General features: G+C 60.5%; 54 protein-coding genes and 2 pseudogenes (2 of these 56 cut by a window edge). 29 read left to right on the plus strand and 27 right to left on the minus strand.

Features of this window, described 5'->3' with window-relative positions:
* Positions 1–200, minus strand: partial view of an AraC family transcriptional regulator gene (locus ACRWA7_RS02575; RefSeq protein WP_438390926.1) — the 5' portion only. The gene continues 718 nt to the left of window position 1, outside the view; 200 of the gene's 918 nt are visible here — the first part of the coding sequence; the start codon lies at positions 198–200; its stop codon lies beyond the left edge, outside the window.
* A gap of 104 nt (positions 201–304) precedes the next feature.
* On the opposite strand from ACRWA7_RS02575, the gene ACRWA7_RS02580 reads away from it, so the two are divergent.
* Together ACRWA7_RS02580 and ACRWA7_RS02585 are read left to right on the plus strand one after the other, a co-directional pair.
* Positions 305–1,054, plus strand: coding sequence for an SDR family oxidoreductase (locus ACRWA7_RS02580; RefSeq protein ID WP_060857451.1), 750 nt, complete (start codon positions 305–307; stop codon positions 1,052–1,054).
* Positions 1,055–1,107: 53 nt separating this feature from the next.
* Entirely contained in the window at positions 1,108–1,866 is a 759-nt protein-coding gene (locus ACRWA7_RS02585; RefSeq protein ID WP_438390927.1) for an SDR family oxidoreductase, read from the plus strand.
* Positions 1,867–1,940: 74 nt separating this feature from the next.
* On the opposite strand, the gene ACRWA7_RS02590 is transcribed toward ACRWA7_RS02585, so the two are convergent.
* Positions 1,941–2,732: an SDR family NAD(P)-dependent oxidoreductase gene (locus ACRWA7_RS02590; RefSeq protein ID WP_438390928.1), complete on the minus strand. Its 792-nt coding sequence runs from the start codon at positions 2,730–2,732 to the stop codon at positions 1,941–1,943.
* A 55-nt stretch (positions 2,733–2,787) separates the two neighbouring features.
* On the minus strand, positions 2,788–4,491 hold the full coding sequence (gene dhaK, locus ACRWA7_RS02595; protein WP_438390929.1) for a dihydroxyacetone kinase subunit DhaK: 1,704 nt from the start codon (positions 4,489–4,491) through the stop codon (positions 2,788–2,790).
* A 336-nt stretch (positions 4,492–4,827) separates the two neighbouring features.
* On the opposite strand from dhaK, the gene ACRWA7_RS02600 reads away from it, so the two are divergent.
* A complete protein-coding gene (locus tag ACRWA7_RS02600; protein WP_060857449.1) occupies positions 4,828–5,577 on the plus strand; it encodes a glucose 1-dehydrogenase in 750 nt (249 codons plus the stop codon).
* 61 nt (positions 5,578–5,638) lie between these two features.
* Here the strand turns inward: ACRWA7_RS02600 and ACRWA7_RS02605 are convergent, their stop codons facing one another.
* Complete coding sequence (locus tag ACRWA7_RS02605) at positions 5,639–6,865, minus strand: CynX/NimT family MFS transporter (protein WP_244164144.1); 1,227 nt, start codon at positions 6,863–6,865, stop codon at positions 5,639–5,641.
* A gap of 102 nt (positions 6,866–6,967) precedes the next feature.
* Here ACRWA7_RS02605 and ACRWA7_RS02610 point away from each other — a divergent pair, with 102 nt between their 5' ends.
* A complete protein-coding gene (locus ACRWA7_RS02610; RefSeq protein ID WP_060857447.1) occupies positions 6,968–7,768 on the plus strand; it encodes an AraC family transcriptional regulator in 801 nt (266 codons plus the stop codon).
* A gap of 240 nt (positions 7,769–8,008) precedes the next feature.
* Here ACRWA7_RS02610 and ACRWA7_RS02615 read toward each other — a convergent pair whose 3' ends face one another.
* Entirely contained in the window at positions 8,009–8,398 is a 390-nt protein-coding gene (locus ACRWA7_RS02615; RefSeq protein WP_060857446.1) for a tautomerase family protein, read from the minus strand.
* Between the two features lie 45 nt (positions 8,399–8,443).
* Positions 8,444–8,860 carry a MarR family winged helix-turn-helix transcriptional regulator gene (locus ACRWA7_RS02620; protein ID WP_438390930.1) on the minus strand — a complete coding sequence of 139 codons (417 nt, stop codon included), beginning with the start codon at positions 8,858–8,860 and terminating at the stop codon, positions 8,444–8,446.
* Positions 8,861–9,079: 219 nt separating this feature from the next.
* Between ACRWA7_RS02620 and ACRWA7_RS02625 the strand changes: the two genes are divergently transcribed.
* From ACRWA7_RS02625 to ACRWA7_RS02640, 4 genes are all read left to right on the plus strand, one after another.
* Entirely contained in the window at positions 9,080–9,337 is a 258-nt protein-coding gene (locus ACRWA7_RS02625; RefSeq protein WP_157766669.1) for a hypothetical protein, read from the plus strand.
* A gap of 104 nt (positions 9,338–9,441) precedes the next feature.
* Entirely contained in the window at positions 9,442–11,571 is a 2,130-nt protein-coding gene (locus tag ACRWA7_RS02630; protein ID WP_060857443.1) for a phosphocholine-specific phospholipase C, read from the plus strand.
* A 204-nt stretch (positions 11,572–11,775) separates the two neighbouring features.
* On the plus strand, positions 11,776–12,204 hold the full coding sequence (locus tag ACRWA7_RS02635; protein WP_438390931.1) for a DUF3597 domain-containing protein: 429 nt from the start codon (positions 11,776–11,778) through the stop codon (positions 12,202–12,204).
* Between the two features lie 49 nt (positions 12,205–12,253).
* Complete coding sequence (locus ACRWA7_RS02640; RefSeq protein WP_438390932.1) at positions 12,254–12,874, plus strand: hypothetical protein; 621 nt, start codon at positions 12,254–12,256, stop codon at positions 12,872–12,874.
* A 74-nt stretch (positions 12,875–12,948) separates the two neighbouring features.
* Here the strand turns inward: ACRWA7_RS02640 and ACRWA7_RS02645 are convergent, their stop codons facing one another.
* Positions 12,949–13,548 carry a GNAT family N-acetyltransferase gene (locus tag ACRWA7_RS02645; RefSeq protein WP_438390933.1) on the minus strand — a complete coding sequence of 200 codons (600 nt, stop codon included), beginning with the start codon at positions 13,546–13,548 and terminating at the stop codon, positions 12,949–12,951.
* A 185-nt stretch (positions 13,549–13,733) separates the two neighbouring features.
* On the opposite strand from ACRWA7_RS02645, the gene ACRWA7_RS02650 reads away from it, so the two are divergent.
* Complete coding sequence (locus ACRWA7_RS02650) at positions 13,734–13,937, plus strand: hypothetical protein (protein ID WP_060857439.1); 204 nt, start codon at positions 13,734–13,736, stop codon at positions 13,935–13,937.
* A gap of 19 nt (positions 13,938–13,956) precedes the next feature.
* Here the strand turns inward: ACRWA7_RS02650 and ACRWA7_RS02655 are convergent, their stop codons facing one another.
* Positions 13,957–14,853, minus strand: coding sequence for a LysR family transcriptional regulator (locus tag ACRWA7_RS02655; protein ID WP_438390934.1), 897 nt, complete (start codon positions 14,851–14,853; stop codon positions 13,957–13,959).
* Positions 14,854–14,973: 120 nt separating this feature from the next.
* Between ACRWA7_RS02655 and ACRWA7_RS02660 the strand changes: the two genes are divergently transcribed.
* The 4 genes from ACRWA7_RS02660 to ACRWA7_RS02675 all read left to right on the plus strand — a co-directional run bounded on the left by ACRWA7_RS02660 (position 14,974) and on the right by ACRWA7_RS02675 (position 19,574).
* A complete protein-coding gene (locus ACRWA7_RS02660; protein ID WP_438390935.1) occupies positions 14,974–15,936 on the plus strand; it encodes a quinone oxidoreductase family protein in 963 nt (320 codons plus the stop codon).
* Position 15,937: 1 nt separating this feature from the next.
* Positions 15,938–17,173 (plus strand): multidrug effflux MFS transporter, encoded by a 1,236-nt coding sequence (locus ACRWA7_RS02665; protein ID WP_438390936.1) that lies wholly within the window; start codon positions 15,938–15,940, stop codon positions 17,171–17,173.
* A 179-nt stretch (positions 17,174–17,352) separates the two neighbouring features.
* Positions 17,353–17,571, plus strand: coding sequence for a hypothetical protein (locus ACRWA7_RS02670; RefSeq protein ID WP_060857435.1), 219 nt, complete (start codon positions 17,353–17,355; stop codon positions 17,569–17,571).
* A 401-nt stretch (positions 17,572–17,972) separates the two neighbouring features.
* Positions 17,973–19,574 carry a peptide chain release factor 3 gene (locus tag ACRWA7_RS02675; protein ID WP_060857434.1) on the plus strand — a complete coding sequence of 534 codons (1,602 nt, stop codon included), beginning with the start codon at positions 17,973–17,975 and terminating at the stop codon, positions 19,572–19,574.
* Between the two features lie 68 nt (positions 19,575–19,642).
* On the opposite strand, the gene ACRWA7_RS02680 is transcribed toward ACRWA7_RS02675, so the two are convergent.
* The gene (locus ACRWA7_RS02680; RefSeq protein WP_438390937.1) at positions 19,643–20,455 is read right to left on the minus strand and encodes a transporter substrate-binding domain-containing protein; all 813 of its coding nucleotides are present in this window, start codon (positions 20,453–20,455) and stop codon (positions 19,643–19,645) included.
* A 325-nt stretch (positions 20,456–20,780) separates the two neighbouring features.
* On the opposite strand from ACRWA7_RS02680, the gene ACRWA7_RS02685 reads away from it, so the two are divergent.
* The 5 genes and pseudogenes from ACRWA7_RS02685 to ACRWA7_RS02705 all read left to right on the plus strand — a co-directional run bounded on the left by ACRWA7_RS02685 (position 20,781) and on the right by ACRWA7_RS02705 (position 24,223).
* A complete protein-coding gene (locus tag ACRWA7_RS02685) occupies positions 20,781–21,842 on the plus strand; it encodes an acyltransferase family protein (RefSeq protein ID WP_438390938.1) in 1,062 nt (353 codons plus the stop codon).
* A gap of 85 nt (positions 21,843–21,927) precedes the next feature.
* Positions 21,928–22,766, plus strand: a pseudogene (locus ACRWA7_RS02690) (AraC family transcriptional regulator).
* Positions 22,767–22,913: 147 nt separating this feature from the next.
* On the plus strand, positions 22,914–23,588 hold the full coding sequence (locus ACRWA7_RS02695) for an AzlC family ABC transporter permease (RefSeq protein WP_438391033.1): 675 nt from the start codon (positions 22,914–22,916) through the stop codon (positions 23,586–23,588).
* A complete protein-coding gene (locus tag ACRWA7_RS02700; RefSeq protein WP_060857429.1) occupies positions 23,585–23,908 on the plus strand; it encodes an AzlD domain-containing protein in 324 nt (107 codons plus the stop codon). The genes ACRWA7_RS02695 and ACRWA7_RS02700 overlap by 4 nt, the downstream gene beginning before the upstream one ends.
* A gap of 81 nt (positions 23,909–23,989) precedes the next feature.
* The gene (locus ACRWA7_RS02705) at positions 23,990–24,223 is read left to right on the plus strand and encodes a DUF2795 domain-containing protein (RefSeq protein WP_060857428.1); all 234 of its coding nucleotides are present in this window, start codon (positions 23,990–23,992) and stop codon (positions 24,221–24,223) included.
* A gap of 5 nt (positions 24,224–24,228) precedes the next feature.
* Here the strand turns inward: ACRWA7_RS02705 and ACRWA7_RS02710 are convergent, their stop codons facing one another.
* Positions 24,229–25,119, minus strand: coding sequence for a LysR family transcriptional regulator (locus ACRWA7_RS02710; RefSeq protein WP_438390939.1), 891 nt, complete (start codon positions 25,117–25,119; stop codon positions 24,229–24,231).
* Between the two features lie 105 nt (positions 25,120–25,224).
* Between ACRWA7_RS02710 and ACRWA7_RS02715 the strand changes: the two genes are divergently transcribed.
* From ACRWA7_RS02715 to ACRWA7_RS02725, 3 genes are all read left to right on the plus strand, one after another.
* A complete protein-coding gene (locus ACRWA7_RS02715) occupies positions 25,225–26,103 on the plus strand; it encodes an SDR family oxidoreductase (protein ID WP_438390940.1) in 879 nt (292 codons plus the stop codon).
* A gap of 181 nt (positions 26,104–26,284) precedes the next feature.
* Positions 26,285–27,532, plus strand: a complete 1,248-nt coding sequence (locus ACRWA7_RS02720; RefSeq protein WP_438390942.1) for an NAD(P)/FAD-dependent oxidoreductase — start codon at positions 26,285–26,287, stop codon at positions 27,530–27,532.
* A gap of 103 nt (positions 27,533–27,635) precedes the next feature.
* Positions 27,636–28,241, plus strand: a complete 606-nt coding sequence (locus tag ACRWA7_RS02725; RefSeq protein ID WP_438390943.1) for a histidine phosphatase family protein — start codon at positions 27,636–27,638, stop codon at positions 28,239–28,241.
* Here ACRWA7_RS02725 and ACRWA7_RS02730 read toward each other — a convergent pair.
* The 5 genes from ACRWA7_RS02730 to ACRWA7_RS02750 form a co-directional block, all read right to left on the minus strand.
* Positions 28,238–28,921: an SDR family NAD(P)-dependent oxidoreductase gene (locus ACRWA7_RS02730; RefSeq protein WP_438390944.1), complete on the minus strand. Its 684-nt coding sequence runs from the start codon at positions 28,919–28,921 to the stop codon at positions 28,238–28,240. The two genes, ACRWA7_RS02725 and ACRWA7_RS02730, sit on opposite strands and share 4 nt — an antisense overlap.
* Positions 28,922–28,929: 8 nt before the next feature.
* Positions 28,930–30,270 carry an NAD(P)/FAD-dependent oxidoreductase gene (locus ACRWA7_RS02735; protein ID WP_438390945.1) on the minus strand — a complete coding sequence of 447 codons (1,341 nt, stop codon included), beginning with the start codon at positions 30,268–30,270 and terminating at the stop codon, positions 28,930–28,932.
* A gap of 33 nt (positions 30,271–30,303) precedes the next feature.
* Entirely contained in the window at positions 30,304–31,092 is a 789-nt protein-coding gene (locus ACRWA7_RS02740) for an amino acid ABC transporter permease (protein ID WP_438390946.1), read from the minus strand.
* 32 nt (positions 31,093–31,124) lie between these two features.
* Positions 31,125–31,889 (minus strand): substrate-binding periplasmic protein, encoded by a 765-nt coding sequence (locus tag ACRWA7_RS02745; protein WP_438391034.1) that lies wholly within the window; start codon positions 31,887–31,889, stop codon positions 31,125–31,127.
* 113 nt (positions 31,890–32,002) lie between these two features.
* Positions 32,003–33,325 (minus strand): NAD(P)/FAD-dependent oxidoreductase, encoded by a 1,323-nt coding sequence (locus ACRWA7_RS02750; protein ID WP_438390947.1) that lies wholly within the window; start codon positions 33,323–33,325, stop codon positions 32,003–32,005.
* Positions 33,326–33,477: 152 nt separating this feature from the next.
* On the opposite strand from ACRWA7_RS02750, the gene ACRWA7_RS02755 reads away from it, so the two are divergent.
* Positions 33,478–34,383, plus strand: a complete 906-nt coding sequence (locus tag ACRWA7_RS02755; RefSeq protein WP_060858085.1) for a LysR substrate-binding domain-containing protein — start codon at positions 33,478–33,480, stop codon at positions 34,381–34,383.
* A gap of 18 nt (positions 34,384–34,401) precedes the next feature.
* Here ACRWA7_RS02755 and maiA read toward each other — a convergent pair whose 3' ends face one another.
* The 3 genes from maiA to ACRWA7_RS02770 form a co-directional block, all read right to left on the minus strand.
* Positions 34,402–35,064 carry a maleylacetoacetate isomerase gene (maiA, locus tag ACRWA7_RS02760; protein ID WP_438390948.1) on the minus strand — a complete coding sequence of 221 codons (663 nt, stop codon included), beginning with the start codon at positions 35,062–35,064 and terminating at the stop codon, positions 34,402–34,404.
* 184 nt (positions 35,065–35,248) lie between these two features.
* On the minus strand, positions 35,249–35,524 hold the full coding sequence (locus tag ACRWA7_RS02765; protein ID WP_060858087.1) for a hypothetical protein: 276 nt from the start codon (positions 35,522–35,524) through the stop codon (positions 35,249–35,251).
* Between the two features lie 186 nt (positions 35,525–35,710).
* On the minus strand, positions 35,711–37,216 hold the full coding sequence (locus ACRWA7_RS02770; protein WP_438390949.1) for an MATE family efflux transporter: 1,506 nt from the start codon (positions 37,214–37,216) through the stop codon (positions 35,711–35,713).
* A gap of 287 nt (positions 37,217–37,503) precedes the next feature.
* Between ACRWA7_RS02770 and ACRWA7_RS02775 the strand changes: the two genes are divergently transcribed.
* Positions 37,504–37,899, plus strand: coding sequence for a DUF3597 domain-containing protein (locus ACRWA7_RS02775; RefSeq protein WP_060858089.1), 396 nt, complete (start codon positions 37,504–37,506; stop codon positions 37,897–37,899).
* Between the two features lie 96 nt (positions 37,900–37,995).
* Here ACRWA7_RS02775 and ACRWA7_RS02780 read toward each other — a convergent pair whose 3' ends face one another.
* Genes ACRWA7_RS02780 through ACRWA7_RS02790 form a run of 3 tightly spaced genes read right to left on the minus strand, consistent with a single transcriptional unit; the run spans position 37,996 to position 42,390 of the window.
* Complete coding sequence (locus ACRWA7_RS02780) at positions 37,996–39,114, minus strand: lipocalin-like domain-containing protein (protein WP_438390950.1); 1,119 nt, start codon at positions 39,112–39,114, stop codon at positions 37,996–37,998.
* A complete protein-coding gene (locus tag ACRWA7_RS02785) occupies positions 39,114–41,684 on the minus strand; it encodes an FtsX-like permease family protein (protein WP_438390951.1) in 2,571 nt (856 codons plus the stop codon). Before ACRWA7_RS02785 ends, ACRWA7_RS02780 begins: the two co-directional genes overlap by 1 nt.
* On the minus strand, positions 41,677–42,390 hold the full coding sequence (locus ACRWA7_RS02790; protein WP_438390952.1) for an ABC transporter ATP-binding protein: 714 nt from the start codon (positions 42,388–42,390) through the stop codon (positions 41,677–41,679). Before ACRWA7_RS02790 ends, ACRWA7_RS02785 begins: the two co-directional genes overlap by 8 nt.
* Before the next feature lie 99 nt (positions 42,391–42,489).
* Here ACRWA7_RS02790 and ACRWA7_RS02795 point away from each other — a divergent pair, with 99 nt between their 5' ends.
* On the plus strand, positions 42,490–42,759 hold the full coding sequence (locus ACRWA7_RS02795; RefSeq protein ID WP_438390953.1) for a DUF3253 domain-containing protein: 270 nt from the start codon (positions 42,490–42,492) through the stop codon (positions 42,757–42,759).
* 7 nt (positions 42,760–42,766) lie between these two features.
* Here the strand turns inward: ACRWA7_RS02795 and ACRWA7_RS02800 are convergent, their stop codons facing one another.
* The 3 genes from ACRWA7_RS02800 to ACRWA7_RS02810 form a co-directional block, all read right to left on the minus strand.
* On the minus strand, positions 42,767–43,549 hold the full coding sequence (locus tag ACRWA7_RS02800) for a class I SAM-dependent methyltransferase (protein WP_438390954.1): 783 nt from the start codon (positions 43,547–43,549) through the stop codon (positions 42,767–42,769).
* A gap of 82 nt (positions 43,550–43,631) precedes the next feature.
* A complete protein-coding gene (locus ACRWA7_RS02805) occupies positions 43,632–45,017 on the minus strand; it encodes an ATP-binding protein (RefSeq protein ID WP_438390955.1) in 1,386 nt (461 codons plus the stop codon).
* 33 nt (positions 45,018–45,050) lie between these two features.
* A complete protein-coding gene (locus tag ACRWA7_RS02810; RefSeq protein ID WP_438390956.1) occupies positions 45,051–45,770 on the minus strand; it encodes a response regulator in 720 nt (239 codons plus the stop codon).
* Between the two features lie 276 nt (positions 45,771–46,046).
* Here ACRWA7_RS02810 and ACRWA7_RS02815 point away from each other — a divergent pair, with 276 nt between their 5' ends.
* On the plus strand, positions 46,047–47,198 hold the full coding sequence (locus tag ACRWA7_RS02815; RefSeq protein WP_438391035.1) for a porin: 1,152 nt from the start codon (positions 46,047–46,049) through the stop codon (positions 47,196–47,198).
* A 57-nt stretch (positions 47,199–47,255) separates the two neighbouring features.
* Here ACRWA7_RS02815 and ACRWA7_RS02820 read toward each other — a convergent pair whose 3' ends face one another.
* On the minus strand, positions 47,256–48,083 hold the full coding sequence (locus tag ACRWA7_RS02820; RefSeq protein WP_438390957.1) for an IclR family transcriptional regulator: 828 nt from the start codon (positions 48,081–48,083) through the stop codon (positions 47,256–47,258).
* Between the two features lie 304 nt (positions 48,084–48,387).
* Here ACRWA7_RS02820 and ACRWA7_RS02825 point away from each other — a divergent pair, with 304 nt between their 5' ends.
* Positions 48,388–49,842, plus strand: a complete 1,455-nt coding sequence (locus ACRWA7_RS02825) for an MFS transporter (RefSeq protein WP_438391036.1) — start codon at positions 48,388–48,390, stop codon at positions 49,840–49,842.
* 51 nt (positions 49,843–49,893) lie between these two features.
* Here ACRWA7_RS02825 and ACRWA7_RS02830 read toward each other — a convergent pair whose 3' ends face one another.
* Positions 49,894–50,691: a polysaccharide deacetylase family protein gene (locus ACRWA7_RS02830; protein WP_438391037.1), complete on the minus strand. Its 798-nt coding sequence runs from the start codon at positions 50,689–50,691 to the stop codon at positions 49,894–49,896.
* Between the two features lie 29 nt (positions 50,692–50,720).
* Positions 50,721–51,815, minus strand: coding sequence for a glycosyltransferase family 4 protein (locus ACRWA7_RS02835; RefSeq protein ID WP_438390958.1), 1,095 nt, complete (start codon positions 51,813–51,815; stop codon positions 50,721–50,723).
* 581 nt (positions 51,816–52,396) lie between these two features.
* Between ACRWA7_RS02835 and ACRWA7_RS02840 the strand changes: the two genes are divergently transcribed.
* The 3 genes and pseudogenes from ACRWA7_RS02840 to ACRWA7_RS02850 form a co-directional block, all read left to right on the plus strand.
* Complete coding sequence (locus ACRWA7_RS02840) at positions 52,397–53,170, plus strand: alpha/beta hydrolase (protein ID WP_438390959.1); 774 nt, start codon at positions 52,397–52,399, stop codon at positions 53,168–53,170.
* 48 nt (positions 53,171–53,218) lie between these two features.
* Positions 53,219–53,299 (plus strand): annotated as a pseudogene (locus ACRWA7_RS02845) (GNAT family N-acetyltransferase); the annotation flags it as partial.
* 927 nt (positions 53,300–54,226) lie between these two features.
* Positions 54,227–55,914: the 5' portion of a hypothetical protein gene (locus tag ACRWA7_RS02850; protein WP_438390960.1), read on the plus strand. Its footprint extends 580 nt past the window's final position; the window shows 1,688 of its 2,268 coding nt (coding positions 1–1,688); its start codon is at positions 54,227–54,229; its stop codon lies beyond the right edge, outside the window.

The raw sequence follows: 55,914 nt of genomic DNA on the forward strand, positions 1-55,914 counted from the left end.
AGCACGAAGTCACCCGAAACGAGTTCGAGTGGCTCATGCCCGTCGATAGCAATGCGGCACCCGCCCTCGAGGATCACGCAATAGAACGGTTGGCCGGTATCGGAGCGGTTGACGTGCCAGGGGCTTGCGCCGAAAACCAGTTTGGAAAATCGCGCGCTGGGTTGCAGCAGCGTCACGACTTCAGCCAGCGGATCGATCATTGCCGGACTCCTGCAAATAAAATTCGGATTTTCGATTGTAGCGAGTACGTTCGCGGCGGTCTATCGTATGTACATGTCACGCTCAATCTCATAAAGGAGTTCTCATGAAAACCGTGCTGATCACTGGCTGTTCTTCCGGATTCGGCCTCGAGATCGCCCGCTATTTCCTGGCCCGCGACTGGCAGGTCGTCGCCACGATGCGCACGCCGCGCGCGGACGTGCTGCCGCCGTCGGAGCGCCTGCGCGTGCTGGCGCTGGATGTCACCGATCCGGAGAGCATCCGCAAGGCTGTCGAGGCGGCCGGCCCGCTCGACGTCCTTGTCAACAACGCGGGCTTTGGGGCGGCATCTCCGGCAGAGGTCACACCCATTCCAACGATACGCGCGATCTTCGAGACCAACACCTTCGGCACGATTTCCATGACGCAGGCGGTGCTGCCTCAGTTTCGGGAACGCGGGGATGGCGTCGTGGTGAACGTGACATCGAGCGTGACCTTGAAGGCGCTTCCCCTGATCGCCGCGTATAGCGCGAGCAAGGCTGCGGTGAACGCGTTCACCATGTCGCTGGCGCTGGAAGTCGAGCAGTTCGGCGTGCGTGCGCGACTGGTGTTGCCAGGCCGCGCGCCCGATACCCGCTTTGGGGACAACGCACGGGCCCACATGCAAGGCTTTGATCACGAGGCCTACGCCGACCTCGCCAAGCGGGTTCTTGAGGGGCTGCAGGACACGTCTTCACCGGTCACGCACGCACAGGATGTCGCGGAAGCCGTATGGCAGGCGGCGACGGATCCGTCGTCCCCGATGCGTATTCCGGCCGGTGCTGACGCGCGTGCGTGGGCGGCCGAGGCCCGCTGACCGGCCACGCGCCATATGCAACGCCATTCGATAAATTCGACAAGGAAATTGATATGCACGACAAACCTGTTGCGCTCGTCACCGGGGCCAATCAAGGAATCGGTCTTCAGATCGCGAAGGATTTCGTGGCGCGCGGCCTGACGGTGCTGGTCGGATCGCGCAATCCCGAACGCGGCGAGGCCGCGGCCACGGAAATCGGCCCGGATGCCCTCGCGCTCCAGCTCGACGTAACGGACGCGGCGTCGATTGCATCCGCGGCAGAGCGTGTTCGAAACGAGTTTGGCCGCCTCGACGTCCTCATCCAGAACGCAGCCATCTCGAACACGAACACGCAGCCCGGTCAATCTGTTGAGGAACACGCGAAAAGGACGCGCCCGAGCAACGTGCCGCTCGATGAAATGCGTGCTGTATGGGACACCAATGTGTTTGGCGTGCTTGCCGTGTATCAGGCAATGCTGCCGCTTCTGCGCAAGACGCCGGGCGCTCGCATTGTCAACGTGTCGAGTGGCGTTGGGTCGTTGACGATGAACTCGGACCCGGCCTTTCCGTACCGCGCGATCTTCGGTCCGGTCTACCCGGCGTCAAAGACGGCTCTGAATGCCTTGACGGTCGCGATGGCCGCTGAACTCGAGCCGGAGGGGATCAGGGTCAATGCTGTCTCGCCGGGTTATACGAGGACGAACCTTAACGGATATTCGGGCACGCAGACTGTCGAGCAAGGCGCGCTTGAGGTAGTGCGTGTGGCGTTGTTGGGCCCGGATAGCCCCACGGGGACGTTCACGCGCTGGGAAGGTGAAAAGATCCCGTGGTGATGCCGTTTAGGCGCGTGCTCGCCGGGCAACGTTCGGCAATGTCGAATTCCCCGGGGAGCAGCTGCCCGGGAATTTCAGACTCCCTTCAACATTCCCCCATCGACAAAATAAGTCGACCCTACGCTGTAACTTGCCTTGTCCGAGCAAAGAAACACGACGAACCCTGCCAGTTCTTCCGCCGATGCAAACCGCCTGATAGGCGCATGTTCGTCGGCGACCTTTTGCAAATGTCCCTCCCAATCGCCGCCTGAATCCTGCGTCAACTGCCTGGCCGTCTTGATCCAGTCCGGCGTGAGCACGAGGCCTGGGTTGATCGTATTCACGCGAATATTGTCCTTGATGAACTCGTTCGCCATGTTCTTCGACAGCATCATCAGCGCCGCTTTCGTCACGTTATAAATCGGCTCGTACCCGAGCGGTTGCGTCGCGCAAATCGATGCGTTGTTGAGGATCGCGCCGCCGCCGCGCGCTTTCATCATTGGCACCAGGCCGCGTGCCAGGCGCACGGCAGCCATGACATGCAGGTCCCAATACGCGAGCCATTTTTCATCGGGTGCATCCATGATCGTCTCGTTGCTGCCCGTGCCCGCGTTATTGAAAAGAATATCCGCGCCACCAAAATTCTCCGCGACTGCGGCGACCAGCGTGTCGACTCCCTCGGCAGTCGCCACGTCGCAGGCAACGCCTACGGCTTTAACACCGAATTTATCGGCGATACTCGCGGCCGCTTGCACCAACCGTTCCTCATTGCGCGCCGCCAGGAGCAGGTTGGTTCCTTCCGCTGCAAACGCTTCAGCCACGGCAAGCCCTATGCCCACGCTTGCGCCCGTCAACACTGCCACCTTCCCGCGCAAATTCAAGTCCATTTTCCTTGTCTCCGTCATGAGTAAGTCAAACCATGGCACTAAGCCATTAAACCGATCAACCCCGCAACGCCGCCTCGATAGCGCCAAGCCAAAGCGCGACTGCGTGCGCGCCAGGATCGGCGAAACCTAGCGCGCGATCACCCACGTAACTCGATCGTCCAAGTCGTGGATGCATGTGTGCGGTAGCGGCAGCGCCCTGAGTCGCGGCATCGACGGCGGCCTTCAATGCATCAATGGCGCTTGCGCCTTCAGCAAGCGCGGCGTCCAGCGCGGCAGCGGCGGGAAGCAGTGCATCGACCATCGTCCGGTTGCCTGCTTGAGCGCCGCCCAGTTCCATTACGCCCGAAACGGCGGCAGTGAACGCCGCCGACCAGGCTTTCGCATCGGGCTCGGGCGTTTTATCCAACGCCGCGGCGGCGCGCAACAGCATCACCGCATACAGCGGTCCCGATGTGCCGCCGACCACGCGCCGTATCGTCGCCGACATGGTCCGCAGTACGTCGGCGGGCGCGCTCTCGGCTGGGTACGTATCGATTTCCTGGAGGATGCTGTGCGCCGCGCGCGACATGCTGATGCCAAGGTCGCCGTCGCCGACGCGCTGATCCATCTCGGTCAACACAGATTCAGCGTCGAGCAGGCGAGTGCATGCGGCTTCGATAGCTCGCCTCAACGCCGACTCGCGCGAGAGCCGCGCGCCGCTTTCCACAATGGGCGCGGCAGGCGCTTCCTTGACCGACGTCCTTGCAACGCGCCCGCTCAACGCGGGCCACGCGCTGGTGGTCGTGGGTGCATCGAGCCGTGCGAGTCTTTGGTCATCTACGCGCATCAACGTGAGCGATACACCCGCCATTTCGAGCGCGCTGAGGAACGTGCCCGACCACGCGCGCTCCACGTTTATACCCCTTGTGGCAAGGGCCCGAAGCGCCGATCCAGCAACAATGCTTAATTCGCTCAATGGCGTGCCACCCAGATTGTTCACGAGCAGCGCGACGCGATCGCCGGACGTAAGCGACAGGTCATCTATGATCCTTGCAAGCAGGCGTTCGACGACCACATCAGCGCGTTCGAGCATGCCGCGCTCAATGCCGGGTTCGCCGTGAATGCCTAGACCCCATTCGATTTCATCGTCGGCGAGGGTGAAGCCGGGCGTGCCCGCGGCGGGCACGGTGCACGGCGTGAGGGCCACGCCCATGGTGCCAAGCGACAGAGCCGCGTCCCGTGCCGCCTGCGCGACTTCGTTCAAGGGCAAACCTTCGGCCGCTGCTGCGCCCGCTATCTTATGAACGAATACGGTGCCCGCGAGCCCGCGCCGCCCGGCATGTTCGCCGTTGGCGGACAGCGCGACGTCGTCAGCGACGATCACCATCTCGGCCGCGATCCCCTCAGCGCGCGCGATCTCCGCAGCGAGTCCAAAGTTGAAGCGGTCGCCGGTGTAGTTCTTCACGATCAGCAACACGCCGGCAGGACCGGCGACGGCGCGAATGGCGTCGAGCACTGCGTCGGTAGAAGGCGATGTGAAGACTTCGCCGGCAACCGCCGCGCTCAGCATGCCCGGACCAACGTAACCGGCATGAGCGGGCTCGTGACCCGAGCCGCCGCCCGAGATCAGCGCGACTTCGCCACGCGCGGCGGCGGCCTCTGCGTCGGCCCGCACGATGATGGTGCTGCCTTGCAGCAACGACAGGCCGGGATTGAACGCAGCAAGTCCGTCGAGCAGTTCCGGCACGACGGTGGAGACATCGTTGATGAGCTTTTTCATGTCCGATTCTTTCCTTGAAAGCCGCGGACCCGCGGCACGGGCACGTGACCGATGCAATACATGATAAGGCAGCGGACGCATGGAACCTTCGCTTCCTGCCGACGTATTGTGCGCTTAGTCATTCGCGTCATATCGATAGCATTTTGATTGTTCGTTTGAGCCGACGAGTGTATTCGTCGGCACCTACTATTTCCCGCGAAACACCGCGCCTATAGTCAGTCCAAGCCCACGCCACTGATGTCAACGGCTACGGGAAGTGCTTGATCCCTGGAGACTGGACTGGACTTGATTGCAGGCCCGGTCCAGTCACACACGAACTTACTGAGCAGGACTGACATGACAAAACTCACTGGAAAAATCGCCGTAATCACGGGCGGAAACAGCGGCATGGGTCTGGCGACCGCGCGTCTTTTTGCTAAAGAAGGCGCTAAGGTCATCATCACGGGCCGCCGGCAGAAAGAGCTGGATGAAGCGGTGGAAAGCATCGGCGCAAATGGCGAAGGCGTGCTGGGCGATGTCGCGAAGCTGTCCGATCTGGACAAGCTGCACGACCATGTCAAAGCGAAATATGGCCGCGTTGATATCATCTTTTCGAACGCGGGCGTGGGCACGCTTTCGCCCGTTGATCAGGTAACGGAAGAGCAGTTCGACGAAACCTTCGACATCAATGTGAAGGGTACGTTCTTCGCGGTGCAAAAGCTGCTTCCGTTGGTGCCGGACGGCGGTTCGATCATTCTGAATGCATCGATTGCCTCGACCAAAGGCATGGAAGCGTTCAGTGTTTATTCGGCCACGAAGGCGGCCGTGCGGTCATTGGCGCGGACGTTGACGTCGGATCTCAAGGCACGCAGGATCCGTGTGAACGCAATCAGCCCGGGTCCTATCGATACGCCGATTTTCGGCAAGACAGGGCTGACTGAAGAGCAGATTGAAGGCTTCAAGTCGGGTATCACGTCACAGGTGCCGCTAGGCCGCATTGGTCTTTCCGACGAAATCGCCAAGCCGGCATTGTTCCTTGCGTCGGATGACAGCAGCTATATTTCCGGCATTGAACTCACTGTCGATGGCGGGATGGCTCAAGTCTAAGGAAGCCAGGTGATGATGAGCGGTATCGCCAGGTCGGCGATGCTGCTCTTCGCGTTGACGCTTAAATTGCTTTAGCGGTTGCCCGCCCAATCGACGCGCTCGAAATATGCATCGCGCGTCCGGCGAGAAGTCCTAACAATGCCATGACCAGACACAGCGCCGCGCAAATCGCCAGCGCCGCAGTCCAGTTTCCTGACGCATCGTGTAAGCGGCCAACAAGGGGCGGACCCGCGGCCGCAAGCAGATAACCAACGCACTGGCTCATTCCCGATAACGCCGCCGCCTGATGTGAACTGCTGGCGCGCAAGCTGACAAACGCCAGCCCGAGTATGATCGCGGCGCCGGCGCCGAGACCAAAGAAAATGATCCAGAGCATCGCTAACGCCGGGACCAGAAGCAGCCCGAACAGGCCAACCATGCTGATGATCGACGCGATAAAAGCAGCCATGCGCTGATCCTTCATCTTCCGGACGATGGGCAGTAGCAGCAAACCCGGGACCGCTGTCGCCAGTTGCAGGACACCGTGTAACGAGCCGGCCTTATCGGATGAAAAACCGGCATCGTGAAGAATCGCGGGAAGCCAGCTTACCGCGACGTAGTAGACGAACGAGTTCAGCCCAAGGAACAGCGTCACTTGCCAGGCGAGCGCGGAGCGCCATACTTCGCCGCCATGAGGAGGCGTGGCGGTGTCCTTGGCCGGCGATGTCCGGTTGCGCAGTTGTGGCAACCATATCAATGCGGCTACAACGGGCAGTACGATCAATACGCCTATGACCAGCCGCCACTCCGAGTTGAAAAGATGCGCAAGCGGAATGGCGATAACCGAGGCAATGGCTGCGCCCACGCCCATCGTCAGTGCGTAAGCGGAGGTGAGGGTGACGGTTTTATCGGGGAAATCGCGCTTGAGCAAGCTTGGCAGCAGCACGTTCCCCAACGCAATGCCGCCGCCAATGATCGCGGTGCCAAGATAAAGGCACCAGACCGCGCCCGCCGAGCGCAAGGCAATGCCGGCGCCAATCAAAACCAGCGCGGCAAACAACGAACGTTCGAGCCCGTACTCGCGAGCGACACCCGCTGCAAAAGGTGAAACGATTGCAAATGCAAGCAGGGGCAAAGTAATCAGCATGCCCGCTTCGGTCGCCGTCATACCGGCATTCGCGCGAATCATGCCGAGCAACGGCGCCACGCCGGTAAAAGGCGCGCGCAAATTCGCGGCGATCAAGAGAATGCCAAATATCAGCAACGCCGGCCGCGCGGCACTTGGTAAAGGACTGGACTGAGATTTCACGATGAGTTCGATCCGACTTTGACAAGCCTTAAGACTAACCATTGGCTGCGAATACGAATCTGGAGATAATGACAAAATAGTTCTAAAAACGGTCAATGACGGATGTCGGTTCTTCGCGCCACCCTGACGAGCTTTGATCCCGACACCATGCATCAGCCCGCTAACGCGGTGCGCGTGGATGTCGTGGAAAATGAGAGCGAGTTGCCGATGCATCGGCATAGCAAGGGACAACTCGTGGTTGCGCTGCGTGGCGGCGTGACGTGCGAGGTGTCGGATGGTTTATGGATGGTGCCCCCGCAATGCGGCGTCTGGGTGCCCGGTGGCATGTTGCATAGCAACCGCGTAACCGCAAACGGCCGTCTCTGTTTTCTTTACGTCGATCCGGCAGCGGCCGCGTTGCCGCAGACATGCTGCACGCTTTCGCTGACGCCATTGTTGATTGAATTGATTCAACGGCTTGCCGCACTTCCGCAAGTCTACGACGTCGTCGGTCCGACCGGCCGGCTTGCAAGCGTGTTGCTCGACGAACTCACGCAGATGAAAACCGAGCGGCTTCATTTGCCTATTTCATCCGATGCAAAACTGCGCCATATCGCCAATGCGCTGACCACTGATCCCGCCGACCGCAGTACCGCAGCCGAGTGGGGTGCAAGAGTTGCCATGAGCGAACGCACGCTGACGCGCCTCGTGCTGCGTGAAACCGGCATGAGCTTTGGCCGATGGCGCCAGCAACTGCATATCATCATCGCGTTGCAGCGGCTTTCAGAGGGTGCCCTGGTACAACGCGTTGCCGAGGACCTTGGCTACGAATCGGTCAGCGCATTCATCACCATGTTCAAGAAGGCGTTAGGCAAACCACCGGCGCGCTATTTCTCCGACAAGGACGATGGAACAGATGCTTAAAAAACTTTCTTTTTAGCTTTCATTTATATTTCAAATAAATATAAAATGCGTTCAATCCAATTTGATCGGGGCGCGCATGTCACCTTTTACCAAAGCAGCCGCTACGCTGGCGGGCTGCATCGGAGCTTTTGCAATGGTTGTCTGTATTGTGGAGGTGCTGGCGAATTAAGACGACGCTTAAAGCGCGTCAGGAGCGCGCCTACGCCGATGGTCAAGTCCACCGGCGTAGCCGCGAATGGCTCAATGATGATAGCGATACTCCTGCGTTCGCCCACCATATCCGTACGACGCCGCCCTGACGTCTTCCACATAGATATAGCTCTCTTCGTGCAGTTCGCCCAGGATCCGCGCGAACCCTGCATATACTTCTGCTATATACCGCGCTTTTTCATCTTTGGTATTGGTCTCGTCCGTCACCTTGATGTCCATGTAGAAGCTTGATTTCTTGTGCGCTGTCAGCGGCTTACCCGCGATCACCCAACTGTCCGGATCAATAAACTGGATCGTGATCGCAGTGACGTCGCGTTTCTTGCCCAGCACGGAAGCCGTCAGTTCAAGCAGCATCTCTGAAATGGCCGCGACCTTTTCAGTCGACTTTTCACCGCTTACCTTCACGTTCAGGATTGGCATTCCTCATCTCCATTTTAGTTCGCTATACAACTATTTAGGAAAAAATCAGTCGATACTCGACCGCGCTTCTTTGACGCTCGTAACCGTCGCCACGAAACAGGCCTCACCCATTTCCGCCTTCAGGCGTCGTGTTACCGCAGCGCTTGCAGCGTTCAATTGATCCTTGATCTGCAACGCGTCCTTGGTTGGATGAAGCGCAGTTTCCCGGCCGTCGGACTGCGTCAATCGCCGCTCAACCAGCATCAGCTTCTGCAAACCATCCAGCGTTCGAGTCGCCGTGGAGCGCGATATGGCGAGTTCCGAAGCAAGTTCGCTTTGCACGATTCCGGGCTTGGCCAGCACCGCGCGCAGCATGAATCCCTGTGGCGGAGTCAGGCCGAACGGTTTGTACGCAGCGGCCCATTCGCGCTCGAGCGTTCGCGCCAGGGCCGTTGTGTTGAAGTAAATGCAATGATCGAACATGAATACACAATAAAATAAAGTGATTCGCTATGCAACTAATTTCGGGAAATTCCCGCCGTTACCTCGATGATATAAAACCGTAAGTATTTTGTATAAAAGTCCTTACCGAGTCTTCGCAAACGTTTCACAAAATTTTCTTGAAGCATCCGCACACTGGCGACCGCGATGAAACGAGAAGCTGTCGCAGACATTCGAGAGCATCGAACAAGCGGAGGCATCATGAGACGAACCGCGGTACTCGCGTTGACTACGCTCGCCCTTGCGGCGTGCGGTCCGGATGATCAGGAGAGCTTCAGCTCCACTCAAGCCGCGGCGGCCCCCTCGCTGCCGGCGAGCGCAATAGAACCCCTGGTGCAGGCCACGCCCTCAAACGAGCTTGCAGCCAGCAGCGCTATTGCCGCTGCTCAGACCAGCCTCGCGGCAGATGCGCAACAGGTCGCGCCGGTCATGCATTCCCCGCCTGACACCACGCAATGAACGCCGCTTGATATACAGCGCCCATGAATCAACCCGTTCGATCGTCTCCCCGCGATCGAAGCTGTATCGACGTATCTTCTAAACACTCTAAGAGGTGAAGCACGATGACATCGAATAGCCGTCGCCGTTTCCTGCAAACAGTCGCCACTTCAGCCGGCGCCGCCGCCGCGCTCACAGTATTTCCCGAATCCATCCGCAAGGCGCTCGCGATTCCCGCATCGGGCCGTACGGGTTCCATCAACGACGTGGAGCACATTGTGGTGTTCATGCAGGAGAACCGCTCGTTCGATCACTACATGGGCCACATGCGCGGCGTGCGCGGCTACAACGACCGTTTTCCCATTCCGCTGCCCAACGGCAAGCCGGTATGGTTCCAGCCTTCGAAGGCAGATGCGACGAAACCCGTGCTGCCGTTCCATCTGAACACGCAGACCACCAGCGCGCAGTGCGTGGGCGACCTCGATCATTCCTGGTACAAGACGCATGCGGCTATTGACGCCGGCCGTTACGATCAATGGCCTGCGAACAAGACCGACATGACGATGGGCTATCACCTGCGCAGCGACATTCCGTTTCACTACGCGCTTGCCGATGCGTTCACCGTCTGCGACGCCTACTTCTGCTCGCTTCCCGGCCCGACGCATCCGAACCGCTCGTATCTGATGACAGGCACGGTCGATCCTACCGGCACGCTCGGCGGTCCGCTGCTCGACAACAACGACTACGTGGATGGCGACGGTCCGCCGCAATACCAACTGCTTTCGTGGACGACTTATCCAGAGCGTCTGGAAGCCGCGGGCATTAGCTGGCAGATCTATCAACAAGGTCTCACCGGCGACGATCCGCTCAACGGCAACTACGGCACGAACATCCTGCAGAACTTCACGAACATCATCAACGCGCCCCAAGGCTCTTCGCTGCAGCAACGCGCGAATGCCGTGCGCACGCTCGATGACCTCAAGGCCGATGTCCTCGCGAACAAACTGCCGCAGGTTTCGTGGCTGTGTCCGCCGGCGGCGTATTCGGAACATCCGAAATACACGCCGGCTTACGGGGCCGAATACACCTCGCAGATACTGGATGCGCTGACCGCGAATCCGGAAGTCTGGAGCAAGACCGTGTTGTTCATCATGTACGACGAGAACGACGGTTTCTTCGATCACATCGTGCCGCCGCAACCGCCCACGTCGCGAGCGCAAGGGTTGTCGACGGTGACGACCGACGGTGAGCTTCACACGGTCGTCAATCCGGGCCGTGGCGGCAGCTATACCGCCGACGGTTTGCCGTATGGCCTCGGACCGCGCGTGCCCATGACGGTCGTGTCTCCCTGGACGAAGGGTGGTTTCGTCTGCTCGCAAGTGTTCGATCACACGTCGGTGATCCGCTTCATCGAAACACGTTTTGGCGTGCGGGAGCCGAACATTACGCCGTGGCGTCGCGCGGTTTGCGGCGACCTGACCACGGCCTTCGACTTCCGTACGCCGGACGCGCAGATGCCGGTGCTTCCCGACACGAGCAACTACAAGACCATCGCCGATAACCAGTGCGCCACGCAACCCGCGCCAACCGTTCCGGCAGTGCCCGGTGTGATCGACCCGCAGGAACCGGGCACGCGCTTCGCCCGTGCGTTGCCTTATGAATTGCATGTGAACGGTCAGGTGGATGCAGAGCGCAAGCAGTTTGCGTTGCATTTTGCCAATAGTGGCTCGCAAGGCGCGCACTTCTATGTGTACTCGGCCAATCGCACCGACGGCCCGTGGCGCTATACGGTCGAAGCCGGCAAGACGTTACGCGAGACGTTCGATCTGAGCACGACGGCGGGCATCTACGCGTTCACCGTTTATGGTCCGAATGGTTTTGTGCGCGAGTTCGCGGGCAATGTGTCACATTCGAAAGGCGGTGGCCTTTTCAACAAGCCGGCACATCCGGAAGTGGTCGCACAGTACGACGTGGCGAACGGCAACGTGTTCCTGAAATTTTCAAGTCAGGGCGGCTTTGCGAAGTTGTCGGTGATCGATAACGCTTATGGTGCACAGCCACGGCACGTGATCGTGCCGCCGCTTGGGTCTATTGAAGAGCCGTGGATTCTTGCCGCAAGTCATCACTGGTACGACCTGACTGTCAGCAGCAGTGACGACTCATCGTTCTTGCGTCGTCTGGCGGGGCACATTGAAAACGGTCGCCCGAGCATCAGCGATCCGGCAGCGGTCGCGCCGGTGGTGGTTCTTGCTTGATTCAGCAAGCGTAGATTTGCAGTCTGCATGCAATAAGGGTTGAATGTGCGGCTTCAGAAGGCCCCGCCGGAAACGGCGGGGCCTTCTGCTATTAATGAGCGAAGCGATTGAACGTCTGCGGGATATGTCGCGCGTCCCGGCTGTGGAACGAAGGTTGCGGAGTTCAAATGCAAATTGAACTTTAAAGCCTGTCGGAGAGACGTCATGAGTATCTTCACGAATATCCTCAACAAGATTTTTCCGCACGATCATCCGGCGAACTCCGAATCGACGGGCGCAACCGCGCCCGCTGCGCCCGCATCGCCCGATGCTGATCCGTCAAACGGATCGACCGTTGCGGCGAGCAACGTGCAGCCTCCGGTTGCCGCGCTGCCGCCCGTTGACATAGACGCGGTGCTGATCGAGAGACAAGCTGGAATCAATACGCAATTGAACTGGCGCTCGTCCATTGTCGACCTGCTGAAGTTGCTCGATCTCGACAGCAGCCTGGACGCGCGCAAGGAACTCGCCACCGAACTCAATTATCCGGGCGACACGGAAGACAGCACCGCCATGAACATCTGGCTGCACAAACAGGTGATGCGCAAGCTCGCTGAAAATGGCGGTCAAGTTTCGGCTGACCTGAAGAAATAAACAATGATTCCATCGGCTCATCAATTGGTCGAGAAATAAGGAGACGAAAATGGTCAGGAAGAACGGCATTGATCCGGTCGAGTTGGGCATCGCCTTGATCGAGGAACAATTGCTCGCGCTTGTGCTGTATGCAAGCACGGTCGGGACCTGGATCGATAAAGACAAGAACCCGCCCGATCTCGCCGCCGCGAATACTTTGCTCAGGCGCAAGCGCTCGCGCGCCGAGCCACAGACGCACGTGGAGGATGGAACGCCCGGCGTGGAAGGCGAGGCGCTTGGGCTGGCGCAGTCCTGGGCTGCGTTTCATCAGGACCCGCAACGCTTGTCCGTGGTGCTGAGAGTGGCCGGGACGAACGCCATTCTCGCGGTTGCTGACTTTTTCGAGGCACACGATCTGTCGGAGTTGAGAACGCCCGAGGTCCAGTTCCTCATGCGTATCCGCGACGCCGCCACGAGCGGCAATACGTTTCGCATCGAAGCGGCCGAACGCATTCCGGTTGCGTCATTCAACGGCCTCACGGTCACTGAAAAGCTGAACGGCTCGCCGCTTTTCGATGATGGCGTGACGCCCGGCTTTGTGGAATTCGGCGATGTCGCCGCGTTGCTGCGTTATCTCGTCGATCACCTTCGCGGCGCGCAAACGCTCATCAGTGCGGGCGACGCCGGCTAAACCCTTTGCAAGCGTTTCCTCGCACGTTATTCCGGAGTCAAGATCGAGAACTGGCTAAACAACTAATTTTTGGGTTAATCCGCCGGATTAACCCGCGAAGTCATCACGTGATCCGCCCATTTCCCGTCTATCTTCAAGTACGCTTTCGCCAATCCCTCGCGTTCGAACCCAAGCCGGGCGAGCAATCGTCCGCTGCGGGCATTTTCCGGCCGATAACTCGCCATCACGCGATGCAACTTGTGGATATCGAACATAAAACCCAAAGCAGCGTGAAGTGCTTCATGCATCAGCCCTTGGCCTTCGTAACGCTGATCGATTGAATAGCCGAGATTGCATGCCTGAAACGGACCGCGAACAATGTTCGTAAAGTGGCAATCTCCAATCAGCGGATTATCCGGCACGCCCGGTTCATTCAGGAAAATCAACAGATGCAATGCAGTTCCATCAGCCATCGCATGTTCCATTTGCATGGCGCGTTCGTTTGCGGCTTGCGTTGTATAGAAAGAACCGTCGCGCGAGGGTTCCCACGGTTCGAGATGTGGACGATTCATCAGCCGATAAGCCAGCATGGCTTCGGCATGCCGAAGATCCGCACGGCGCAGCACAACACGCTCTGCAGCAATGCCTTCTGGTGGAAATACGGGGATTGCGTTGCTTTTGAAATCGAATGCCATTGCAGGGTAAATGAATAAATGCTGATTGCGGAGCAATCCCGCATTCAATATGAAGAAATAATGAAGTCCGGCAAATCGGCAAGTTTGACTGTGTCGATCATGCAATCGCGGTTCACAAAAGGATGGTAAATGATAGGGGAAAACCCTTATAATATTGAGAGTTGATGATTCAAGGAACTTTGGAAATGTCCCGCCGCTTTGTCCTTCTCGAGCGCATTGCTTTTGCGCTGTTCACCATGTCCGCCGTTGCGGACGCGACCTTTATCAGTTACGAAAAGAGCCAGAACTTCCGCGATAACATTCATGAAATCGTGCGCGTAAGTAAGGAAGTGTCGTTGATGTATCCGGTCAGCAGCAGCGACCCATGGATGCCGCTGGCCGCGGGATGAAACCACATGCCGCGCCGCATTACGTCCTTTTGTTAAACGCCCGCTGCACGAAATCGAGAAACACCCGGACCCGTGGCGACAAATACCGTCGATTCGCAAACACGGCATACAACTCGATTTCATCGCAGTGATAGGGCGCGAGGCACTCGACCAGCCGTCTGTTCCGTAAGTCATCTTCTATATCCCATAGCGCCTTCAACGCGAGACCACGGCCTTTGAGCGCCCAGTCGTGCAGGACTTCGCCGCTCGCCGTCGACAACGTCCCGCGCACCTGAATCTCGCGGCGCCGTCCGTCCTCCTGGAATAACCATCTGTCGAACACACGCTGGCCGCGTACCAACCGGATGCAATCATGCCCGGCGAGATCGGCGGGCGTCTGCGGTATGCCGCACCGCGCGAGATAATCGGGTGCTGCGCACACAATGCGCCGGCTCGACAACAAGCGCTTTGCAATCACGCCGGTATCCGGCGGCAAGCCGATGCGCAGCGCGACGTCCAGATTGTCATCGATCACATCCAGGCCGATATCCGACAACACCAGCCGGATTTCCACGTCGGGATATTGATCGGAGAACGCTTCGATCAGCGGCGCAATCTGCTTGCGCCCGATCTCGGACGGCGCGCCGATGCACACCAGACCCTGCGGCACGCGCGCCTGGGCGCTGATCTCGGCTTCGGCGTCGTCGACTGCTTGCAGGATGGCGAGCGCGCGCTCGTGAAACAGCGCGCCTTCAACAGTCAGGTCGAAACGCCGTGACGTCCGCGTGACGAGCCGCACGCCCAGGCGCTTTTCCAGCGCGGCGAGACGCCGGCTCATGGCGGCGGCCGATCCGTCTGTCTGGCGCGCGGCCGCCGATAAACTCCCTGCATCGACCATTTGCGCGAAGACGCGCAAGTCGTTGATTTCATCCGGCATGTGTCATGTCCATTTTCAAGCTTTATCTTTGCGCTTCACGCAACGATTCTATGCGCGCCGCCGCCTTTTCGTCATGCCGGGGCACGTGAATAATGCGGTCATTGCAACGGAGGAATTACCATGAAAGCATTGCGCTTCAACCAGCACGGCGATCCCGGCGTTTTGGCCGTGGAGGAATTGCCGTCGCCACGGGCATCGTCGAACGAAGCGGTCGTGCGGGTTTTCGCGGCATCGATCAATCCGAGTGACGTAAAGAACGTCGAGGGCCGCATGAGCCAGACAACGCTGCCGCGCACGCCGGGCCGCGATTATTCGGGCGTGGTGATCGAAGGCCCGGCCGAGTGGCTGGGCGCGCAGGTGTGGGGTTCGGGCGGCGATGTCGGCTTTACCCGCGATGGCACGCATGCCGAAGAACTGGTTGTGCCGGTCGCGAGCTTGCATCGCAAGCCGGCCAATCTGAGCTTCGAGGAAGCATCGGCCATAGGCGTGAACTTCATCACCGCGTGGTGCGCTGTCGTGGAGGCCGCGCAACTGCAGGCGGGCGAGCGCATTGCGATCATCGGGGTGGGCGGCGTGGGCGGCGCGGCGGCGCAGATCGCGAAACGGATCGGCGCGAACGTGGTGGGCGTAGGGCGCGGCGCGCATTCCGCAAGTCCGCATGTTGACGCAATGGTGGACTCGAAAACGGCCGGTTTCATCGACGAGATTCGCTCGCTGACGAATGGCGGCGCGGATGTCGTGTTCGATACCGTCGGCGGTTCCATGTTCGAAACCGCCGTGCACATGCTGAAAGTGCGCGGGCGGCTGGTGGAAATATCGGCGACGGACCGGCGCGACGTCACCTTCAACCTCGCCGATTTCTATCACAACGAAAGCCGTCTGACAGGTGTCGACACGCTCAAGCGCGACCTGGTGTCATCGGGCGCAATGCTGGAAGCGCTGCGCGCCGGCTTCGAGGACGGCAGCTACAAGGCGCCGGTTATTGCACAGACATTCGCGCTCAACGATGCGCAGGCGGCATATCGGGCGGTGGCGGCGGGGACGAAAGGCCGCGTGGTGCTGACGCCGCAGTCGCGGGCTTGAGATGACAACGCGCTTGCGGCTGCGTCCGCAGTCGCTCCTGTTCGCCGTCTATCTTGGCGCGCTGGCTGCGTTGCCGCCCATTTCCATCGATATGGCGCTGCCCGCGCTTGTCGATATTGCAAACTCGCTGCATGCAAGCGCGAGCCAGGCGGGATTGACGCTCAGTCTCTTCATGGCGGGTTTTGCGTTCGGGCCGATTGTGTACGGTCCGCTCTCCGATGCCCACGGCCGCAAGCCCACGCTTCTCCTCGGGCTGGCGTTGTTCACGGCTGGCGGGGTTGTATCGGCGTTGGCGCCCCGCATGAGCGTACTGCTGTGCGCGCGACTAGTGCAGGGCGCCGGGGCGGGCGCGGGCATGACAGTCGCGCTGGCTGTCGTGCGCGATCTCTTCGAAGGCAACGCGATGCAACGCCGCCTCGCGGCCATCACCGTCGTCGCCAATGTTGCGCCGATCGTGGCGCCTTCCGTTGGCGTTGCGTTGCTCGCGGCGGTCCAGTGGCGCGGTATCTACGGCGTCATGGCGGTGTGCGGTTTGCTGGCGGCTGTCGCCACATGGAAAGGTCTTGAAGAATCAGCGCCGTCACGAAGCGAGGACTTTGTGGCGACCGGGCTGCGTCAACAATACTGGCGTGTGTTGACTCATCGGCCGGTCATTGGATCCATCCTGATCAACGGCTTCGGGTTCGGCTGGATGTTTGCGTACGTGGCCGGATCGCCGCTGGTATTGCTGCATGTCCTGCACATAAAGCCAGCCGTCTATGCCGCCATGTTCGCGACGACCGGACTCGGTATTGTTGCCGGCGCGACGGTCAACGGACTGGTTGCGTCGCGCGGGGTGGGGTCGCGCTGCATCCTTGCCGTTGCAATCGGCGTCACGCTGGCTGCTACTGTCGGCCTTGGCGTATTGAATGCGCTGCATCTTGCGAGTTTGCTCACCATCATGCCGTTGCTCGTCGCCTGCACATTCTGCTTCGGGCTTGCCGCGCCGAGTGCGACTCGCGGCGCGCTTGATCCCGTGCCCGAGCTTGCAGGCGTGGCGGGCGGCCTGTTGACGTCGGTTCAGATGCTGTGCGGCGCGGCGTCGAGTTCGCTGGTCGCGATGCTGTTTGCCCGTTTCGGTCCCCAGGCGATGAGCGGCGTCATGTTCGCGTGCGCGCTGCTTGGCGCTCTAGTCTGGATCTGGCTGGGTGAATCGCCGCGTGTCGCTGTGGGCAGCGGTTCGGCTTCGAGCTTCTGAACCTTCTGAACAGTAGCGAACAAAGTCATGCAATGACGGAAACGGCCGCTCATATATTTACCCCGCTGCCAAAGTTTTCTTCCGATCCGTGTCAACACACTCGGCGATGAGGCGTTAAACAGGTAATCGCGACACGCAAGCCGCGACACTGTTAAACAACCACGAAGGGTCTTACTGTCATGAAAAAGCAACTCGTTGCTGCATCGCTCGCCGCCTTGTTTTCCGCTGCTGTGTTCGCACAAGCTTCGGCTCCTGCTGTAGCGCCCGCAGCTCCGGCTGCAACCACGGCAGACGCGGCTCAACCCGCCAGCGCACACAAGGCCAAGAAGCACCACAAGAAGCATCACAAGAACAAGACGGCAGCTTCGGCAATCCCGTCGTCGGCAGCAAAGCCCTAAGCTTTAGGGTGCGGTAACAGCCCGGTTCGACCGTGTAACCGTCCGAGAAAACACCTTTATTTCAAGGTATGGGACGGGTGACACGGGGCTTTGGAGTTGGCGGCCCGGACGCGCATGACCTGCGCGTCCGGGCCGTTTTTCGTTGTACGTTCGGGGTTATGAATCTGTAAGGCGGGGCCGGCTGTCAAGACGCCGAACGATGATCAGAGAATCGCTTTGCCGGCGCCTTTCCCATGCTGCTGCGTAGTGACGTGTATCATCCACACCACGCGGCTTTTTGCGCCGCCGTTCCTTCATCGCGCCGCGGGCTGCCAGCCCGTCGATTTATCGGCCATCCAGGCCGCGCACGCCGCTTCGCGCGCTTGAACCGAACGCGCAACCTTCAGCTCTTTTCCGTACAGATGGCACTCTCCGAACTCAAACGGCGCCGCACGTTCGCGGTCATTTCCCACCCTGACGCGGGTAAAACCACGCTAACAGAAAAGCTCTTGCTGTTTTCGGGCGCGATCCAGATCGCCGGCACCGTGAAGGGCCGGAAAAGCAACCGCTACGCAACGTCCGACTGGATGGAAATCGAAAAGCAGCGGGGCATTTCCGTGGCCAGCTCCGTGATGCAGTTCGAATATGGCGACTGTGTCATCAATCTGCTCGATACCCCCGGGCACGAAGACTTTTCCGAAGATACGTATCGCGTCCTGACGGCTGTGGATGCCGCCGTGATGGTGATCGACGGTGCAAACGGCGTCGAAGCCCAGACGCTCAAGCTGTTGGAAGTCTGCCGCAGCCGCCGCACGCCGATTCTCACGTTCATCAACAAGATGGACCGCGAAGTGCGCCAGCCGCTGGAACTGCTCGATGAAATCGAACAGCACCTTGGCGTTGCTGCCGTGCCATTTACCTGGCCCATCGGCATGGGCAAGGAGTTCCAGGGCGTCTACGACATTGCGCACGACCAGGTGCGCGTATTTCGCGCGGGGCAGGACACGGCTGGCGGCGCGGTGGAGACCGTTCAGGCTCTCTCGGACGCAGACGGCGAACGCCGTTTCGGTTCGAGCTGGACGCGCGCGAAGGAAGAGATCGACCTGATCACGGGCGCGACGCCTGCATTTGATCGCACCGCCTTTCTCGCGGGCGAACAATCCCCGGTCTTGTTTGGATCGGCGATCAACAACTTTGGCGTGAAGGAAATTCTCGACGCGCTTGTCGACCTCGCGCCGCCGCCTGCCATGCGCATGTCGGTGCAACGTCCGGTGTTGCCTGAAGAGCCGCGTTTTACCGGCGTGGTGTTCAAGGTGCAGGCCAACATGGATCCGGCGCACCGCGACCGCGTGGCGTTTATCCGCGTGTGTTCAGGGCATTTCGAGCGCGGCATGGCGCTGAAGGTGACGCGCTCGGGCAAGACGTTTCGGGCGAGCAACGTGGTGACGTTTCTGTCGCAACGCCGTGAGACGGTGAGCGAAGCGTATCCCGGCGATATCATTGGCATTCCGAATCATGGCACGCTGAGTCTCGGCGATACCCTGACTGAAGGCGAGATGTTGCAGTTCGTCGGCTTGCCGTTCTTCGCGCCGGAAATTTTCCAGACGGTCGAAGTGGTCGACCCGATTCGTGCAAAGCAGTTGGGCGAAGCGCTGCGTCAACTTGGCGACGAAGGCGCGATCCAGGTGTTCCGTCCTGTGCTGGGCGGTTCCACCATTCTTGGCGCAGTGGGGCAGTTGCAGTTCGAAGTGGTGTCGCACCGGTTATCGGCGGAATACAAGGTCGATGTGCGCATCATGCCGGCGCGGTATCGGATGTCGCGATGGGTGACGTGCGACGACGCGGCGGAGTTGCGCCGTTTCACCGACGCCTATGCGGCGCGCATTGCGCTGGATGCGTCAAACGCGCCAACGTATCTTGCTTCCCATGTTTCCGAAATCGATGTTGCGCAGAAGGCGTGGCCGAAGATCGTTTTCAACGAATTGCGGGAGCATTCGGGCGCGCCGTTCCAGAAGTCGATTTAAGCTGCTTCATGGAATCGAAGCTGGCGCTGAAGGCTTAACAGGCCAGCTTCAATTCAGAAAGACCACGCTCAATCCGTGCTCTGCGCCATCTTCACCGGCAAGGGCACGTGCAGCCACTTCTCCACAATGCCGTTCAACTCGCCGCTTTTCTTGGCGTCGGTGAGAATCGCATCGACCTTCGCCTGGAGCTTCGGCTCGCCCTTGTTCAATCCGACGTGACACGCCGATTCGTGAATCACGTACTTGAGCGCGGGCTTGTTCGGCGCCGACGCCGGTAAGGTCGCGGCAATCTTGTTCGCGACAAAATCCCCCGTGCCGACCAGCGGAACCTGACCCGCGAGGTACGCGGAAATCATCCCGCTGTTGTCCTCGAAACGCTTGATGTTTGTAGAGGGCGGCACGCTCTTGGTCAGCATGAGATCCTCGAACGTGCCGCGCGCCACGCCAACCGTCTTGCCCGCCATGTCCGCCGGCCCATCGATCTTCATGTTCGCCGGCCCGTACACGCTGTTGTTATAGGGCGAATAAGACTGCGAGAAATCGATGACCTTGTCGCGCTCGGCATCGCGGCCGAGTGTCGAGACGATCAGGTCCACTTTCTTTGTCTGCAAATAGGGGATGCGATTGGCGCTTGTAACGGGCACCAGTTCAAGCTTCGCGCCGAGCTTTTTGGCCAGCAGCGCGGAAATGTCGATATCCAGTCCTTCCAGTTGCATGCTCGGACCGACCGATCCAAACGGCGCGAAATCCTGCGGGACTGCCACACGCAATACGCCGCGCTTCTCTATGTCATTCAGTGCGTCCGCATGCGCGGGCGCCACGCGCGCGAGCACGCTGAGCGCAACCACGCCAAGTGTCATCAACAACTTTGAGGTTTTCATGTTTGCCCTGAAACGTGGAAGGGTGCCCGGCGCGTGCAAATGTCCGGGACAACGCAAAGTCTATTAGCAACTCTTTTGTTTTCTAAGCGATTCAAAATTCCCGCGCACGAACCGGGCGGGGCAAGGCAGGAAAAAATCGATGTAATAAAAATGAAAGAAATTGGAGTGGTTCCCACTGCAACCCTTTCCTTTCGATTTATTTTTCAATTTTTTCTCGGCGTCGCGCCGCAAGCCGATATTTTTCCCGACCGGGATTGCATTTTTTCCACCCTACACTGGGCGCTCGAAAAATCACGATCCGGAAATCATGAACGCGATAAACGCCATGAAGTCCACACGATTCGACTTGCTGGACGGTCTGAGAGGCATTGCAGCAGTTGCGGTCATGCTGCATCACTATAGCCAGCACACGGGCTGGGACTGGTTCGGCGGCGCATGGGTCGCCGTGGACCTGTTTTTCGTGCTCTCGGGCTTCGTGATCGCGCACAGCTACAGCAAGAAAATCCTGAACGGCATGACGTTCCGCGAGTTCGCATTCGTGCGTCTCGCGCGGCTCGGGCCGCTTTATTTGTTTGGACTGGCTATAGGCGTGTGCGCGGTATTGCTGTCGATTGCCAAAACAGGAACGCCGCAGATATCCACTTCGCAACTGGTCACCGCCACGGCGCTCGGCGCGTTCTGGCTGCCGTACTTCAACGACATTGCCTGGCCGTTCGGTCAGGACGTGGTCTTCGGCGCAGCGTTTCCGTTAAACGATCCGTCCTGGTCGCTGTTCTTCGAGTTATTCGTCAACGTCGTATTTTTTGCGTATCTGGCAAAGGTTCGCAAATTGCCGAATGCAACGGTTTCCATCCTTGCCTTTGCCGCTTTTATTGCCTGTACGCTGGTATTTCATAAAATCAATCCGGGCTGGGGCGCGAAGAGTTTCATGGTCGGTTTTCCGCGTGTGATCGCAGAGTTTTTTGCAGGCGTCTTTATCTTTTCCATCGGACTTCAGCATAAACATCCGCACCGGATATTTACGGCTGTGGTCACCGGCGCGGCATTGTTGTGCTTTACGGTGGGCGATCCCAAGATTGCGTTCGTCAATTCGCTGACGCTGGTGCCTTTATCGGTGGCCTTGCTGTGCTCGGTGTCCATCGGCGGCATTGGCAAACAGATATGCAAGGTATTGGGCGAACTTTCATATCCGCTTTATGTGATCCATTTTCCGATTTACCGGCTGGTATTCGAATTGTTCGATATCCGGTTTTTCAATCCCGTCGCGCAGACGTTGACAGTGGCGTCCGTTTCAATCGTACTGGCGTTGTTGCTCGCCCGCGCCGATCAGGAACTTCGCCGCAAGCTGACGAGTTTTCGCAAACCGTCCGCGGCCGCCGTGTCCTAACTCGGAAACGCTTTTCACAGACCGCTGAAAACACACGCGCATCGGCCGGGATAAACTTGCGGTTTCGACCACGGTACCGCAAGCCATGACCGCCACCCGTTTCAGCAATACCGCGCGCTATTGGCGCACGCCGCTCCTGCCGGGCGCGGACATGCTGACGGCCGAGTATTACGACCACGAGTTCACGCCGCACTGGCACGACGCGTACACCATTCCCGTGATCGAAGAGGGCGCGGAATGCTACGACTATCGCGGCTCTAAATATGTGGCGGAAGCGGGCTCGGTGCCCATCATCAATCCCGGCGAGTTGCATACGGGCGCGCGGGCGATGGATGTCGGCTGGCGGTATCGCGTGTTTTATCTGCCGGTGGAATTCGTGCAATCCGTCGCAAATGAGGTGGCAGGCCGAGCGCAGCCCACGCCGTGGTTCCCGCCGATATCATCCGCGACGCCGATGTCGCCCGGCGCGTGCAGCGGGCGCATCAGGCGTTGGAAGGGCTGGAGGTCCTGGAATCTGGCGGCGACCCGCTCGCGGCGGAGCACGCGCTTTTCGATGCAGTATCCACGCTGCTCGTGCGGCATGCGGGGCAACGCCCGCCGGTTGCGCATATGCGGCTCGATACAGCCCGCGTGGAATCGATGAAATCGCGGCTCGTCGATGACATGAGCGCACCGTTATCGCTGACGGAACTGGCGCAGACGGTCGGGCTTTCGACCTTCCACGCCGCGCGTCTCTTTACGCGCGAAACGGGGCTCGCGCCGCATGCGTGGCGCAACCAGATGCGCCTGAATCGCGCGCTTAAGGGATTGCGCGCGGGAGCGTCGGTAACGGATGTGGCCGCGGCAAGCGGTTTCACCGATCAAAGCCATTTCACGCGGCACTTCAAGAAGACGTTCGGCGTGCCGCCAGGACGCTGGCGATAACCCTAAGTCTTTGCCGACCGCAAGAACGTACAAGCGAGCGCGCGGTTCCAGGTCCTATCCTCCTGGTTCATGGAGGAAACCTTGAAAACACCGTATCAGACCCGCAAGCTCGCCGAGTTCGGCGCGGGCGCGCGCGACACCATTCCAATGATGGTCGGGGCCGCCCCGTTCGGCGTCATCTACGGCACGCTCGCGGCCACGGGGCCGTTGCACGCGTGGACCGTGCAGCTCATGTCGCTGGCCGTGTTCGCGGGATCGGCGCAGTTCATCGCGCTGGGTCTGATCGCCGGGCACGCCAGTTTCGCCGTGATCTGGGCGACGACGTTCATTGTCAATGTGCGCCACGTGCTGTATTCCGCCACGCTCGCGCCGTATGTGGCGCACCTGCCCGCGCGCTGGCGCTGGACACTTGGCGCGTTCCTGACGGACGAGGTGTTCGCCGTCTCGTACGCGCATTATCAGAAGCAGCCGGCGGGACAAACGGGGCCTTACTATTTCCTCGGCTCGGGTGTCTCGATGTATGTGAACTGGCAGATCTGGACGGTCATCGGCCTGCTGTTTGGTTCCGCGTTCCCCGGACTGCAGTCCAAGGGCCTCGACTTCGCGATGGTCGCTACGTTTATCGCGATCGTCGTGCCACAGTTGGTAGCGCTGCGATTCGTGGCGGCGGCGGTCACGGCCGGCATGCTGGCGTTTGCTTGGAACGGCTGGCCCTACAAGCTCGGATTGCTTGCGGCGGTGGTCGTGGGCGTGGCGGTGGGCATGGTGTTGTCGATGCGCGATGAAAGAAGCAATCCCGCCAAGCTGGAGCGCGCCAAATGAACGATTTCCTGCTGATCATGGGCATGGCGCTCATCACGTATGCCATTCGCTCCGCTGTATTCGTGCTCGGCGAGCGGCTGAGTTTTCCGCCTATCGTGCGGACCGCGCTGAGTTTCGTGCCGGTGACCGTGCTGACGGCGATCATTGTGCCGATGACCCTCGCGCCTCACGGCGGCGGCGCGGAATTGACGTGGCGCAATTCGCAACTGGTCGCGGCCGGCGTGGCTATCGGCGTGTGTGCGTTGACGCGCAAGCCGTTGTTGACCATCGCGGTGTCGCTTGCAGTGTTTTTCTTCTGGCAACTCGTGGTCGTGGCTTGAGCGCAATCAGGACGTGCTCCGGCAGGCGGGAATGCACGTTGCTCGCCTGATGTGGCCTCAATCACGTAAAAGGAGGGCGTCATGGCCCAGCATCCCGCTCATGCGCAGAATCATCGGCATCCTGACGAACCCCGTCCCGACGATGTCGAGCGCGCACTGAAGGGCGTTGAATTTCCAGCGAACAAGGAGCATGTGCTGCGCGTCGCGAAGCAAAACGGCGCCGATGGTGAAGTAATCGCGATTCTCGAAAAAATAAACGACCATCACTTCGACAGCACCGCCGCCATACTCAGGGAAGTGACCCGGACCGAGTAATTTCGTCAATTGCCGCCGATGCTCGCGGGCACATTGACGCCAGCGTATGTATCGACCAGAAGTTGCACGAAGGCGCTGATCTTGGGACTGAGCTGACGCCGCGTGGCATAGAGCGCCCACACTTCCACGCTTCGATCCCGCAAGGTTCCCAGATTCACGAGTTGCCCGCTTTGCAGCGCGTCGCGGGCCAGATAGTCGGTCAGCACGGCGGCGCCCGCGCGTGCGAGCGCGGCTGCGCGAACCATGGATATCGATGAAAAACGGGCAACCGTTCGTGTATGCAGCGTGCGTGCGCCTTCTGCGCCGTCGATATGCCAGACGCCTTGATCGGGCGCTGAAAGAAGCGCTACTGCCGGGATGGGGCCGTCGTTTTTAAGCGCCTCGGCCACCGCTGGCGACGCCACCACAATCTGTGGACCGCGCAGGAAACAGCGGCCGGCGAGCGCGGTATCGGGCGCCGGATTGGCCCGGATCACCACGTCGTAATCTTCCGCGATCAGATCCACGAACCGGTCCTCCGCGATGACTTCAATGCGTACATCCGGATAGTGCGCGATATACGCCGCGGAGAGCCGCCCCAAGGTTTCGTAGGCAAGAAAGGTCGGCGCGCTGATCCGCAAGCGGCCGCTCGGCCGGCGTGATGTCATCCCGACCGCGTCCGCCGCCTCTTCGATTTCCGCCAGCAATCGTCCCGTACTCGCGTGCAGCGCGTGTCCTTCCTCGGTCAGCATCAGCGTTCCCGAACCGCGCTGGAGCAGGCGCACGCCCATTGCTTCCTCGAGTTGCGCCACGCGCCGCGAAAGACTGGCCTTGGGGCGCCCGGTGGCACGGCTTGCGCGCCCGAATCCGCCGTGCGTGATGACCGCGTTGAAATCCGACAATGCATGCAGGTCCATGACCGTTCCATCGATGAGACGAGTTGTCTCAATATTAGGGCTTTCGTCCCGTCAAAGGAACGGCCAGAATGAATTCACACTCACTTCCTTTTGAGGGCTTCGATCATGACTATCCTGGTTACTGGCGCCACGGGCGCTATTGGTTCGCAGATTGTTCATCGGCTGGTTGACGAGGGGGCCAGCGTGCGGGCGGTCGTTCGTTCGCCCGAGAAAGCCAGCCTGCCCGCCGGCGTGGACGTGCGCAAAGGCGATATGACCGACATTGCATCCATGCGCGCGGCGCTCGATGGCGTCAGCACGCTCTTCCTGCTGAACGCGGTCGTGGCCGACGAAGTGACGCAGGCAATCCTAACACTGAGCCTCGCGCGCGATGCCGGCATTGAACGCATCGTGTATTTTTCGGTGTTCAACGCCGACCGTTTTACCGACGTTCCCCATTTCACGGGCAAATACACGGTTGAACGGATGATCGAGGAATTCGACCTGCCGGCTACCATCCTGCGCCCGTGTTATTTCATGCAGAACGATGTTTCGTTGAAAGAGGTGATCGCCAAGAATTCGGTGTATCCGATGCCAGTGGGAAGCGTCGGCGTATCGATGGTCGATACCGGCGATATTGCTCAGATCGCGGCTGCGTTCTTGTTGAAGCGGGAACGCTCGGCCACGCCGCTGCCGCGCGAGGTCGTTGAACTGGTTGGTCCGCAAGCAATGACCGGAGGCGCCTTGGCCGCGATCTGGACTGAAGCATTGGGAAAACCCGTGAACTATGGCGGCGATGATCTTGATGCTTTCGAGGCGCAAATGGCAAGCCGCGCGCCAAGCTGGGTGGCGCGTGACATGCGCTTGATGGTCGGCCGTTTCCAGCAGGACGGCATGGCCGCGAACGATGACGCGCTTGCGCGGATGAGCGAGTTGCTTGGCCGTGCGCCGCGTTCCTATCGTGATTTCGCCCTCGATACCGCGAAGGCGTGGGCGGCAGAATAAGCATCTTGCCGATGCCCGGCCTTTAACGCATCAGGCTGGGGACCGCATCAAACCAGCCGATATCGGCACACTCTACGGCACTTTTATAAAGTCGCGGCATCTTGCGCCAGAACCGTGCGAACGCACGCGTATGATCTCTCCCTGAAGCTAAAACATCAGCCACAGAGGAGATATCAGGCGCATGAAGTTCGACACCATTGTGCTGGGCGCGGGCATTGTTGGCGTGTCCATCGCCGTGCATCTGCAAAAGCGCGGCCGCTCGGTCGCGCTCGTGGACCGTAAGCGTCCCGGGCTTGAAACATCGTTTGGAAACGCCGGATTGTTGCAGCGCGAAGGGGTCTATCCGTACGCGCTGCCTCGCGATATCGGCACGTTGATGCACTATGCAAGGAACGATTCCATCGACGTTCATTACCATCGCGCCGCGCTGCCCGCGCTCGCGCCATTCCTGTGGGCATACTGGCGCAACTCCGAAGCTTCGCGGCATTCGGCCATCGCGCGCGAATATGCAACGCTGATCGAGCATTGCGTGACCGAGCATGAAGTCCTCGCGCAGGAGGCCGGCGTGCAATCCCTGCTCAAGCCAACCGGCTGGATCAAGGTCTTCCACACCCAGGCCGCTCAAGATGACGAGGCGCGCGACGCGGAACGCTGGCATCGTGAATTCGGCGTGCAGTACAAGCTGCTCGATCCGGCAACGTTGCAAGCAACCGAGCCGCATCTCGATCGATCGCTCGTTGGCGGACTGCATTACACGGATGCGGTGTCGGTCAATGACCCGGGCGCGCTGGTTGCGGGTTATGCCGCGTATTTCGAACGGCTGGGCGGACGCTTCTTCACGGGCGACGCAACCACGCTCGCAGCCGAGGGCGATGGCTGGCGCGTGACAACGGACGAGGGGCCGTTGAGCGCATCGAATGCGGTGATTGCGCTGGGGCCGTGGGCAAAAGATGTGACGTCGGCGCTTGGGTATCGGCTGCCGCTTGCGGTCAAGCGCGGTTATCACATGCACTACGCGCCGCGAGCGGGCACGGTTCTGAATCATCCCGTGCTCGATGTGGACAACGGCTTCCTGCTCGCGCCAATGGCACGCGGCATTCGCCTGACAACCGGCGTGGAACTCGCCGATCGCGACGCGCCGAAGACGCCGGTGCAACTGATGCGCGCCGAGCCGGTGGCGCGGACCTTGTTCCCGCTCGGCGAACGTGTCGATGACGAACCGTGGATGGGCCGGCGTCCGTGCACGCCCGACATGATGCCGATCATTGGACCCGCGCCGCGCCACAAGAACATGTGGTTCGCGTTCGGTCACGCGCATCACGGGCTCACGCTCGGCGCGGTGACGGGCAGGCTGATTGCCGCGATGATGACGGGCGAAGAACCGCTCGTCGATACCACGCCGTTCAGGGCGGACCGCTTCGCCGCGTAAAGCCGGGCCCCGCGCGTGCCGCTGAAAGATTCCGTATCGAGCCGTAGAATCGTCCTGGTTTATAGCTTCAGCTAGCCGATCCCTCTTTCTTTAATGGCCGACAATGAACGCAACCGCTACGAACCAACCTGAGATCTGGCTGATCCGTCATGGTGAAACAGAATGGAGCAAATCGGGCCAGCATACCGGCCGCACCGATATCCCGCTGACCGATCACGGCCGCGAACAGGCGCGTGCGCTTCGGCCGGTGCTCGCCGCGCAAACTTTCGACCTCGTGTTGCATAGCCCCATGAGCCGCGCGCGTGACACGTGCGAGGAAGCCGGACTGATCGCGCATGCTGAAGAAGAGCCGCGCTTGAGCGAATGGAATTACGGCATCTATGAAGGCCGCAAGACGAAGGACATTCGTGCTGAAGAGCCGGACTGGTCGGTCTGGACGTCGCCGATACCGGAGGGCGAAAGCCTTCAGGATATCCAGGCGCGGGCCGAGTCATTGATCGGGCGTTTGCTTGGCGTCAGCGGACCCCATGCGCGCATTGCGCTGTTCTCGCACGCGCATTTCCTGCGCGTGCTGGGCGCCTGCTGGATGGCGGATTCCGCGGCGTTGGGCGCGCATTTGCTCCTCGATACCGCGTCTGTCAGCGTGCTCGGTTTCGATCGTGAATCGCGTGCGCTCAAGCAGTGGAACGTCACGCACCCGCCTGCTTAAAATAGATCTTCGTGACGGCAATTTACGAGAATCTCGGCCACGCTCGCTGTGTTCGGCATGGCAATCGTATTCGCGATGAGCACTGCCAGGTCCTCAGGCTGCGTCATCGCCTGAGGTTCAAGATCCGCGATGCCAGCGGCCATCTCCGTGTTCACGAAACCAGGGCAGATGGCGGTCGCGCGAATGCCGTCGTCCCAACCGGCGCGCCGCACCGCGTGGTTCAACGCGATCACCGCGTGCTTTGACATCTGGTAGCCCGCGTTCAGGTTCTTCACGCGCTTTCCCGACAGCGACGCGATTTGCACAACGCGGGCATCTCCCGGTTTTCTCAGATGCGGCAGCGCCGCCTGGATCAGACGGAACGGCGCCTTGACGTTGATGTCGAGCGTCTCTTCGAGCATGTCGTCGGTGCCGTCTTCCAGCGTGATATGCGTGCAGATTCCCGCGTTGCTGATCAATACGTCGAGTTGGCCGAAATGTTCGACAGTGGCCTTGACCCAGCGGCGCGCGCTCAGCGGATCGCGGGCTTCGTAGGCGAAGGTGAAGGCATCGAATGGAAATTGCGCTGACGAAGGATCGCGCATTCCCAGCGATAACCGATACCCGCGCGTATGTAGTTCTTTCGCCACCGCGAGCCCGATACCGCGATTCGCGCCGGAGATCATGGCTACCTTGTTCATGGCGTTCCTCAAAAACCTGCGTCGATCACGATCTTCGTTCCGTCGCTAAAGCGGTTCAGCCGGAACATGTGCGGATCGACGAGCGGTGTGTCGTTGGCGACCAGATCGGCCATTAGTTTTCCCGCAGCCGGCCCAATGCCAAATCCGTGCCCTGAAAATCCCGTTCCAATAAAAAGTCCCGGCACGCTTTGCACGCCCGAAATAACGGGAATCGCGTCCGGCGTAACGTCCATCAAACCCGCCCAGCGCTGCGCAATACGCGCGCCGCTCATGTGCGGAAAGACCTTCACGAACTCGCGCAGGCCGGCGTCGGTATATTGCGAAATGGGCTCGGGATCGAGCGTTCGCACGTCCTCGAAGGCGGTGCGTTGATCCAGCGCCCATTTGCGCGGCCGGCGCAGTTCTTCGAAAAAACGCTCGCCCACGCCAATGCGCAGCGCGCCCAACTGGCTCTTGAGCGCAGGAATGTATTTCGAAAAAAGGCGGAAGCTGTCCGGCGTGATATCCGTATACGTACGAAAGCCGAACGCGATCGTGTAACCGCCGTCCGCGCGCTTGCGAAACGCAAACTCCTTGTTGCTCGCGCTCACCGCCGGACCGCCCTCAATGGGCGCAGTACGCAGCACCGAAGCCTTGACCATCAGTTGCGGCACATCGATACCCAGGTTCCCGCAGAACAACCGCGACCACGCGCCGCCCGCGACGACCACGCTCCTGCATCGGATCGTGCCGAGTTCGGTGACGACCGCGCTGACGCGGCCCGCGCTGGTTTCAATGCCGCGCACCGCGCACGGCGTCAGGATTTTCACGCCCCGCTTGCGCAACGCATTTGCAATTGCAGGTGCAGCTTTTTGCGGTTCGGCGCGGCCGTCGCCCGCCGTGTATAAACCGCCCTTGAATGTGCGCGACGCACCGGGCAACAGATCGGCCACGCCTTTGGCATCGATTTCCAGCGTATCGAATGCGTCCTTGCCGGCGAGAGCCCGCGCTCTTTCCAGCCATACGCGATGACCTTCCATTTTTGCATCGTCATTGGCCATGTACAGGATGCCGCACTGCTTGAACCCGGTATCGATACCAAGCGTTTCGTCGAGCTTGCGCCACAGCTTCAGGCTCTCGATGCTCAACTCGAACTCCCGCATGTCGCGATGCGTGACGCGTACCCAGCCCCAGTTGCGGCTCGACTGTTCGCCCGCTATATGTCCCTTCTCGCATACCGCCACGCGAAGGCCTTTTTCGCTGAGATAAAGCGCCGTGCTCACGCCGATGATTCCGCCGCCGACCACGACGACATCCACTTCTTCGGGCAGGGTGGTGTCGTCGGCGACGGTCTCGACTTGTGGTCCCATAAGGTATGTCTTCCCCGCTCGTATTGAACTGCGTTAATTATGTTGTTCGGTCATGCTGGTTCGTACGGCGGCGGCCTGACGCTTGAGCTGCTTCCTCGTGGTCGCGCTCGCGCCGCCGAAGCGCGGATTGGAATGGCGGTTGGTCCAGCGGTCGATATGATTGATCGCGTGCGTGAGCGGCACGGTAATCAGCAGATAGACAAGCCCTGCCGCGACCAGCGGCGACAGGTTCGCGGTATTCACCGACGTGTTCTGCCCAATGGTGAAGAGGTCGCGCTGCGACGTCAGCAAGCCGAGGAAATAAACAAGGCTCGAGTCCTTCACAATCGAGATGAACTGATTGGCGAGCGCGGGCAAAATGCGCCGTATGCCTTGCGGCACGATCACATGACGCATGGCTGTCCAGTAGTTCATGCCAAGCGCCTGGCATGCGGAAAGCTGCCCTTTGCCGACGCTCTGAATGCCCGAGCGAAAAATCTCGGCTATATACGCCGATGAAATCAATCCCAGCGCCACGATTGCAAGCGGATACGGGTTGGGCCCGAAGATCGCGAGGCCGACGGGCGCAAGTCCTTGCCCGACCAGCAGGATCACGAGCGCCGCCGGCAAGCCGCGAAACACATCCACGAATACCCGCGCCGGGACTTCGAGCCATCGCATGTGGGAGACGGCCATCAGCGCCAGCACCATGCCAGCGATAATCCCAAGCAAGGTTGAAAAGAGCGAGAGCACCAGCGTATTCACAAGCCCGGTTTCAAGCAGCGCAGGCAGCGATCCCGTAAGCAACTGCCAGTCGAGGAAGTTCTGCAGGAATGCATTCATGGCGCTCTCCGGAAAAGGCGGGCTCTAAGAAATCAGCTGCCGGTTTTCATCACGTACGGCGGCAGGCTTTCAGGTTTCGGATAACCGGGGTGGAACTGCGTATAGAGCTTGAGCCACGTGCCGTCCGCCACCAGATCGTTGAGCGTCTTGTTGACCGCTGCCTCGAGTTTCGCGTTGCCCTTGCGCATCGGGAAACCGGCTGGCAGGTTGATCGCGGAGATGTCCAGCCGGTCCTCGATCTTCAATTGCGGATACTTTTCCTGCAGGCCGTCGACTAGCGATTTATCGATGAAATAACCGTCGATGTATTTCGAGCGCATGGAAAGAAAGCCCGCATTCACGTTTGGAAAACGCACGATCTGCGCGCCCGGCAAGTAGCTGTCCGAATACGTGTCTTCAATCGTACCCTGCACCACGCCAATGCGCCTTCCCTTGACCGATGCCTTGTCGCTCGTGATAGTGCTGCCCGGCAAGGCCGCGACGCTCAGCAAGCCAGTGAGATAACCCTCGGAGAAATCGACCATCTTCAGGCGGTCCGTCGTGATCGATATGGAACCGGCCGCAAGATCGATTTGCTGGTTCGACACGCTGGGCAAAAGGCCGCTGAAATCCTGCGCGCGAAAGTCGACGCTCAAGCCCAGCTTCGCGCCGATGGCGCGCAGCAGTTCAACGTCGAAGCCGGTCATCTTGCCGTTATCGATGTAGGAATAGGGCTTGTTGTTCGCGTCCACGCCGGCCAGCAGCTTGCCCGCGGAAAGCGTGCCGAGGTCGTCGGCGCGAGCGCTCGTTGCTGTCATCAACGAAAGAGGCACGACGATCGAAAGAATGCCTAGCAAGTGTCGAAACCGCATGTTGGTCGCTCCAGGAAGAACCACGATGATTTAAGGATAAAGCCTCAAAAAAGCAGGGATCAGGACAACGCGCCGCGCACACGGCCATTCCAGCAGTCGTCGAGTTGATAAAGCGCCGCGCCCACGGGCACGCTCAACGTGCTCGCAATGCCGCCAGGGCTCAATGGGAACGGTCCTTCGCCGAACGCGCCGAGAGCGGGCGCGAGGCCGAGCAAGGTGCTGGCAATGCGCTGCCCGAGATAACTCATCAGCGCTACACCGTTGCCGTTGCAGCCGAGCGCGTAATGCACGCCTTCGTGCTGGCCGATGTGCGCGAGCTTGTCGCCTGTCATCGCGACATAACCTTTCCATGCATGCGTGATGCGCACGTCGCGTAACGCGGGCCAGAGTTCGGCCATCTTCGCGTGCAGGATGCGGGCGGCTTCGCGCTCGCCGATTTCCCTGAACGATGGCCGCGAACCGAACAGCATACGGGTTCCGTCGGGCGATGGCCGCGTATAAAAAAGGTTGCGCTTCGAGTCGCTGATCATGCGGCGGCCGGGGTTCAATATGTCCATCAGGCCGGGCGGCAATGGTTCCGTTGCTATCTGATAACTCGCGACGGGCAGCACGCGCCGCGAGAAGAACGGCGTCAGGCGGCTCGTATAGCCGTTGGTCGCGACCAGTACGTGATTTGCGTTTATCTTGCCGCGCGCCGTGTGAACGACGAATCGCGAGCCGACTTTTTCAATGCGCTCGACCGCCGCGTGCGAGTGCAGGGTCGCACCGCGTTGTCTTGCAAGTTCGCGCAGCGCGCGATGATATTTCGCCGTATGCAGGCCGCCGTATTCATCGACGAGAATGCCGCCGTAGTAATAATCCGATCCCACGACGGCGCGCTGTTCCGCACGCGAAACCACATGCACCGTCACGCCGGTTTTCTCGCGCAAGAGTTCGCCTTGCTTGCGCAGCCGCTCGAAATGGCCGGGCGTGAACGCACCGAAAAAGCGGCCGGTGATCTGCAGGTCGGCATCGAGCGATTCGCGCGCGATCAGCCGTTTCAGATAATCGAAACTCGCCATGGATTCGGCCATCAGGCGGCCGAGCCGTTCCGCCGATACCCCGCGAATCGCGTTCGTCAGCGCAAGCTTCTGCCCGCTCGACACCATGCCGCCGCTGCGCGTGCTGCCGCCCGCGCCAATTTCGGCGGCGTCCAGGACGGCGACCGCCGCGCCGTGTTGCGCCGCTTCCGCCGCCGCCGATAACCCGCAATACCCGCTGCCGACAATCGCCACGTCCACGTTCGACGGCAGCGCCACGCGCGCGGTTTCCGGTGGCGCTGCGTCCCACCAGTACGGCGCGACGCGAAAGTCATCGTAGAAAAGCAGTGAGTCGGCTCGCATGGATCTCGCAAACGAATGACGGGCGGCTTTCAGTCTAGAAGCGGCTTCATCATCCGGTCAAATACGGACAAAAACGGCTGCCATTCATTTTTGATATGGCAAGCTGGACATCGTGACAATCGTGACCACTTTGGAAGCGCAAAAGAACGCCCATGAACCAGAGACAGATCGAGGCATTCAGGCTCGTCATGCTGCGCGGGTCGATGACAGCCGCGGCCGAGGAACTTGGCACGTCGCAACCGAGCATCAGCCGGCTGATATCGGAGCTGGAAACGTCGACAGGACTCGCGCTTTTCACGCGCAACGGCGGCCGGATTCAGGCCACCGACGCGGGCAGCGCGTTTTATCGCGAAGTGGACCGGAGCTTTGTCGGGATCGAGAAGCTTGCGCATTCGGCGCGCGAAATCCGGCAGTTCGGCAGCGGCCGCTTGCGGCTGGTCGCGGCGCCCGTGGTGGCGTTGTCGTTCATGCCGCTCGTGATCGAGCGCTTCCTGGCCGCGTATCCGCGCATTGCGATATCGTTGGAAATGAGGAGCGAAGGCACGATCCAGCGATGGGCGTCATCGGCATATTGCGACGTGGGTTTCGCGACCACCACGCCGGACGCCTTCGGCGTGACGAGCGCGGAGTTGTACCGGCTGCCGGGCGTGTGCGCGCTGCCCGCGAGCCATCCGCTCGCGGCGCGCGAACGCATCCACGCGCGCGACCTGAAAGACGAACGCCTGATCCTGCCGTCCTATGCCGACGACACCCGTTCGGCGCTTGACCGTGCGTTGCGGCAGGCCGGCGTGAAGCAGGTGCCGACCATCGAGACGCCATACGGCGCGACCATTTGCGCCATGGTCGCTCGAGGCTTGGGCGTGGGCGTGGTGAACCCGCTCGCCATGTTCGATACAAATCCCGCGCGCATCGTGTTCCGGCCGTTCTCGCCTGATGTGATGTTTCGCGGCTTCACCGTCTGCCCGCAATTGCAGCATCCGAATCCGCTGGTGAGCGCATTCCTGGAACTCGCGCGCGAGACCATGACGCTCGAAGCGCTGCGCCTGCAAGCCGCCTGACTTGTGCGGTCCGGTCGATCAAACCGGCGCGCCCGCCTGCTTTTTCGGGTCCGCCTTCATGAACGCGGGATGCTGGTCGCAGACGCTCATGATCCTGTCGATAGTCGGGATATCCGGGACCGTGATCTTGAACACGCGCGTGACGGCGACAATGCTCGCGAGGCAGATATCGGCCAGTGTGGGTTGATCGCCGTGACAATAAACGCCCGTCTCCGATGACCCGGCAAGCCGCGCCTCGATTGCCGCCAGGCCCGTGCCCAGCCACTTGATTTGCCACGCGCGCCACGCGGCGTCGTCGAATCCGCCGGTTGCCTGCAGATACTTTTTCACGCGCGGCACGACCATGGGATGGGTATCGGCGGCGCACATCGATGCAATGGAGCGCACGCGGGCACGGCCGTACAGGTCGTTGGGCAACAAGGGCGGCGAGGGCTGAAGTTCATCGAGGAACTCGAGGATCGCGAGCGATTGCGTGAGCGGCTCGTGTCCTTCTTCCACCAGCGCGGGAATCGATCCGAGCGGACTGACCTTCAAAAATGCGTCGCTGCGTTGTTCGCCGGCGTCGAGATCGATGTTCTGTTCGTGCGCGCTCAGGCCTTTCAGGTTGAGCGCGACGCGCACGCGAAACGCGGCGGACGAGCGCCAGAATGCGAAGAGTTCGAATTGCGCTTGTTCGGGCATGTCGTGTTTCCTTTCGGGTGGGTTGCATCGGAGAAGAAGGCTGGAGCCATTGACTTTATACGATGCACGAAACGGCGCACGAAAGCGGTTGAGGCTTGAAAACGGCAATGCCCGGCGAACGTTCGTTCGCCGGGCATTGAAGTGGGTCTTACGTTTTGCAGATACTGCGCGTTTATCAGACAGCTCAGTTATGCGAGTAGATCGAGCGGGTATCGTTGATTTGAACGCGTTTTCCCGATTCCGTGTTCGTGCTTTTCACGCCGCCGTAAGCGCGGGAATCCGCATTTTGGGCTGCGTTCTGCGCAGCAATGGTTTGCGCGCTTTGACCGCGTTGCGAATCGGGTGCGCCGACCAGCGGGTTGTACGACGGCGCCGGGCCGTAACCGCTGCTTGCAAAAGCGGGTGCTGCAACGGCCGCGGAAACGGCGATCAACAACGATGCAATAAGGGTCTTGTTCATGATGTGCTCCGATGCGTGTCAGGTACTTCGTCCATGAGGTACGCAGCGGAATTGCTCAGTGCGCTGCGTCGATGGAAATCAGTATATGCGAGCACTATCGACATATTGTTCCGATAGAGCCGATAACTGAATCCGCCGACGACGAATAATCGGAGCGTGATTTTGACTTGTGCCAACGCCCAGGCGTCAGCGTCCTTGCACGGGAAGTTCTTTCAATTCGACGTCCGGTGCGACCGTATTGCCGACCGCTGCGCCCGGGACGCTGATTGAGGATTGCTCCAGCCGGTTGCTGTCCTTGCGCGCCATGGCCGCGCAATCGCCCATGGGCAGGCGTTTCACGACCAGGAACGCGACGAACATCGCCATGGTGCCGAAGACCGCATTGCTCAGGGCTATGCCGATCAATACGCCGATAGGCCCATATCGCGAGCCGGCCGCGACGAAGGGCAACGTGCCGAGCGTCGCGCGTCCCCAGTTGAACAGCGTCGACAACAACGGCCGGTCCAGATTGTTGAACGTCGCGTTCGCCACGAACAGACAACCGACGAACGCATAACTCGCAACCAGCCAGGAACAAAAGACGCGGATGATCATGGCGGTGTCGCCGCGTGCGGAAAACGCGCGAATCAGGCCGTTCTGGACCAGCGCCAGCACGAGCCACGCCACCGCGACCGTCAGCAGCACGAACACGAGGCTATTGCGGATCGTCTCGCGAATCCGGTCCGCGCGGCCCGCGCCGAGATTCTGCGCAATGATCGGCCCCACCGCGCCGGTGAGCGCGAAGATCAGCGCAAAGGCCACGGGCGTGATCCGGTCGACGGTCGCCTGGCCCGCGACCGCCGCCGCGCCGAAGCGGGCCATTGCATGCGTGACATAAGCGCTTGCAACAGGCGTGGCGAGATTGGTCGCCACGGCGGGCAGCGCCACTTTCATGACCGGCTGGCTGTTCGCCCAGAGCCGTGAAAGACGCACGGGGCCGATCAGGTTGTTGACCCGCATTGCGCCGTGCAAGCCGACTGCCGCGAGCGCGAGACGCGCAATATCGTTCGATATCGCCGCGCCCGTCAGCCCGAGGTGAAAGCCGAATATGAGGATCGGATCGAGCAGGGCGGTCACGACCGCCGCCGTGAGCGTGACGGCCATTGCGCGCCGCGCATCGCCGACAGAGCGCATCAGCGCGGCCGTGCACATGCCGATTGCAAGGAACACATACGTGGGCGCGGTGATCATCAGGAAGCTGCGCGCGAGCGTACGGGTCTCGCCGGCCGCGCCGAGAGCACTGAGGATGGGATCGAGGAACAACAGCGTCGCCGCGCTCAGCAAGAGCGTGACGCCGATCATCAATACAAGGCTGGCGGATGCCACCTGCCGCGCTTTCGTCCGCTGGCCGGCGCCGAGAAGCCGCGCGACGGTGGCGCTCACGCCTATGGTCATGCCGATGGAAATCGCCGTGTGAAAAAAGTTGATCGTGCCGGCGAAACCGACCGCGGCGGCAATGGCTGTGTCGCCGAGAAGGGAGATGTAGAAAAGGTTGGCGAGATCGACGGCGAACACCGCCATCAGTCCGATAGCACCCGTGCCCGCCATCACGACGACGTGGCGCAAGGTCGAACCATGTACGAACCGGGCAGACGAGTGGGAAGAGGCGTGTCCGGATGAGCGTGCGGGGTCAGCCTGTCGTCTGGATGTCATGGCAAGGCGCGCGGTTGCAGTGCGCGCATCATCGCATGGATGATGCGCGATTCGTGGCGATACCCGCGTGACGATTTCGTTGCAAGGGCCAAAATCAAGGTGCATGCCGTTACATGGAAAGACGTTTTTTCACATGCCGATGGCGCTTGAATGCATTCATGCTCGCCTACAATGTCCCTGCAGCCGCCCCCGCTTGCACTCCTTAACGTTTCAAGGAATGCCGCTTGCGGCAGGCTGCGTGAAGCCGCAATCATGTTGCTTCCAACGTCGAATAAGGGATACACATCATGAGCATCTTCGGCACGATCCTGAGCAAGATTTTCCCGTCGAGTCACCCCGCCGTCGCGGCGCCCGCACCCGTCGCGGCACCGGGCACGCCGGCCGCAGCAGCGCCTGCCCCCGCACCTGAAGTCGCCGCAGCGCCGCCGGTCGATGTGGAAGCAGTACTGACCGACCTGCAATCCAAAACATCGGAACAATTGAACTGGAAGACATCGATTGTCGACCTGATGAAGCTGCTGGGTCTCGACAGCAGCCTTGCCGCGCGCAAGGAACTCGCTGGCGAACTGCATTTCCCGGGCGATACGAACGATTCGGCATCCATGAACATCTGGTTGCACAAGGCCGTCATGAACCAGCTCGCTGCCAACGGCGGAAAAGTGCCGGATAGTTTGAAGAACTGAGAATTGTGCTTTTGACTCAGGCGCTTTTAACTTTGGCGCTGCGCTTGTAGCCGCACGCGAATGCGTGCGGTTGTTTCACGCGACTGGATTTCGTAACTACCGCGCGAGTTTCAACGCCTTGTTGTAGCCGGTAAGTTCAAGATACCCGCGGCCAACGTTCTTGTTGTCGCGGCTCACCGATACCGCACCTTCCCAATACACCGCGCCCGTGGACTGGCTGGAATCGAGTTCCTGATCGTCCATTAACGGATCGAGCCGCCACGTCATATCGCCGGTTCTCACCGTCTCCGATATCGGATAAGCCGTCCCCGTGCGAGGCGAACGCCACGTGCGAAGCGGCGTGAAGTCGACCTGCTTGCCTTCGAACGAACTCACACGGCCTTGAGCGTCGCGAAGCGTCGCATGAGTCCAGACCGCGTTGCCATCGCGACCGCGAACCTTGAACGCCATCAACGCCGAGCCGTCCGCGAGGTTTGCGCCAAGCCAGTCCCAGCCGAGCGCGTCGGCGCTGAGCACGGTACTCGACCATTCATGATCGAGCCACGCGGACCCTGCGACCGTTGTATCGAGCGCGGGTTTTTCATTCGATGCGGAAGCGCGCGTAACCTTGCCGCTCACGCGCAATTGCGGCTCGCTGTAGTAATAGCTTGCTTGCGCGGGCAATGGACCTTTGCGCGAGTAGCCGTTATCGCCCTGCAACAGCGGCGTTCCGCTTGGCGTCAGCGTGAGATTCAACGTGAAATCGTTGGCCTCGACCGTCACCGTGTAATGGCCGTCGGCTGCGCGAACCAGTTGCCATGCATCGAGCTTGACTTCGGTGTTCCCTGTCTTCGCGTAAGCGAGACCGAAACCTTGCCGCGCGATTTTTTGATCGTGCACGAGCCGTCCCAAGGAAGGATCGCTGAGCGCGGCATGCGCAATGATCAATTGCGACGGCGCGAACGCGCTGGGATCGGCGGGATTGTGGCCGGTCGCCGAGCGAAAGAAGGTGATCTGGAAACCGAGCGGTTTGCCATCGGGCTGATTCAGCCAGCCCGTTGCGTACCACCATTCAGTGCGAAACGCCGGATGCGCGCCCGTGTCTTGCGGGAACGCGAGCCGGTGGCCGGGCTCGACGGTTGCAAACTCTCCAGCAGGATCGGCTGCCATCGAAGGCGCGGTTGTCACGGCGCACAGGCATAGCGTGAAGGCCAGCAGCCGCTTGAGGACGCGCATTACCAGTCCTCCTTGACGGCCCGGACCGCGTCGAGCGATATCGCCTTGCGGCCTGCGACTACGGCCGTCGCGCACGATGCAACCAGCATCACCGCCGCGACCGTGCCGAGCACGGACCATGGAATGTGCATCGACATGCTCCAGTGGAACGACTGCGGATTGACGACAAACACGAGGATCAGGCTGATCGCCCAGCCAAGAACGAAGCCCACGGCAATGCCGAGCGCGGTCAGCATGCCGCCCTCCGCGGCGAGTATGGCGAGCACCTGGCGGCGCGTGACGCCCACGTGCCGCAACATGCCGAATTCGCGTGCGCGTGCGAGCGTCTGCGCGGAAAACGTCGCGGCGGCGCCGAATAAACCAATCACGATCGCCACGGCCTCGAGCAGATAGGTGACCGCGAAACTGCGGTCGAAAATGGTCAGCGTCTTCGCGCGGATCTCGCCGGGCTGGGCAAATTCCAGCGCCGGGCCGAAGGGCAGTTTGCGCAATCCCGCTATGACTTCATCAACGCTTGTGCCGCGTTGAACGCTCACCGCGACATCGGTTGCGCCCGTGTCGCCGGTGAGTCTGCGGTAGTCCGCAAGCCGCAACTGGATGGCACCGGTCTGCCGCACGTAATCGCGCCAGACACCCGCCACGACGAAGTTCGATTCATGCGCGCCGACCGACAACCGGACCCGTTCGCCCAGCCGATACCCATACAAGTCGACCATTGCCTCCGATACCCATATCGGCGTCTCGCCTTCATGCACGGAACTCATCGGCAGGACGGGGCCGGTCATCTGGAGCGTTGCGCCCGGATCGTTTGCATCGATCTCGCGTGCAAGCAGTGCAATGGCCGGCCGCGCGGGATCGAGCGTCAGGTGCGAGGTGCGCGTGAACGCGGCGGTCTTGATGCCGGGCACGGCCGCGAGCGCCGCCTGTTCGGCAGGCGCGAGACTCCCGGTATCGCCGTTTGGCGTGACGCGCACGTACAGGTCGGCGCTCAAAAGATGCGTGAGCCATTCGTCCACGGACACGCGAAAGCTCGCCACCATGATGGCCATGGCCACGATCAGCGCGAAGCTCGACAAAACGCCGCCCATGGCGATGGACGCCTGTCCTGGCGCATTGGCGAGCCGGGCGAGCGCGAGTGTCGCGGCGGCGTTCGTGCGGCGTTTCGCGCGCCATTGGCTGAGCGCGGTGAATACGATCGCGGTGCATCGCGGCATCAATGCAATGCCGCCGATCAGCAGCAGCGCGACGGCCAGATAGCCGAGGACGGGGACATCGAAAAGCGGCGGCAAGAGTGTCAGCACCAATGCGACGGCGATGCAGCCCAGCGCGGGCCACGGCGTCGCGAGTTTTGCGAGCGCGCCTTCCTCGCTGCCGGCCTTGAGCGCTGCCGCCGGACGTGCGCGCGCCGCTTCGAGCGCCGGAACCAGACTGCCCAGCACCGACACGCCGATACCCAACGCCAGAAAAACCGTCGTTGCAACCGGTTCGAAACTCACATGTGGCTGGACGCCGGGAAAGTAGCCGCCGCCCAGGTCGCTGCCGAAAAATCGCAGCGCAATGCTGGACAGCGCATATCCCAGCGCGAGCCCGAGCACGGAGCCGATCACCCCGAGCAACGCGCCTTCCATCAGGATCTGCCGAAGCAATTGAGCACGCGTCACGCCCACCACGCGCAGCATGGCGAATTGCGAACGCCGGCGCACGACAGCCAGCGCTTGCGTCGAAAAGACGAGGAACGCGCCAGTGAACAGCGCGACCAGCGCAAGCACGTTCATGTTGATCCGGTACGCGCGCGAAAGCCGGTCGGTACGGTTTTCGTCGTCGCGGGTTTCGGCCACCACAAGCTGATTGCCAAGCCGCGCCTGAAGCCGCCGTTTGAAGCTTTCGCGATCCACGCCGCGTTCAAGCTGAAGATCGACGCGCGACACTTTTCCTTGCAGATTAAAGCGCCACTGCGCGGCGGCGATATCCATGATCGCGATGCGTTGCCCCGGCCGCGTCCTCACGATCCCGCCGGCTACGTGAAACTCGAGCGTCGATGTGCCGCTGCGCAACGCGACGTGAGCGCCCGGCGCTGCCTTGAGCCACGTTTGCGCGGCTGGCGAGAGGAAGATTGCGTCGCTGGAAAGCGAATCGAGCGGGCGCTGCGCGGAAGGCACGCCGATAAGTTCGGGTGCAATGCGGCTCGCCCGGAACACATCGATGCCGAGCACTTTCAGCGCGGCCGTTTCGCCGGGCACGGTGACATCGAGGTCGAGCACGGGACTCGCGAGCGCCACGCCGGGTTCGCGGGCGAGACGCGGATACCAGGTTTCATCGAACGTGGGTTGCGCGCCGCGCACTTGCAGGTCTGCCTGGCCGGAGAGGCTCCTGGCCGCCGCCGAGAACTCGTTGAACGCCGCGCTATTGATCAACTGGACCGCATAACCGAGCGCCACGCCAAGCGCTATCGTAGCAATGGCGACCACGGCGCGGGCGGGATGACTGCGCCATTCCGCGCCCAGCAGCCAGCGCGCAAGCAGCCGGCTTCCCGCAATGCGTCCGGCGGGCGGCGTTGCGCGATCATTCATTGGCGGTGCGCGCCAGGCGGTCTGCCTGCCTTGCGCCATGCAGGCCGCCATTGCTCAGGATCAGGATGCGGTCGGCGCTCGCGGCGGCCGCCGTTGAATGCGTGACCATGATCGCCGCCGCGCCATTCGCCTTGATCTCGGCGCGAAACAGGCCCAGCACTTCGTGCGCGGTATCGGGGTCGAGGTTGCCGGTGGGTTCGTCGGCGAGAATCAGGCTCGGACGATGCACGAGCGCGCGCGCAATCGCAACGCGCTGCAACTCGCCGCCGGACAGTTGACGCGGGAAGTCCTTGCCGCGTCCGCCGAGACCCACGGCGGCCAGCATGTCCAGCGCGCGCGAGGGCGGCGTGTTATTGAGCAGCAGCGGCAGTGCGACATTTTGCGCCAGCGTGAGATGCGGCAGCACATGAAACGCCTGGAAGACAAAGCCCAGTTTTTGTCGACGCAAACGCGTGGCGGCATCGTCGTCGAGCTGGGAGATCGGCGCCCCGTCGATCAGCACTTCGCCGCTGTCCGCCGAATCGAGGCCCGCGATCAGGTTGAGCAACGTCGACTTGCCGACGCCCGAGTCGCCCATGATTGCCACGAACTCGCCGGGATCGAGCGAGAAATCCAGATTTGCCAGCACGATCCTGCCGGTGCCGTAAGCCTTGCTCAAGCCCCGGCATTCGAGCGCGGGCGGGGTGTCATTATTGCTGATGGTCATTTGGAACAGATTGGCGCCGGTATGAACTGTGCTGAAGACCATTACTGTGACAGAGAACGGCCGCGCGCGTACGGCCGCGGTTTCCCTTGGCTTATGCCCATGAACGATACGACCATCGAACGTTGCATGATGAAGCTGCTTGCCGATCGTGACGCCGGGTCGTCCATTTGCCCATCGGACGTGGCGCGCGCGCTTGCCGCCGACGAAGACGCGTGGCGCGCCTTGATGCCCGCCGTGCGCAAGGTCGCGGCGCGGCTTGCCGAAGCGGGCGTCGTGCGCATCACGCGCGGCGAAGATACGCTTTCAGCCGGTGAGATCGACCATGGTCCGATCAGGCTGCGCCGAGGGCGCGGGTTCGTGGCGCAATAAGCTTGCGTCAGCCGATTTTCCGCGCTGAAAACGCGGCGGTTTCATAGGGAACCGTCACCACGTCATGGCCAGCAAGCTCCGGCTCCAACGCAATCAGCGCAGTGATTTCCCGCTCGATCTTCGCACGTTCGTCGGCCCCTAACGCGGCGACAAAACTCATCGAGCGCAGGCGATCAAGGATCACGCCGTTGGGCGAACCGGTGTGGCCGTGCTTGAAATGATGTTCCGCGAACGGTCCAAGTCCGCTGAACGGAAATGCGGAGCGCCACGCGCCGGTGTAATAGCGCGGCGTGTCGCCTTCCACGCGATTCACGATTGCATCGAGCTTTGCAACCCAGGGAACGCGTGCATCGCGCAGATTCCAGATCAAGCCGAGTGTGCCACCCGGTTTCAATACGCGATGAATCTCCGCCAATGCCGCATGCGTCGCGAACCAATGAAACGACTGCGCGCACACGACGGCGTCCACGGATGCATCGGGTAAAGGAATGGCGTCGGCGGAGCCCATGCGGGCATCGACTTGCGGGAGAGTTGCGATCAGTTTTTCGAGCATGCCCGCAACCGGTTCGATGGCGATGACGTGCGCGCCGGTTTCGATCAGGCGCGGCGTGAATTTCCCCGTTCCCGCGCCGAGATCGACCACCGTTTTCCCCGCTTCGAGTCCTAGCTGGTCATGCAGCCATCCCGCGACTTCCGCCGGATAATCCGGCCGCCCGCGCGCGTAAGTGTCCGCCGTGTTTGCGTAGCCGCCTGCCGCGGTGTGATGTACGCCGTGAATTCCTGTGCTCATGTTTGCTTCCGCCGTGGTGATCCGTGCCGTTCGATGTCTTCCGGCGGACAGCATAGTCAATCGCGCCATGATTTCACAGCTTTTAACCGCGCGGCAAGCTCAAGACGGCGTCGAGTCCGCGCGCTGGGCGGTTGCGAAGTACGAGCGTTCCGCCATGCGCCATGGCAATGCTCTTCGCAATGGTCAACCCGAGTCCCGAGCCGTGTGTCTTGCCCGGCTGCGCCCTGAAATAAGGCTCGAACACGCGCTCCAGCATGTCCTTGCCTTCAATGCCCGGGCCTTCGTCGCTGATGATGATGCTCACGCTCTCGCGCTCATCCTGAACACGCACCGACGCGCTGCCGCCGTGGCGGATCGCGTTATCGAGCAGGTTCTGCAGGCAACGTTTCAGGTTGCGCGGATAGCCGCTGACCGGAGCGCCCGCATGACCTTCGAGTGCGACCTTCGCCCCCGTTTCGGCGAGGTCGTCGCAGAGTCCGCCGAGCATGGAATCGATATCGATCTGATGGCGCGGCTCCGTGATCTCCACGCCCTGCACGAAGTCGAGCGTGGTGTGCACCATGGCGTCCATCTCGTCGAGGTCCGCGCTCAGGCGCTCGCGCGAGGCCGCGTCGGCCAGCATCTCCGTGCGCAAGCGCAGTCGCGTGAGCGGCGAGCGCAAGTCGTGCGAAATGGACGCAAGCAGGCGCGTGCGTTCCTCGATACTGCGGATCAACTGCTGCTGCATGGCGTTGAACGACTGCGCAGCGACGCGCACTTCGCGCGGTCCCGAAAGCTCCAGCGACGGCCTGTACACATTCTTGCCCAAGGCCTCGGCGGCAACCGCCAGCCGGCGCAAAGGCTGCACCGCAATGCGCACGGCGACCAGCGCGAACAGCAGCGCGGCGACGAAACGGATCGCATAGATGCGCAGCAGGTATTCGATCACGAGCGCGCGCGGTTCGCTTTGTCTGCCGGCTTGCCCTTCTTGCCCGATGACATCGAGCCAAGCGCCGCCCGGCGTCTGCACCTGCACATGAAAGTCGCCCGATGGCATGCGGGAGTCGAACAGGCTGAAGATTCCGCGATGCCGGCCCGAATCATCGATTAGTTCGGCATCCATAAGATGCAGCGGAACTTGCCGATGCAGCCGCCGCGCGAGTACGTCGCCAAGCAGGTTTTCCACCGTGCGCTGTGCAACAGAAGGGGCTTTGGCGACGCCGGGGCCGTCGATCCATCGAAGTGTGTAATGGTCGTCGCCGAGTTGCGCGGCCAATGCGCGACGCGCTGCGTCGTCGGGAGCATCCTGCATGAGGCGCAGCGTATCGGCGAGACGGCTCGCGAAGATCCGCGAAGGAATTTCCAGCGTGCGGTGGTCGTGTGTCTCGAACCAGATCGTGCTGGTCAGCAACTGTCCGCCGAACATGCCGATCACAAGGATCAACGCGAGGCGTCCGAACAGCGCGTCGGGCCAGAGTCGCAGTTTCATGCGGGGTTTTTCATGCTTGTGATTGGCCGTGGCTCATTCATGAGACTCATGCACCACGTTCGCCGTCAGCATGTAACCCTCGTGACGCACGGTGCGGATCAGTTTCGGCTGGCGGGCAGTGTCCTTCAGGTGCTGGCGCAAGCGGCTGATGCAAACATCGATAGACCGGTCGAGCGGCGTCCCTTCCTTGCCGAATACTTCATCGAGCAAATAGTCGCGCGATAGCGGCCGGTTGGGATTGTCGAGCAGCGTTCGCAACGTGCGGTAGTCCGAACCGCCGAGCGTGATCATCACGCCTTCGGGCGACAGCATCTGCTTCGTGGCTGTATCGAGCCGCCAGCCCGCGAAGCTCACACGAGCCGATGGTTCCGTCACGCGCAGAGCAGGGGTGCTGCGCGTGCGGCGCAATACGCTCCTGATTTTCGCCAGCAGTTCGCGCGGATCGAATGGCTTGGGCAGGTAGTCGTCGGCGCCCATCTCCAGTCCGATGATGCGGTCGAGCAGCGCGCCGCGCGCGCTCAGCATGATGATCGGCACCGTATTGCGCCGGCGCAGGTCCCGCGCGACATCGAGCCCGTCTTCTCCGGCAAGCGTGAGGTCGAGCACGATCATGTCGATGCGCGACGTGCCGATGATCTGCTTCATCTGCGCGCTGCCCGCTGCAACGAAGACGCCATATCCCATGCTTTGAAGATAGTCGCGCAACAAGTCGCGGATGTTCGGGTCGTCGTCGACTACGAGTATGTGGTCCATCTGTTCGGGTACGTTCAGGCGCAAAAGGAGCGGGTGACTGGAGCGCGTCGGGCGCGAGCACAAGCGGTTTGCGCGCTCGCCGAAAGCCAACACATTCCATTACAAATGGCCGTGGTTTCAACACATCGCCATTACATTTCGCCACTAAAGTGATGCCGCGTAATGACATTGATTCGCATTTATCACGCGGTGATCAACTATAACATGACGATTTTCGGACCTTCCTTGCGCCTCTCACTCTTATCGATTTCACGCTCGCGCGCCATGGTGCGGGCGATGCGGCCTGGTCTCTCCCGCGCATGTGTTGCAGCGCTTCTCGCGGCCGGCCTGGGCAGTCAGGCAGCGCATGCGCAATCGAGCGTCACGCTTTACGGCGTGATCGATGCAAGCCTGGTTTATACAAACAATGCGCAGGGCCACTCGGACATTCAGGCCGCGAGCGGATCGGTAACCGGCAGTCATTGGGGCTTGCTTGGGCGCGAGGACCTGGGCGCGGGCAACCAGGCGATCTTCCAGATAGAAAACGGCTTCAGCATCATGAACGGCACCTTGCGCCAGGGTGGCCGCGAGTTCGGTTATCAGTCTTACGTGGGCTTGAGCAACAACCGCCTGGGCACCGTGACTGTCGGACGCCAGTACGATTCAATCGTCGATTACGTTGCGCCGCTGAGTTTCACCGGACGCCATCCTGGCGGCAACAATCTTTCTCCGCATCCCTACGATAACGACAACCTGAACAATTCGTTCCGTGTCGATAACGCCGTGAAATTTGCGAGCGTGCCGTATGCCGGCATGAAGTTCGGCGCGCTTTACGGGTTCTCGAATGAAGCAGGCGGTTTTGACGACAACCGCCTCTACAGCGCGGGTGCATCGTATGAAACTGGCCCTTTCACGCTGGCCGCGGGTTATCTGCAGGCGAACAATCCCGGCGTGGGAACCGGCGGCGCCATCACGCTGACCGACCGCACATTCATCGCATCCTTGCAGCGGATTTACGGCGCGGGTCTCAACTATACGATCGGCGCGGGCAGAGTCGGCTTCGTCTGGACGCGCACTCAACTCGGCGGCCTGGCGACCATCAACGGTGCCAACAGTCTGGGTCTCAAGCAGAACGGGCAGGGCGCGAGCTTCAACAATTTCGAGGCCAATGCGAGTTATCTGCTGACGCCATCGGTCGCTCTTAACGGCGCATACACCTATACGAAAGGCGTGATATCGAACGCCACAGGCGAGCATGAACCGGCATGGCAGGATGTATCGGTGCAGGCCGATTATCTCCTCTCCAAGCGTACTGACGTCTATATCCAGGCGACGTACCAGCACATTGCCAGCGACGGCTCGGGATTGACCGCCGATGTCAGCGGGCAATCTCCATCGACAAAGAACGAGCAGGTCGTGGTTGCGGCGGGACTGCGGCACCGGTTCTAGGTTGGAAGCGGTGAAAGTAGCCGGGCGATAGACCCGGCTCTGTATTTCCCGATGAGCCTAGCGCGATCCTGGGCCCATGCCTTCGGCAATCGCGCGGCACGCTTCCTTCAGAGGCGCAATGTAGGTGGCAAGCGGTGCCCCGCTTTTTCTATAGAGCGGAATGCTGATGCTCACGCACGCAAGCGGCTCGCCGTTCGTGCCGAGAATCGCGCTGCCATAGCAGAAGATCTGCTCTTCGTTTTCCTCGCGGTCTTCCGAATAGCCACGGGCTTGCGTCTCGTCCAGTTCCGCGTCGAGCGCGGAGCGGTCCACGATGGTGTTCGGCGTAAAGCGTTCGAAGCGCAGCGGCGCGAGCAATGCGTCGCGTTCGGCACGCTTGAGCGCTGACAAATAGGCCTTCCCCACCGAACTCGAATAGAGCGTGACGCGCGTGCCGATGCGCGACGCCATGCGCACGGCGTGAGGGCTTTCGAGTTTTTCTATGTAGACCATTTCGGAACCGCTTCGCACGGCGAGATGCACGGTTTCCTGGGTTGCATCGCGCAATACCTGAAGCGGCTCGCTTGCGGCCACACGCAAGTCCGATCGCTCCCAGCTACGGCTCGCCAGTGACAACAGCCGCGGCCCAAGTGAATATGTGCCGCCATGGGGGCTTTCAACAACGAGACCTTCTGCAACCAGCGCGCCGACAATCCGGTAAACGGTTGGCCGCGGATAACCTGCGAGCGCGGTGAGTTGCGCGATGCCTGGAGGTGTTTGCGCATCGGCAATGCATTGAAGGACCGCCAGGAACTTCGAGAATGCGGCGGTGCCGGTCGGCTTGGCGTCTTCCGGAACGTTGGGCGTAGCCAGCGGATCGATGGCGTTCGGGGATGGTTTTGGCATGGCTTCGAAAGAACTGGACGGCCCGCGGGCGAATGAAGAATGAAGAACGCGCGCGGCGGTGCGGACGATTATAGCGGAGCGACTTTCGGCTCATCGGGTGGCGTTCTTTAAAGGCAAACCCGCGTAGCGTGTTCCAGCAAGCCTTCCGGAGCACACCGGATGACACATGGCTTTGCGATACGTAATAATGCGGTGCGCGCACGTGAGCCTGCCCGAGCCGATGCGCGGTACTTTGATCGTCAACTATCACGTGTCGCCAAGGCGGCGCGGCGGCCAAATCGCGCCGCACAACCCGGGGTTCCAGATGAGCAACAACGCGTTGCCTGCACCATCCGCCGTTCGCTGGCTGCCGTATATTGTGGCGGCTACATTCTTCATGGAATATCTCGACACCACAGTCATTGCAACGGCATTGCCGCAAATGGCCCGGTCATTCGGCGTCGGGCCCAATGCATTGAGCCTCGGCATGACCGCCTACATGCTCGCGCTGGCAATCTTCATTCCGGTGAGCGGCTGGGTTGCGGATCGCTTCGGATCACGCACGGTATTCTTCGGCGCGATTGTTGTTTTTATCGTGGCTTCGGTGCTGTGCGGCATGTCGAACTCCGTCGCCGAGTTCACCGCAGCACGCGTACTGCAGGGCGCGGGCGGCGCGATGATGGTTCCGGTCGGCCGGCTGATCGTAGTGCGAAGTACCGAGAAAAGCCGCCTCATGCAGGCCATATCGACCATTACGTGGCCCGCGATCGTGGCGCCGGTCGTCGGTCCACCGGTCGGCGGCTTTATTACCACTTACGCATCGTGGCGCTGGATCTTCCTGCTTAACGTCCCGTTCGGCCTGTGCGCGCTGGCCGCCGTCGCCATGCTCGTGCCGAACCTGAAAGGCACCGAGCGCAAGCCGCTGGATGTGGTTGGTCTCGTGCTGAGCGGCGCCGCGTTGACGGCTGTGCTGTATGGCGCGGAACTCGCCAGCCAGCCTGCCAGCAACCCGTGGCTCGCGGGCGGGATCGTTCTTGCTGGTTTTGTGATCGGCTTCATTGCCGTTCGCCACGCAGCGGATCACCCGCATCCGTTGATCGATTTCTCGACGCTCAAGATTCCAACCTATTCGGTAACGGTTCTGACGGGGTCGATCACGCGTATCGGCATTGGCGCGGTACCTTATCTGATGCCGTTGCTGTTTCAGATCGGCTTCGGGCTTTCCGCGTTCAAGTCCGGGCTGTTGTTGCTTGCGAGTGCGGTGGGCAACCTGGGCATGAAGGCGCTGACAACGCGAATCCTGCGACGCTACGGGTTCAAGAACGTATCTATTGTCGCGGTCGCAACCGCCGGCATCTTTACGATCGCGTGCGGCGTTCTCACGCCTGACTCGCCGCTCGCGTGGGTCCTGCTTGTGGTGTTCGTATACGGCGTTGCGCGTTCCATGCAGTTTTCCCTGCTTGCCACGCTGGCTTACGCCGACGTGGGCGCGCCTCAGATGAGCGCCGCAAGCACCCTGTGGAGCGCGGCAGCGCAGATGACCATCGGGCTGGGGATTGCCTGCGGCGCGGTGGCGCTGCGCGCGGCGGCCGCGATCAATGGCGAAACCACAGGCGCCGAGGGCCTGCATTTTTCACTCGATGACTTCAGGCTCGCGTTCCTCTTTGCTGGCATCCTGACGCTGGTCTCCATCTGGGGATACTTGAAGGTTGTGCGCGATGCAGGGCAAAGCGTGGGCGGTGGATCGATGCGTCAGGGGGCATCGCAAAAAGGCAATTGACGTGGTCGCGTGCCGGATTAATCAGCGGCTGCGTCACATGTCGCGTGCGTATCAGCGCTTGAGTTTCAGATAGGCGCGGCTCAACCACGGCCGGCTGTGCACCCACAGTCTGGATGCGAGCCACGACGCCGGCCTGTCACGTACTTCGAGTCTATAGATGGAGTGCTCGCCGGCAGCGTTCTCGTTGCCGACGTTCGGCGCCATCTCGCACGTATAGAAGTGCTTGAATCCCGCTTCGCGTGCAATTCGCCGATAGTCGTCGTCGTAGAAACCTTGCGGCCAGCACAGGTGATCCGACACCTCGCCCAGACGAGCCCTGAATGCCACGCGGGTATCTAGGAGATCGCGTCTGAGTCCCGCGCATTTCTCTTCCTGATTACGGGCGATCTTGTCCCACCGCACGTGACCATGCGTGTGGCTGTGAAATTCAAAGGTCCCTGCACGACGCATTGCCTCGATTTCAGACCATCGCAGAATGGTGCGATCAGCTTCGCCACCTTCTATGGCCAAATCTCCTTCACGATGCCCGAGCAGCTCGGGTAACGCGCCGCCCGTGCGCGCGTTCGGCCGCGGCACGCCTTCGCCCGGCCAGCTCGTCACCACAAAGCACAAGGCAGTGAAACCGTGCTCTTGCAGGATCGGGTGCGCGTGGACCCAATTGTCGAGATAACCATCGTCGAAAGTTAGAACCACGGATTTCGGCGGCAGCGGCTCTCCCGCGAGGAATGCGCCCAGGTGCGCCGCGCCCACGGTGTTGTAGCCCGCTCGCGCGAGGTACGCCATCTGCGCTGCAAAATGAGCAGGCGAAACCGTGATCATTCCCGGCGACGTGCTGATGTGGTGATACATCAGCACGGGCACCGCTCGCGCCCGCTGCGTCACGCGTTGGGCCGGCGTTCGCGAATGCCGCGCCGGTAGAAGTCGATGGTTTCGTCGGCCATGCCGTCGACCGTGAAGCTCGCATCCGTCAGAAGGCGGCCCGCCACGCCGAGCTGTGCCCGCAGCCGCGGGTGATCGATAAGACGTGCTATTGCCGCCCGCAACGCCGGGATGTCGTGGGGCGCCACGAGCAGGCCGTTCACGCCGTGGGTGATCAATTCGGGCACGCCATCCACGTCCGTGCCAATGACGGGCAAGCCCGCGGCCATGGCTTCTATATACGACTGGCCCAACGCTTCCTGGTGCGTGGGCAGCACGAAAAAGTCGCAGCCTCGCAGCACGTTTGGAATGTCGGTGCGAAACCCCAGCAGATGAATACGCTCTGAAAGGCCCATACCATCGACGATATTCTTGATCTTGCCGAACCATGGGCCATCGCCCGCCATCACGACGTGCAAATGTGGGCGCTCGGCGAGCATCGGGCGGACCGCATCGATGAGATCCTCGTGGCCTTTTTTGTCGCGCACGATTGCGACCATGCCGGCGATGATCGCGTCCGCACCGAGTCCCAGCTCCGCGCGCAAGGTGGAATGCGACAGCGCTTCGGGCCTGACGATGCCGTCGTAAATGGTTTCGACACGGCCTTTCGCCACGCCGGCGGAGATCAGATATTCACGCACATGCCGGCTCACGGCAATCACGCGATGCGGTATCCATGTATAGGTCGCGAGCGAACTGATCGGCAAGGCGAGATGACGTGTGCGCACGACCAGAGGTGTACCAGCAAGACGGCCGGCGGTGCCGGCCACAATGCTGTCATGACCGCTATGCGTATTGAGCACGTCGAATCTTCGGCGCGAAAGCAGTGACTTGATGGTCAGCATCGACTTCACGTCCGCGCCGCCTTTCATGCGTGCGTGATGAACGGCGAAGCCTTCTTCTTTGGCGCGTACGCCCAGCCGTGCTTCCTTGGGACAGACCACCTCGACCGTGTGTCCTCGCGTGCGCAAGATGACCATTTCCTTGAGCGTTCTATGCTCCTGGCCGCCCCACCCCGTGGATGACTCGCTGTGTAGTACGCGTAATGCCTTCATGGTCCGCTTTCCCGCTTTTTGCAGTATGTAACTGAGCTGTATTGGACGGTAATATATAGTAATAATCCGTTCAATTTACGTCTGTTGTTGAAAAAAATTAACCGATGAAGGCGTCAGGAAAACGCCGGCGCGCCGGATAGCTGGAAATGAGAGGAGGCTGCGGAACGCCCGAGGAGAAAGGCTCTTCAGGCAACAATGGACAAAAAGAAGGCAAACGTTTGCGCTATGAATTGGAATTGCAGCTAACTAGGCGTTCACTACAAAAATGAGCGTTTCGTGATCTCAACCAAGCTGGAAATAGCGGGTTAGTTTGGACTGGAAATCAATTTCCTGAGAATAACGAAGTGGTTAAAAACTATCGGCTTGGTTCCACGTCACATACGCTGTACATATGACGGATGCGTAAAAAATATATTGTACATTTGCATCCGGGCTTCATATCCTACCGGCCCGGCTCACGCCCCGACCATCAGACGGTCCTTCAAGTGCCCAAGGAGGGGTCAATGCTTCGACATCGCTACGCGTGCGTTTTTTTGACGACGATGTGCTGTCTATCTATAACTCCCGCGATAGCCCGTAACATGTTCCCTGATCGCACGCTATCGATAAACATCAGGACCGACGACGCGCCTCAAGGTGGAAACGGCGTTGTAAGCGACTTGCCGTTGCAGGATGGCAGCTTTCAACGTGTGTTGTATCTGCCGCCGGCGCGCAATCTCAACGGCTTGATGATCATGTTTGCAGGAGGCACGGGAGAACTGGATATTGGCAAGAACGGATCCATAAGGAATGCGAATAACTTCGTAGTGCGTTCAAGTGAGTTCTGGCGTGATCGGGGATATGGCGTATTGCTGGTCGACGCTCTAGATCATCGTTCCCTGCGAGGGCAGCGAAGCAGCGGCGCTTATGCCGAAGTCACCGCAAAGATCATTGCGTTCGCGCATGAGATCAGCCGCGCCCCGTTGTGGGTGTTGGGCACGAGCCAGGGGTCCATTGCGGCAATGAATGCCGCGTCGCATGCAGGAAAGGGTGATATTGCAGACTTGATCCTGACGGAGTCGGTGTCCATTCTTGGCGGCTCTCATGAAACCGTGTTCTACGCGCATCCCGAAGACGTTCATGTTCCTTCGCTGATCGTCGCGAACGACAACGATCAATGCAAGGTCGCGCCGCCGTCCATGGCAGACGCAATCGCGCAGTCCATCCGCCACGCGCGCGCTTCCGTGTTGAAAGTGAAAGGCGGAGTCCAGCGCTCGCAGGATGGCTGTGGATCGCTATCGCCGCATGGTTATTACGGCATGGAAGAACAAGTCGTCGACGGCATTGTCCGCTGGATGAAAAACACGCGGGGCTAGCTGTCGGTAAAGCTGGCTTGAGGGTCACTGCGGTTCGCTTAATAAGTCATGAGCGCAGTGCGCGTGCAATTCACAACCGACGAACTTAACGAGAAATCACGGGCAGCCATTTTGCGAATCGGTGCGAGACACAATTATTCTCCGTCGCTTGATTCACGCTTAACTAAAACCAATTTAATATTCATACGAAATCATCGTATCAGTATTATTTACTCTGAATATTAACAAAAAGTAACTTCATACTATTTACGTTCAGTTAAACAATGAAAGCTGCGTGGATTTTGTTTCAAAGGAGAATAAAATTCTCAAGTGTGGCTTTCTCGGGGAAAGACGCAATGCAGCAACTGCGGACTGAGGAACTATTACTTATTTCCAACTCTTTCCGCCGCGTTACACGGATGAAACGTTTTTTTGCGAATATAATTCGTCTGCCTCGATTGATCTGTAAGTAATACCTGCCGTCACTGTGGAACGTCCGTGAACGCAGAAGGAATTACGTTCGCAATGATGCGCGCGGTCACGGACGGTTTTGTCGTTTGAAGCCTCAACAGCTGGCCGGGAAAGCTGCTTTGAACCGACATGACACGTCGTTTGATGCCGGAGCGGCCTGTGTATGCGTTCGGGACGGTACCGCTTTGACGACTCGATAAAACGTGTATCGATCGATCAATCAGGGGTTCTAATTTTTTGTGCGGATGCTCGAGCCGTTGTGTTTTCCGGATGCAAGTGGTTGAGATGTGTTGCGGCCTTTGCGGCTTCTTGTGCATCAAGCTTTAGTGCTTAGCGATGTGTCGCATGAATTCATTCGACGTTTTAGTTTATTTAGGATGACATAGGATTTATGCGTTTACTGATATCGGCGCAATGACGTGGCTTGCTTGCCATGTCAATTTCAATGGCAGTGCATTGAAGGGTTTCTGTTGTATCAGCAATGAACGCGATCACCGCGTTTTCGGCTTCACCTCTTTCAGTACCTCAACAACGCATACGCTGGACGGCTTAGATCGATCTTGCTGACTCCTCGGGGAAACCTGCTTTTAGCGACAAATACGGATAATGATGAGATATTTAAGACTACTTCCGGTTGCAGCCGCAACAATGATGGCGGCGTTTGGTGTCCAGAACGCGCACGCGCAAGCCAGCATCACGGTATCTGGAACGCAATACAAGTTGTGCGGGCAGGAAAATGACAACTGCACGTTCTCGGGAACAGGATCTGTGGTATTTGGCGCAGTTCCGCCTAACGCGCCGTCCAGCATGTTGACGAGCCCTCGCACCTTCAGCAATGGAGTGGGATGCTATGTAGGAGCGGTCTCGCAATCGGATCCTGCTTACGGTTATGGCAAGTCTTGCTGGGTCAGCCTGGCTGCGGCCAGCACGCCGCCGGCAACGACGCCCGCCGCCGCGCCGGCACCCTCCACGCCCGCGCCTGCTCCCACACCTCCAGCAGCAACCACACCCGTAGTGGCGACGCCCGCACCCACGGCGCCCGCAACTACATCGCCGGCCACTTCCACACCGGCTACGTCGACCCCGACGCCGACTACGTCTGCGATCACATGCGGCTCGCCGGCGCAAACAGCAGGCGGCACATCCAACGGATTGATCAGCGCCGATACGCCGACGACCGACGGACTGCGTATATTCCAGAACAACGCACCATTCAAGCTCGCCATCACGACAAACTCGCCGGCAGCGGATACGGTTGTATGGTCCGTTGCGGACTCGAATGGCTCGATCAAGACGCAGGGTAGTTTCCCGGTCAAGGCCGGTGCGCAGACGAACACCATTTCGTGCGCGTCGACATGGTCCGGCTATGGCGCGCTTACCGCGACGCTGCAATCCCATGGGGGCACGTTGCCGAGCAGCGGCACGCGTCCAATGGGCATCGCTACATTCGGCGTGTTGCCGAACCTGAGCTCGGTGCTCGGCACGGTCACGTATGCGCATCAGGATCAGCACCGGTTTGGCATGCAAGGCTTTAATGGCAATATTGCCGCGTTGCACGCACTGGGTATTTCGTGGACTATCGACGACCGCCAGGTATCGGCAATGGAACCGAATGGTCCGGACACCTATACGCCGAGCGTCAATGATCTCGACCCGTTCTACAAAGCCAATCCCGATCAGATGCGCATTGTGCGTCTCGACGGACTGCCTGCGTGGGATTCGAAGACGGGCCAGTTCAACGACAGTTACTACGCTCCGTCGAACATGCCGGAGTTCCAGCGGTTCATGGCCAAGGTTGGTACGGATACCAGCCTGATCCGTGCGGCAAACTATCCGAATCAGCAAAAGAACTACTATCAGGTGACGTGGGAGCCGAGCCTTGGCTGGGCAGACAGCGACGCCAACTTCGTGGCCATGTACAAGGCTGCTTATGAAGGCATTCACTCGACCGATCCGAATGCCGTGGTGATGGGCACGGGTAATCCGTTCGTGGCGAATTGCGACACCTGCACGACAGGCTATCTGAAGAAATTCGGCGCTCTGGGGCTGTGGAATTACATCGATGCGGTGTCGACCCATGGCTACTGGAACGCTGGAACCTATCCGGCGCATCCGCCTGAGTTGCAGGACTCGGATCCGAATCCCGCGAACCAGGCCAACGCGCTCGACAACCAGATGACGCAGTTGCGCGCGGTCATGCAGGCAGGCAAGCCCAACATGAAGCTGTTCTTCACCGAAGCCGGCACGAGCTACGATCCGGGTCTCAACTACGGACCCACAGTGCCGTCGGCGAA

The sequence above is a fragment of the Caballeronia sp. DA-9 genome (genome assembly GCF_051615025.1).
Taxonomy (GTDB): domain Bacteria; phylum Pseudomonadota; class Gammaproteobacteria; order Burkholderiales; family Burkholderiaceae; genus Caballeronia; species Caballeronia sordidicola.

Bases quoted from the DNA above. Each gene is read 5' to 3' on its own strand.
- ACRWA7_RS02770 (WP_438390949.1), bottom strand. From the start codon at position 37,216: ATGACATCCAGACGACAGGCTGACCCCGCACGCTCATCCGGACACGCC.
- ACRWA7_RS02665 (WP_438390936.1), top strand. From the start codon at position 15,938: ATGACAACGCGCTTGCGGCTGCGTCCGCAGTCGCTCCTGTTCGCCGTC.
- ACRWA7_RS02720 (WP_438390942.1), top strand. From the start codon at position 26,285: ATGAAGTTCGACACCATTGTGCTGGGCGCGGGCATTGTTGGCGTGTCC.
- dhaK (WP_438390929.1), bottom strand. From the start codon at position 4,491: ATGAAAAAGCTCATCAACGATGTCTCCACCGTCGTGCCGGAACTGCTC.
- ACRWA7_RS02590 (WP_438390928.1), bottom strand. From the start codon at position 2,732: ATGGACTTGAATTTGCGCGGGAAGGTGGCAGTGTTGACGGGCGCAAGC.
- ACRWA7_RS02775 (WP_060858089.1), top strand. From the start codon at position 37,504: ATGAGCATCTTCGGCACGATCCTGAGCAAGATTTTCCCGTCGAGTCAC.
- ACRWA7_RS02835 (WP_438390958.1), bottom strand. From the start codon at position 51,815: ATGAAGGCATTACGCGTACTACACAGCGAGTCATCCACGGGGTGGGGC.
- ACRWA7_RS02810 (WP_438390956.1), bottom strand. From the start codon at position 45,770: ATGGACCACATACTCGTAGTCGACGACGACCCGAACATCCGCGACTTG.
- ACRWA7_RS02585 (WP_438390927.1), top strand. From the start codon at position 1,108: ATGCACGACAAACCTGTTGCGCTCGTCACCGGGGCCAATCAAGGAATC.
- ACRWA7_RS02805 (WP_438390955.1), bottom strand. From the start codon at position 45,017: ATGAAACTGCGACTCTGGCCCGACGCGCTGTTCGGACGCCTCGCGTTG.
- ACRWA7_RS02685 (WP_438390938.1), top strand. From the start codon at position 20,781: ATGAAGTCCACACGATTCGACTTGCTGGACGGTCTGAGAGGCATTGCA.
- ACRWA7_RS02825 (WP_438391036.1), top strand. From the start codon at position 48,388: ATGAGCAACAACGCGTTGCCTGCACCATCCGCCGTTCGCTGGCTGCCG.
- ACRWA7_RS02780 (WP_438390950.1), bottom strand. From the start codon at position 39,114: ATGCGCGTCCTCAAGCGGCTGCTGGCCTTCACGCTATGCCTGTGCGCC.
- ACRWA7_RS02655 (WP_438390934.1), bottom strand. From the start codon at position 14,853: ATGCCGGATGAAATCAACGACTTGCGCGTCTTCGCGCAAATGGTCGAT.
- ACRWA7_RS02735 (WP_438390945.1), bottom strand. From the start codon at position 30,270: ATGGGACCACAAGTCGAGACCGTCGCCGACGACACCACCCTGCCCGAA.
- ACRWA7_RS02765 (WP_060858087.1), bottom strand. From the start codon at position 35,524: ATGAACAAGACCCTTATTGCATCGTTGTTGATCGCCGTTTCCGCGGCC.
- ACRWA7_RS02740 (WP_438390946.1), bottom strand. From the start codon at position 31,092: ATGAATGCATTCCTGCAGAACTTCCTCGACTGGCAGTTGCTTACGGGA.
- ACRWA7_RS02725 (WP_438390943.1), top strand. From the start codon at position 27,636: ATGAACGCAACCGCTACGAACCAACCTGAGATCTGGCTGATCCGTCAT.
- ACRWA7_RS02820 (WP_438390957.1), bottom strand. From the start codon at position 48,083: ATGCCAAAACCATCCCCGAACGCCATCGATCCGCTGGCTACGCCCAAC.
- maiA (WP_438390948.1), bottom strand. From the start codon at position 35,064: ATGCCCGAACAAGCGCAATTCGAACTCTTCGCATTCTGGCGCTCGTCC.
- ACRWA7_RS02830 (WP_438391037.1), bottom strand. From the start codon at position 50,691: ATGTATCACCACATCAGCACGTCGCCGGGAATGATCACGGTTTCGCCT.
- ACRWA7_RS02815 (WP_438391035.1), top strand. From the start codon at position 46,047: ATGCGGCCTGGTCTCTCCCGCGCATGTGTTGCAGCGCTTCTCGCGGCC.
- ACRWA7_RS02635 (WP_438390931.1), top strand. From the start codon at position 11,776: ATGAGTATCTTCACGAATATCCTCAACAAGATTTTTCCGCACGATCAT.
- ACRWA7_RS02670 (WP_060857435.1), top strand. From the start codon at position 17,353: ATGAAAAAGCAACTCGTTGCTGCATCGCTCGCCGCCTTGTTTTCCGCT.
- ACRWA7_RS02700 (WP_060857429.1), top strand. From the start codon at position 23,585: ATGAACGATTTCCTGCTGATCATGGGCATGGCGCTCATCACGTATGCC.
- ACRWA7_RS02600 (WP_060857449.1), top strand. From the start codon at position 4,828: ATGACAAAACTCACTGGAAAAATCGCCGTAATCACGGGCGGAAACAGC.
- ACRWA7_RS02650 (WP_060857439.1), top strand. From the start codon at position 13,734: ATGTCCCGCCGCTTTGTCCTTCTCGAGCGCATTGCTTTTGCGCTGTTC.
- ACRWA7_RS02675 (WP_060857434.1), top strand. From the start codon at position 17,973: ATGGCACTCTCCGAACTCAAACGGCGCCGCACGTTCGCGGTCATTTCC.
- ACRWA7_RS02610 (WP_060857447.1), top strand. From the start codon at position 6,968: ATGTCGGTTCTTCGCGCCACCCTGACGAGCTTTGATCCCGACACCATG.
- ACRWA7_RS02640 (WP_438390932.1), top strand. From the start codon at position 12,254: ATGGTCAGGAAGAACGGCATTGATCCGGTCGAGTTGGGCATCGCCTTG.
- ACRWA7_RS02730 (WP_438390944.1), bottom strand. From the start codon at position 28,921: ATGAACAAGGTAGCCATGATCTCCGGCGCGAATCGCGGTATCGGGCTC.
- ACRWA7_RS02715 (WP_438390940.1), top strand. From the start codon at position 25,225: ATGACTATCCTGGTTACTGGCGCCACGGGCGCTATTGGTTCGCAGATT.
- ACRWA7_RS02625 (WP_157766669.1), top strand. From the start codon at position 9,080: ATGAGACGAACCGCGGTACTCGCGTTGACTACGCTCGCCCTTGCGGCG.
- ACRWA7_RS02695 (WP_438391033.1), top strand. From the start codon at position 22,914: ATGATGGTCGGGGCCGCCCCGTTCGGCGTCATCTACGGCACGCTCGCG.
- ACRWA7_RS02660 (WP_438390935.1), top strand. From the start codon at position 14,974: ATGAAAGCATTGCGCTTCAACCAGCACGGCGATCCCGGCGTTTTGGCC.
- ACRWA7_RS02615 (WP_060857446.1), bottom strand. From the start codon at position 8,398: ATGCCAATCCTGAACGTGAAGGTAAGCGGTGAAAAGTCGACTGAAAAG.
- ACRWA7_RS02745 (WP_438391034.1), bottom strand. From the start codon at position 31,889: ATGACAGCAACGAGCGCTCGCGCCGACGACCTCGGCACGCTTTCCGCG.
- ACRWA7_RS02755 (WP_060858085.1), top strand. From the start codon at position 33,478: ATGAACCAGAGACAGATCGAGGCATTCAGGCTCGTCATGCTGCGCGGG.
- ACRWA7_RS02795 (WP_438390953.1), top strand. From the start codon at position 42,490: ATGAACGATACGACCATCGAACGTTGCATGATGAAGCTGCTTGCCGAT.
- ACRWA7_RS02620 (WP_438390930.1), bottom strand. From the start codon at position 8,860: ATGTTCGATCATTGCATTTACTTCAACACAACGGCCCTGGCGCGAACG.
- ACRWA7_RS02785 (WP_438390951.1), bottom strand. From the start codon at position 41,684: ATGAATGATCGCGCAACGCCGCCCGCCGGACGCATTGCGGGAAGCCGG.
- ACRWA7_RS02580 (WP_060857451.1), top strand. From the start codon at position 305: ATGAAAACCGTGCTGATCACTGGCTGTTCTTCCGGATTCGGCCTCGAG.
- ACRWA7_RS02680 (WP_438390937.1), bottom strand. From the start codon at position 20,455: ATGAAAACCTCAAAGTTGTTGATGACACTTGGCGTGGTTGCGCTCAGC.
- ACRWA7_RS02705 (WP_060857428.1), top strand. From the start codon at position 23,990: ATGGCCCAGCATCCCGCTCATGCGCAGAATCATCGGCATCCTGACGAA.
- ACRWA7_RS02645 (WP_438390933.1), bottom strand. From the start codon at position 13,548: ATGGCATTCGATTTCAAAAGCAACGCAATCCCCGTATTTCCACCAGAA.
- ACRWA7_RS02840 (WP_438390959.1), top strand. From the start codon at position 52,397: ATGTTCCCTGATCGCACGCTATCGATAAACATCAGGACCGACGACGCG.
- ACRWA7_RS02710 (WP_438390939.1), bottom strand. From the start codon at position 25,119: ATGGACCTGCATGCATTGTCGGATTTCAACGCGGTCATCACGCACGGC.
- ACRWA7_RS02750 (WP_438390947.1), bottom strand. From the start codon at position 33,325: ATGCGAGCCGACTCACTGCTTTTCTACGATGACTTTCGCGTCGCGCCG.
- ACRWA7_RS02790 (WP_438390952.1), bottom strand. From the start codon at position 42,390: ATGACCATCAGCAATAATGACACCCCGCCCGCGCTCGAATGCCGGGGC.
- ACRWA7_RS02800 (WP_438390954.1), bottom strand. From the start codon at position 43,549: ATGAGCACAGGAATTCACGGCGTACATCACACCGCGGCAGGCGGCTAC.
- ACRWA7_RS02630 (WP_060857443.1), top strand. From the start codon at position 9,442: ATGACATCGAATAGCCGTCGCCGTTTCCTGCAAACAGTCGCCACTTCA.